The 57,671-nt window shown below is 50.8% G+C and carries 42 protein-coding genes and 1 pseudogene (1 of these 43 cut by a window edge); 28 read left to right on the forward strand and 15 right to left on the reverse strand.

Annotated features, from left to right (window positions below; genetic code table 11):
- Positions 1-504, forward strand: partial view of an IS4 family transposase gene (locus J4772_RS13660; protein ID WP_209071836.1) — the end only. 855 nt of this gene lie to the left of the window's left edge; the window shows 504 of its 1,359 coding nt (coding positions 856-1,359); its start codon lies off the left edge, out of view; it ends in the stop codon at positions 502-504.
- Positions 505-1,002 (forward strand): annotated as a pseudogene (locus J4772_RS13665) (nucleotidyltransferase); the annotation flags it as partial.
- Positions 1,003-1,812: 810 nt separating this feature from the next.
- Here J4772_RS13665 and J4772_RS13670 read toward each other — a convergent pair.
- The 4 genes from J4772_RS13670 to J4772_RS13685 all read right to left on the reverse strand — a co-directional run bounded on the left by J4772_RS13670 (position 1,813) and on the right by J4772_RS13685 (position 4,716).
- Complete coding sequence (locus J4772_RS13670) at positions 1,813-2,544, reverse strand: ABC transporter permease (RefSeq protein WP_209075629.1); 732 nt, start codon at positions 2,542-2,544, stop codon at positions 1,813-1,815.
- Complete coding sequence (locus tag J4772_RS13675; RefSeq protein WP_209075630.1) at positions 2,531-3,049, reverse strand: fluoroquinolone export ABC transporter permease subunit; 519 nt, start codon at positions 3,047-3,049, stop codon at positions 2,531-2,533. Before J4772_RS13675 ends, J4772_RS13670 begins: the two co-directional genes overlap by 14 nt.
- A gap of 194 nt (positions 3,050-3,243) precedes the next feature.
- Positions 3,244-4,098 (reverse strand): ABC transporter ATP-binding protein, encoded by an 855-nt coding sequence (locus J4772_RS13680; RefSeq protein ID WP_209075631.1) that lies wholly within the window; start codon positions 4,096-4,098, stop codon positions 3,244-3,246.
- Between the two features lie 6 nt (positions 4,099-4,104).
- On the reverse strand, positions 4,105-4,716 hold the full coding sequence (locus J4772_RS13685; RefSeq protein ID WP_209075632.1) for a TetR/AcrR family transcriptional regulator: 612 nt from the start codon (positions 4,714-4,716) through the stop codon (positions 4,105-4,107).
- Positions 4,717-5,343: 627 nt separating this feature from the next.
- On the opposite strand from J4772_RS13685, the gene J4772_RS13690 reads away from it, so the two are divergent.
- The 20 genes from J4772_RS13690 (at position 5,344) to J4772_RS13785 (ending at position 33,393) form a co-directional block, all read left to right on the forward strand.
- Entirely contained in the window at positions 5,344-8,217 is a 2,874-nt protein-coding gene (locus tag J4772_RS13690) for a Na+/H+ antiporter subunit A (protein ID WP_209075633.1), read from the forward strand.
- A complete protein-coding gene (locus J4772_RS13695) occupies positions 8,217-8,561 on the forward strand; it encodes a Na(+)/H(+) antiporter subunit C (protein ID WP_209075634.1) in 345 nt (114 codons plus the stop codon). Before J4772_RS13690 ends, J4772_RS13695 begins: the two co-directional genes overlap by 1 nt.
- A complete protein-coding gene (locus tag J4772_RS13700) occupies positions 8,551-10,053 on the forward strand; it encodes a Na+/H+ antiporter subunit D (RefSeq protein ID WP_209075635.1) in 1,503 nt (500 codons plus the stop codon). Before J4772_RS13695 ends, J4772_RS13700 begins: the two co-directional genes overlap by 11 nt.
- 7 nt (positions 10,054-10,060) lie before the next feature.
- On the forward strand, positions 10,061-10,540 hold the full coding sequence (locus J4772_RS13705) for a Na+/H+ antiporter subunit E (protein ID WP_209075636.1): 480 nt from the start codon (positions 10,061-10,063) through the stop codon (positions 10,538-10,540).
- Positions 10,537-10,830 carry a Na(+)/H(+) antiporter subunit F1 gene (locus J4772_RS13710; RefSeq protein WP_209075637.1) on the forward strand — a complete coding sequence of 98 codons (294 nt, stop codon included), beginning with the start codon at positions 10,537-10,539 and terminating at the stop codon, positions 10,828-10,830. The genes J4772_RS13705 and J4772_RS13710 overlap by 4 nt, the downstream gene beginning before the upstream one ends.
- The gene (mnhG, locus tag J4772_RS13715) at positions 10,814-11,197 is read left to right on the forward strand and encodes a monovalent cation/H(+) antiporter subunit G (RefSeq protein ID WP_209077142.1); all 384 of its coding nucleotides are present in this window, start codon (positions 10,814-10,816) and stop codon (positions 11,195-11,197) included. The genes J4772_RS13710 and mnhG overlap by 17 nt, the downstream gene beginning before the upstream one ends.
- 174 nt (positions 11,198-11,371) lie before the next feature.
- Positions 11,372-12,082, forward strand: a complete 711-nt coding sequence (locus tag J4772_RS13720) for a DUF421 domain-containing protein (protein ID WP_209075638.1) — start codon at positions 11,372-11,374, stop codon at positions 12,080-12,082.
- 819 nt (positions 12,083-12,901) lie between these two features.
- Positions 12,902-13,492, forward strand: a complete 591-nt coding sequence (locus J4772_RS13725; RefSeq protein WP_371822858.1) for a DJ-1/PfpI family protein — start codon at positions 12,902-12,904, stop codon at positions 13,490-13,492.
- A 176-nt stretch (positions 13,493-13,668) separates the two neighbouring features.
- Entirely contained in the window at positions 13,669-14,352 is a 684-nt protein-coding gene (locus tag J4772_RS13730; RefSeq protein ID WP_209075640.1) for a GntR family transcriptional regulator, read from the forward strand.
- A 178-nt stretch (positions 14,353-14,530) separates the two neighbouring features.
- The gene (locus J4772_RS13735) at positions 14,531-15,433 is read left to right on the forward strand and encodes an EamA family transporter (protein WP_209075641.1); all 903 of its coding nucleotides are present in this window, start codon (positions 14,531-14,533) and stop codon (positions 15,431-15,433) included.
- A 533-nt stretch (positions 15,434-15,966) separates the two neighbouring features.
- Positions 15,967-16,173, forward strand: coding sequence for a hypothetical protein (locus tag J4772_RS13740; protein WP_209075642.1), 207 nt, complete (start codon positions 15,967-15,969; stop codon positions 16,171-16,173).
- Positions 16,131-16,625 carry a uroporphyrinogen-III synthase gene (locus tag J4772_RS13745; RefSeq protein ID WP_209075643.1) on the forward strand — a complete coding sequence of 165 codons (495 nt, stop codon included), beginning with the start codon at positions 16,131-16,133 and terminating at the stop codon, positions 16,623-16,625. Before J4772_RS13740 ends, J4772_RS13745 begins: the two co-directional genes overlap by 43 nt.
- 434 nt (positions 16,626-17,059) lie before the next feature.
- A complete protein-coding gene (locus J4772_RS13750; RefSeq protein ID WP_209075644.1) occupies positions 17,060-17,971 on the forward strand; it encodes a carbohydrate ABC transporter permease in 912 nt (303 codons plus the stop codon).
- Positions 17,972-17,986: 15 nt separating this feature from the next.
- A complete protein-coding gene (locus J4772_RS13755; RefSeq protein WP_209075645.1) occupies positions 17,987-18,847 on the forward strand; it encodes a carbohydrate ABC transporter permease in 861 nt (286 codons plus the stop codon).
- 97 nt (positions 18,848-18,944) lie between these two features.
- On the forward strand, positions 18,945-20,384 hold the full coding sequence (locus J4772_RS13760; RefSeq protein ID WP_209075646.1) for an ABC transporter substrate-binding protein: 1,440 nt from the start codon (positions 18,945-18,947) through the stop codon (positions 20,382-20,384).
- A 52-nt stretch (positions 20,385-20,436) separates the two neighbouring features.
- A complete protein-coding gene (locus J4772_RS13765; protein WP_209075647.1) occupies positions 20,437-21,633 on the forward strand; it encodes a glycoside hydrolase family 88 protein in 1,197 nt (398 codons plus the stop codon).
- Positions 21,634-21,731: 98 nt separating this feature from the next.
- On the forward strand, positions 21,732-23,549 hold the full coding sequence (locus J4772_RS13770; protein ID WP_209075648.1) for a cache domain-containing sensor histidine kinase: 1,818 nt from the start codon (positions 21,732-21,734) through the stop codon (positions 23,547-23,549).
- A 44-nt stretch (positions 23,550-23,593) separates the two neighbouring features.
- Entirely contained in the window at positions 23,594-25,255 is a 1,662-nt protein-coding gene (locus J4772_RS13775; protein WP_209075649.1) for a response regulator, read from the forward strand.
- Positions 25,256-25,419: 164 nt separating this feature from the next.
- The gene (locus J4772_RS13780) at positions 25,420-31,362 is read left to right on the forward strand and encodes a heparinase II/III family protein (RefSeq protein WP_209075650.1); all 5,943 of its coding nucleotides are present in this window, start codon (positions 25,420-25,422) and stop codon (positions 31,360-31,362) included.
- Positions 31,363-31,512: 150 nt separating this feature from the next.
- Entirely contained in the window at positions 31,513-33,393 is a 1,881-nt protein-coding gene (locus J4772_RS13785; RefSeq protein WP_209075651.1) for a glucosidase family protein, read from the forward strand.
- 151 nt (positions 33,394-33,544) lie between these two features.
- Here the strand turns inward: J4772_RS13785 and J4772_RS13790 are convergent, their stop codons facing one another.
- The 7 genes from J4772_RS13790 to J4772_RS37330 all read right to left on the reverse strand — a co-directional run bounded on the left by J4772_RS13790 (position 33,545) and on the right by J4772_RS37330 (position 37,840).
- A complete protein-coding gene (locus J4772_RS13790) occupies positions 33,545-34,396 on the reverse strand; it encodes a nucleotidyltransferase domain-containing protein (RefSeq protein WP_209075652.1) in 852 nt (283 codons plus the stop codon).
- A gap of 267 nt (positions 34,397-34,663) precedes the next feature.
- Complete coding sequence (locus tag J4772_RS13795; protein ID WP_209075653.1) at positions 34,664-35,152, reverse strand: hypothetical protein; 489 nt, start codon at positions 35,150-35,152, stop codon at positions 34,664-34,666.
- 10 nt (positions 35,153-35,162) lie between these two features.
- Entirely contained in the window at positions 35,163-35,489 is a 327-nt protein-coding gene (locus J4772_RS13800; protein WP_209075654.1) for a hypothetical protein, read from the reverse strand.
- 158 nt (positions 35,490-35,647) lie between these two features.
- Positions 35,648-36,844 carry an IS110 family RNA-guided transposase gene (locus J4772_RS13805; RefSeq protein ID WP_371822899.1) on the reverse strand — a complete coding sequence of 399 codons (1,197 nt, stop codon included), beginning with the start codon at positions 36,842-36,844 and terminating at the stop codon, positions 35,648-35,650.
- 168 nt (positions 36,845-37,012) lie between these two features.
- Entirely contained in the window at positions 37,013-37,336 is a 324-nt protein-coding gene (locus J4772_RS13810) for a hypothetical protein (RefSeq protein ID WP_209075656.1), read from the reverse strand.
- Positions 37,233-37,523 carry a SymE family type I addiction module toxin gene (locus tag J4772_RS13815; RefSeq protein ID WP_209075657.1) on the reverse strand — a complete coding sequence of 97 codons (291 nt, stop codon included), beginning with the start codon at positions 37,521-37,523 and terminating at the stop codon, positions 37,233-37,235. Before J4772_RS13815 ends, J4772_RS13810 begins: the two co-directional genes overlap by 104 nt.
- 191 nt (positions 37,524-37,714) lie before the next feature.
- Positions 37,715-37,840 (reverse strand): hypothetical protein, encoded by a 126-nt coding sequence (locus J4772_RS37330; RefSeq protein ID WP_256442715.1) that lies wholly within the window; start codon positions 37,838-37,840, stop codon positions 37,715-37,717.
- A 1,409-nt stretch (positions 37,841-39,249) separates the two neighbouring features.
- On the opposite strand from J4772_RS37330, the gene J4772_RS37335 reads away from it, so the two are divergent.
- The 6 genes from J4772_RS37335 to J4772_RS13840 all read left to right on the forward strand — a co-directional run bounded on the left by J4772_RS37335 (position 39,250) and on the right by J4772_RS13840 (position 42,297).
- Positions 39,250-39,375 carry a hypothetical protein gene (locus J4772_RS37335; protein WP_256442715.1) on the forward strand — a complete coding sequence of 42 codons (126 nt, stop codon included), beginning with the start codon at positions 39,250-39,252 and terminating at the stop codon, positions 39,373-39,375.
- 190 nt (positions 39,376-39,565) lie between these two features.
- Positions 39,566-39,856, forward strand: a complete 291-nt coding sequence (locus tag J4772_RS13820) for a SymE family type I addiction module toxin (RefSeq protein WP_209075657.1) — start codon at positions 39,566-39,568, stop codon at positions 39,854-39,856.
- Complete coding sequence (locus J4772_RS13825) at positions 39,753-40,076, forward strand: hypothetical protein (protein WP_209075656.1); 324 nt, start codon at positions 39,753-39,755, stop codon at positions 40,074-40,076. The genes J4772_RS13820 and J4772_RS13825 overlap by 104 nt, the downstream gene beginning before the upstream one ends.
- 168 nt (positions 40,077-40,244) lie before the next feature.
- Positions 40,245-41,441 (forward strand): IS110 family RNA-guided transposase, encoded by a 1,197-nt coding sequence (locus J4772_RS13830; RefSeq protein WP_371822899.1) that lies wholly within the window; start codon positions 40,245-40,247, stop codon positions 41,439-41,441.
- 263 nt (positions 41,442-41,704) lie between these two features.
- Positions 41,705-41,932 carry a hypothetical protein gene (locus J4772_RS13835; protein ID WP_209075658.1) on the forward strand — a complete coding sequence of 76 codons (228 nt, stop codon included), beginning with the start codon at positions 41,705-41,707 and terminating at the stop codon, positions 41,930-41,932.
- A gap of 20 nt (positions 41,933-41,952) precedes the next feature.
- Positions 41,953-42,297, forward strand: coding sequence for a hypothetical protein (locus J4772_RS13840; protein ID WP_209075659.1), 345 nt, complete (start codon positions 41,953-41,955; stop codon positions 42,295-42,297).
- A 523-nt stretch (positions 42,298-42,820) separates the two neighbouring features.
- On the opposite strand, the gene J4772_RS37340 is transcribed toward J4772_RS13840, so the two are convergent.
- The 4 genes from J4772_RS37340 to J4772_RS13855 form a co-directional block, all read right to left on the reverse strand.
- Positions 42,821-42,946, reverse strand: a complete 126-nt coding sequence (locus J4772_RS37340) for a hypothetical protein (RefSeq protein ID WP_256442716.1) — start codon at positions 42,944-42,946, stop codon at positions 42,821-42,823.
- A gap of 1,344 nt (positions 42,947-44,290) precedes the next feature.
- Complete coding sequence (locus J4772_RS13845; RefSeq protein ID WP_209075660.1) at positions 44,291-44,518, reverse strand: hypothetical protein; 228 nt, start codon at positions 44,516-44,518, stop codon at positions 44,291-44,293.
- Positions 44,519-44,527: 9 nt separating this feature from the next.
- Positions 44,528-52,813 (reverse strand): S8 family serine peptidase, encoded by an 8,286-nt coding sequence (locus J4772_RS13850; protein WP_209075661.1) that lies wholly within the window; start codon positions 52,811-52,813, stop codon positions 44,528-44,530.
- 58 nt (positions 52,814-52,871) lie between these two features.
- Entirely contained in the window at positions 52,872-56,738 is a 3,867-nt protein-coding gene (locus J4772_RS13855; protein ID WP_209075662.1) for an RCC1 domain-containing protein, read from the reverse strand.
- Between the last annotated feature and the right edge of the window lie 933 nt (positions 56,739-57,671).

Raw genomic sequence — 57,671 nt, forward strand, 5'->3', positions numbered from 1 at the left:
GAGCTGGCTTGCGGTACGCCGGTGCATGTGGTGTTTGTTCGCAACCGCTCGAAGAAAAATGATTGGCTCGCCGTTTTGACGACCGATTTGACGCTCTGTGTAGAGGACGTCATCCGAATTTACGCCATTCGCTGGGACATTGAGGTTTTCTTCAAATGCACCAAGTCGCTGCTTCGTTTGCAAAAGGAGTTTCAAGGCCGCTCTTATGATTTGCTGATCAGCCATACGACAATTGTCTTCTCACGCTACCTTCTACTAGCCTGGCAGCATCGGCAAAGCACTGATGCACGTACGTTCGGCGGTTTGTTTTATGTGCTATGCGACGAAGTCGGCACACTGGATTGGACAGTCGCCTTACAACAATTGCTCGATCTTGTCAGCGAAATCGCCACGAAAGCAGGAAAGAGGCTTTCAGTTTTGATTCAGCGTCAACTTCAGCAATGGATTGCCAGTCTGCCCAGCTACATCAAGGCTTGTTTGCCAATTTCATGCTGCGAAAGTTGAGTAACTAAGATTGATACGATAATTTGTTCGATTGACGATGTATTAAGTAAACCAAATGAGTGGGGTTTTTGGGTTAAGATAATTTGTGTTTGCATATATGGGCATGACGTTGGTGAAAAAGTACCACCGATAATTATTTCTCCAGAGTTCATTTTAGACTTAAATACAGAGACCAAGGAGGAAGTAGATCGTATTCATAGTTTGCTTTCTAATGCGAGTGATAACACAATGAAAACTAGATATATTAAAGGTTACTCTAAGAGATTAATTCGTGCACTATACTCTTTGGTTTTAGAAGATACAGGTGTATGGCAAGATGACATTATTAAGATGAAGAATGCCATATCAAACTATTGTGAAATTGACCCCGCTTTAGTTGATTATCTGTATGCTTGTTACTTGGATAGTCATGTACTTGTTGAAGAGTTTCTGGGAATTGCAGATGAAGTATACAGCTATTTTGAGAACGCCTTAAATGCAATGGCTGCTTCCAGGTGACGCTCCGGGTTACTCTGAGAAGCGAGTGACCACATCCAGCCCCCTAAGCCCGTCGGGACGTCATTGCATTAGGTGTTCGGCAAGCCTCACAACTATAAGCACATTAGGGTAAAGAGAAAATATGTGAATTAAAGGAGTGGTGATTTGGAGATTTTATTAGGAATCTTTTCAATTTTAGTATCGGTTTTCTTATTGGTTTTATTAATTTTCGGTCTTATACAATGCAAGAAAAATCACTTCATTGAAGGATTTTACTTCTTTCTTATTGTCATATTCCTAAAAATATATTATGTTATTGCACCTTTTACAATAAATCGATTCATTGATTCTTACTTTGTAAACCCAACTTTACTACCGCTGAAAATGACAATAGGGGAAATGATTACATTACTGAATTTCATTCCTAGGACTCTGGAAGTTATTGCTTTTTTCTTTCTAGTTGTTGGACTGTATCGAATGTGGAAAACTAAGACTGCCTCATAATCTATCATTGCAACTTTTAAAATTAAAGTTAGCTTTTCATACTGCAAGAAATTTAGAATACCCATCATTTTAGCGGGTATACCTTCATTCCGGCATGATTGATATTCACTTTGACCATGACAGCAGAGATAGAATGAGCGGTTAATACTTGCTTGTTTGAACGCTTTAATTCCTTCCAAATAGCAGTCTTTCGTCGAAATAGGAAATGCTCCAAACTATATACGTCCGATTTTATCGCCCTGTGAAAGAAACGGGCATCTGTTTTTCCTCTGCATTCTCGGCCAAAAGCCGAATAGGGGGCGGATCCCTAAAAAAGGGATCCGCCCCCTATTCGACACGGTTAAGAAAGCGTTTCAACAAGCCGTATAACAACAGTGAATGAACGACGATCCCGGCTCCGAAAACAATCGCTTGCCGTTGCCAGTCGGTTTCCGCCGATACTTGTTCCAGAAACAGCTTGGAAGGCCAATAAGTCGGGAGTAAACCGGCAAACCATTGCCATGGTTCGGCCACAAGATAAGCGCCTGCGGGTCCGAGCAAAGTCAAGGTGATCAACTTGGACAACGCCAGCCCTTCGACCTTGTTGGCTGAGAAGGCAACCAGAAACAAGGCGAATAGGGGAGCTTCCATTACGAACAGGAGGAGGGGAAGCATCCGGTTGCCTGTTAGCTCGGAAATCCCGGAGACGACAACGAACGCCAGGGACATGCCGGCACCGACGAAAACCGGTGCGATTAGACGGTAGGCGAGGTATCCGCTCTTACGAAGTGGAGAAACGGCATAATAATCAACGATGTGTTCGTCCCGTTCATCCAGCATTAGCAAACCTGCCGCGACGCCGATTAGTTGAGGAATCAGAACCAGCATGAACAAAGAAATGAACATCGTATGGTCCGTCAAATCATAGCCGCTTCTGTTCGCCAGCCACTCCGATAACGACGGCAATCCCAGCCTGGTCATCAGGATGAGCAGCAGGGGGCCGATAAGAATCAGCAAGAGCATCGGGTCCCTGGTTAAGCTTCTCATATCGCTATGAAGCAGTGTTCTATATTTGTTCATGACGACGTCCTCCATCTGCATATCGTACCGTCGCGCTTAACAGGCGTATCGCAAGAAATCCGGCCATTACGATCCATACGATCAGAATGGCGATAGCGTATCCCCCTTCTCCATGCGAGAGAGGATGCAGCGAGCCGGACATCAGCAGCAAGGAGCCGTACGTAGGCAATAACCAGTATAACGGCATATCGAATACATTAAGAAAGCCCAGAACGGGAAAGACGAAAACCAACGAGTACGCCTGCGAACGGATCAGGAAGCCGTTAATCGATCGGCTAGGGAGCGATGCGACAATGCCGATCAGAGTAAAAAAACACGAAGTCAGCAAGACCCCGAGACAAAAATAGATCGGAGCTGGCGGCCACCCGCCGACCGGAAGGTGAATTGCGAATGCCGCCGCCAGCGATAGCAAGCCGAGGGAAAGGCACTTGGCCAGTAAATACTCTGCTAGTTTAATAGGTGTTGCAAAAAGACCGCTCCATATGCCCATATCTCGTTCTAACAACACGATGCCTCCTGCGAGCAGCAAGCCCAGGGCGGACGGGTCTGAGAACGTGAGCAGGACCAGGGTTGTGTCAACATAAGAATCCGGTATCATATGCAATAGGCCGACGTAAACCGAGCAGATGAATACATACACGAGATAAAAGCGTTGTTTCCACTGAAACCGTACGTCGAACAAAAACAGTTTCCAGGCCCTCATTGGAGAGCCTTTCCCGTCACCGTCATAAATACATCCTCCAAAGACGCCTCCATCGTATGCATGGTCACGATACGATGCGAGCGAATTAATGTCGAAAATCTATCGTTGTCTCCAATGCCTTCTAGCTGAAAATCCTCGGTCAATCGCTTATTCCCTTGTTCATACTCAACTCTTACCTTTCTTTCTCCGCCAAGAAGCTTCAGATTACGGGGAGTGTCTATCAGCCGAATTTCCCCGTCTACGATGAAGGCAACCCGATCGCACAATTGCTCGGCTGCCTGCATGTTATGCGTTGTGATCAATATAGTTGTACCTTTAGCCTGTCGGGCTTGAATGAGGCGCTTCAGCATGTCGGCGTGAGCCGGATCAAGCCCGGAGGTAGGTTCGTCAAGAAAGAGCAGATCCGGATCGTTTAGAACAGAACGACAGTAGTTCAGCCGCATCTTCATCCCCTTGGAAAATTGTTCGACCTTCTTGTGGGCCGCTTCTTGTAATCCGACCTGCTCGAGCAGCTGCATGGGATCGGCGCACCGGTTTTGATACAGAGAGCCGAAGTGGTTTAAATTCTCCAATGCGGTGAACCGGCTATAGAAATGGGGAAATTCGAATGCAACACCGATTCGTTCATAATAATCGGAGCCGGCTGAGCGGATTTCCTTCTCAAATACACGCACGGAGCCGCCATACTTCCGCAGCTTGCCAATCAGCACATTCTGAGTGGTGCTCTTGCCTGCGCCGGAAGGGCCGAGGAAGCCGAATATTTCCCCTCGACCAATGCGAAAGTCGAGGCCGCGCAGCGCGCGTTGCGGCGAGGCTGGATAAGCGTACGTTAATTCGTTAACCTCGATCATAGGCGGTTACACTCCTTCCTTAGCGGCAAGTCCATCTGCGACAGTAGTAATCAGAGCATCCATCGTCGCTTCGTAGACCGCATCTCCTATGGTTTGCTTGTGAAGCGAGAGCAAAATAATAGAACGCAGCATGCTGACGATGAGCTCCGGGTTCATGTCTGTGCGCAAAATGCCCTCCGCCTGCCATTGTCGGATCAACGGCTCCAGCTTCCGGACATCCGTTGCGTAATTACGTTCTAGTTTATCAGAGGGCAGTTTGCGAACAATGGCTTCAAATTGCTCGGGAAGAAGAACTTCGCGAAGAATCGGATTTTCCGTCATGAGCCGAAACCCCTCCTTAAAAAACAAACGAAAAGCTTCCTTGCTCTTCGAAGTGCTCTCGAGCTGTCGAAGCATGATCTGTTGGATAGCCTGTTCCTCCTCTTCCATCAGATCGAAGAACAGCTCCTCTTTGGAACGGTAAAACAGGTAAAACGTGCCTGCGGCAATTCCTGCAGCCTTCGCCAATTCTCCAACATTCGTTTTTTTGAAGCCGTATCGGGAAAAGAGCGAACGGCCAGCTTCGAGCAACTTTTGCTGAATTAATGATTTTTCGTCCGTATCGAATTTTCGGGGCATAATCCTCACCTCTTTTGTGAATGTATGAATAATATTATATTTCATTCATTGAAATATGCAACAAAAAACCGCCTGACATCTGCGGTTTGCGTTGGGGCTCGGCATCGGAGTCGCACACGCGAGCCTATTTTTTAATGCGAATATACTCTCTAGGCAAAAAGGGTGCAGGGTCCTTAGCTTGGTTCGAGGATTGGGCGGAGTAGCCCGAGGGTAAAGGATCGTGCAGTTCAACTCCGGGATTATCTACAATGAGAGAGTTGAGGCAGTAGGCAGCGAAGAGCAGCGATGCGAAGAGGAGCAGACTGTAAATGATTTGCCGCAAAGGCATAGGAGATTCCTCCGTTTGATTCGTCGGGCGGGACTGCGCCTATTGAGAACGTTCATGGGTTTATAGAAAAAGTGTTCCCTTGCCGGGGAGAACAATATACTCAGACCAGCTCGTTTTCGAAAAAGCTTTACAAATCAATGTGAAAGAAGTATCCTTGTTAAGGAAAACATTGAGAACAAAATAATAATGCTTTAATCGGAGGAGCCTGCCAAAAGCGGGCTCCTTTTGTTTGCGTGCGAGTCTGTTGGTGTAAAAAAGGAAACAATAGTCCATGTATCGGATAGAAGGAGGAAACACGATTGTCATTGCTTCATAGTGCTATACTGATTCCTTTGGCTTGGGCCGTACTCATGCCGTTATTCGGCAGACGACTCGGGAATCTGCATGCAGGTTGGCTCGTCTTGCCGATTCCTATCGTCCTTTTCGTTTATTTCTGTATGCAGCTTCCGCTTGTAAGCTCCCAGTCCGTGATGAAGACCTTAGCTTGGATGCCTTCGATAGGTCTTGATTTTACAGTTTATCTTGACGGACTATCCCTGATTTTTGCCTTGCTTATCAGCGGGATCGGGAGCTTGGTCGTCCTTTATTCCACTTTTTATTTGGATAAAAACAAGGAAGCGATCGTTTCTTTCTATACGTATTTACTTATTTTCATGGGAGCCATGCTCGGCATTGTTCTTTCGGACAACTTGATCGTGTTGTACGGGTTTTGGGAATTGACCAGTATTTCTTCGTTTTTGCTGATCGCATTCTGGCATCAACGGCAAAAATCCCAATACGGCGCGCAGAAATCGATGCTGATTACGGTGTTTGGCGGGTTGGCGATGCTCGCCGGGATTATTCTGCTGTACGTCATGACGGGAACCTTCAGCATAAGGGAGATCATACCTCAGGTCGCACAGCTGGCGGACGATCCGTTAATCGTTCCTACACTCATGCTTATTCTGCTAGGGGCTTTTACCAAATCGGCTCAATTTCCTTTCCACATTTGGCTGCCGGATGCGATGGAGGCGCCGACCCCCGTCAGCGCATATTTGCATTCGGCCACGATGGTGAAGGCCGGGCTATATTTGGTCGCCAGGCTAACGCCCGTATTCGCGGTGCAGGAGCAATGGTTTTGGCTGATATCGGGCGTCGGTCTGATCACGCTAATCTACGGCTCCTTACAGGCAATCAAGCAGAAGGACTTGAAGGCGATGCTCGCCTATTCGACAATCAGTCAGCTAGGACTGATCATGTGCTTGCTCGGATTAGGTTCGGCCGCTGTTTTAAACCCGGATGGGGCGGGAGGAGAAATGTACGCTAAGGCCACGGCTGCCGCTCTGTTCCATCTGCTGAATCATGCGATGTTCAAGGGGGCGCTGTTTATGGTCGTCGGGATCGTAGATCACGAGACGGGAACACGCGATCTGCGCAAGCTTGGCGGTCTGATGGCGCTGATGCCGGTTACATTTACAATCGCCGTTATCGGCGCAGGCTCAATGGCGGGTCTGCCACCTTTTAACGGATTTCTGAGCAAGGAAATGTTTTTTACGGCGGTGCTGCAAATTCGGCAGATGAGCATCGGCGATCTGTCCGCATGGGGAGGGCTTGTGCCTGTTGTGGCGTGGATTGCGAGCGTGTTTACGTTCATCTACAGCATGGTTCTCCTTACTCGCACATTCGGCGGGAAGCTGCAGTCGGATCAACTGGAGGTCCAACCGCACGAGGCTCCTATGGGTCTGCTCTTCTCTCCTGTCGTACTGGCCTCTCTCGTTATCGTAACTGGTCTGTTTCCTAACTTGCTTGGCGCGGCCCTGGTTGAACCGGCAATGGAGGCGATTCATCCGACGCTGCTTGCTGCGGGCGAGAGATTTGACGTCCATCTCCAGTACTGGCACGGCTGGACACCCGAAATATGGATGACGATCGGTGTCGCCGGTGTCGGAACGGGCGGTGTGCTGCTTTATCGCCGACTGAAGCTTCAGAACAGGCCGTGGTCGAACGCGCTGAACGCGAACCTGTTGTACGATGGCGGTCTTCGCCTGCTAGATGGGTTATCCCGCCAAGTAACCGACCGCTATATGACCGGTTCAATTCGACGCTACCTGGTTTATATTTTCGTCTGCTTCATAGGGGCGCTCGGGATTACCCTGTTGTGGACAGGCCAAATCGGATGGTCGGAGATGAAGCTCGCGCCTGTCTCGGCATATGAAACGATTGTCGTCTGCGTAATGGTAGTCGCCGCATTGGCCATTCCCTGGATCAAGAATCGGATTGCCGCCATATTGGTGACCGGAGCAGTCGGGTATATGGTCACGCTGTTGTTTGTCCTGTATCGCGCTCCGGATCTTGCTTTGACGCAGATGATTGTCGAGACGGTGTCGGTTGCATTGTTCCTGCTGTGCTTCTATCATTTGCCCAAGAACGATCTGGCAAGCAGCGCTTCTCGCGGTAAATGGCTTAATCTGACGATTGCAGGAGGAGCAGGTTTTATTGTGACCCTCATCGTCATCGGCGCCAGCGGTCCCCGGAATTTCGAATCGATCTCTAGCTTTTTCGTTCAGGAAAGCTATCGTCTAGGGGGCGGCAAAAATATGGTTAACGTCATCTTGGTCGATTTTCGCGGCTTCGATACGTTGCTGGAAATTACGGTGCTGGGCATTGCCTCGCTAGGTATTTATTCGATGATACGCTTGCGTCTTGCGGAGACGAAGCAGCGGGGGGAAATGCGGGGGAATCGTCTGCCGTTAAACGGGATGGCGAATTACAGAAGCAACGATGTCATCCTGAAAACGATCTCCAAGGTGGTCGTGTTTATTATCGTCGCCTTTTCGCTATATTTGTTTCTAGCCGGACATAACAATCCCGGCGGCGGCTTTATCGGAGCCTTGATGACTTCGGCAGCGCTTGTACTGCTGGCGGTTGCGTTCGGGCTTGAGGTCATCGAGAAGGTGCTGCCGATCAACTTCCGTCTGCTGACGGCGGCAGGCTTGCTGATTGCCGCACTGACGGGAGTGGGCTCCTTCTTGTTCAATGTTCCGTTTCTCAGTCACACGTTCGGTCATTTTGAATTACCTCTGCTCGGGGATACGGAATTGGCTACTGCTGTACTGTTTGATCTGGGCGTGTACTTGGCCGTCGTCGGCGTCACGATGACTATTATACTGACGATCGGGAAGGAGGAGCGTTAATGGAGTTGATTATGGCAATTGCCATCGGCGTATTGTTTGCGGTGGCGGTATATCTCATGCTGTCCAAGACAATATTTCGCATCATTCTTGGCACGATCGTGCTGTCGCACTGCGTTCATTTGTTGTTAATGACAATGGCTCGGTTAAAACAAGGAGCGGCTCCGATTATGGGGGAGGGGAAGAGCGCGTTTACCGACCCCCTTCCTCAGGCGCTGATTTTGACCTCCATCGTCATTAGCTTCGGCGTCACCGCTTTTTTGTTCGTGCTTGCTTACCGCGCTTATCAGACACTCGGTACGGACGATATGGACGAGATGAAGGGGGAGCCGGACGATGAACAATAGCGTAGTGCTTCCGTTGATTATTCCTCTGCTGACAGCCATCTTGCTCGTCTTTCTGCCCCATAGGGTAAGAGCCCAGCGGATGATTGCCCTACTCGGCGTATTGGGCAACCTTGTCGCTGCTCTTGCGCTAATCGGGCAGATTGATCGGAACGGTATTCAGACGCTCCATTTGGGCGGCTGGGCTCCGCCGTACGGCATCGTCTTCGTGGCCGATATGCTGAGCGGCTTGCTTGTTCTAACGACATCCGTCATTAGCCTTTTTTGCTTATGGTTTATGTTCAGGAGCGTCGAAAAGCAGAGAGAAAAGATGTATATATATCCTCTGTTCCAGTTTCTGCTCGTCGGCGTATACGGTTCCTTCTTGACCGGAGACTTGTTTAATTTGTTTGTCTGCTTCGAGGTGATGCTGATCGCTTCCTATGCGATGATGGTATTGGGCGGATCGAAGCGTCAGCTGCGAGAGACGCTCAAATATATGATGGCCAACATTTTGTCTTCGGCGCTGTTCGTCGCGGCGATGGCCTACCTGTACGGTGCTGTTGGCACGCTGAATATGGCTCATCTGTCACAGCGCGTGGCAGAGCTAGGCCAGGGCGGCATGCTGGACGTGATCGCGGTGCTGCTGCTGCTCGTCTTTTCCTTAAAGGCAGGCCTGTTCTTGTTCTTCTGGCTGCCCGGCTCGTACAGCGCTCCGCCCGCAGCCGTTCGCGCTCTGTTCGGCGGCTTGCTGACCAAGGTGGGCCTGTATGCGATGATTCGCGTATTCAGTCTGATCTTTTATCACGATTCGCAGGTCACGCATACCTGGATAGCGGCGATGTCGGCGGCTACTATGATTCTTGGCAGTATCGGGGCATCGGCGTACAGAGATGTGCCGCGCATTATCAATTACAATGTGATTATCGGCGTGGGCTTCGTGGGCTTTGGTCTGTCTCTAGGCGCCGTCCATGCGTGGGACGGAATCATCTTCTATTTGCTGCACGATATGCTGGCCAAAACCTTGCTATTCGTCCTTGCAGGCATGCTCATTGCCGCAGCCGGCACTGAACGTTTGCAGGATATGGGCGGCTTGATCAAGCGATATCCGCTTCTAGGCTGGCTGATTTTCGGCACGATGCTGGCGCTTGTAGGTATCCCGCCGCTCAGCGGTTTTCCAGGGAAGTTGCTGCTTCTGCGCAGCGGGATTGAAGCGGAGTCGTACTGGCTGTTCGGGATTGGGCTAGCCTCCAGTTTTTTTGTCCTCTATTCGCTGCTGCGTATTTTCCGTATGGCCTTCTGGGGAGCGGAAAAGGATACCAAGGTGGACAAGGGTATGGGTGAAGAGGGAAGAGCACAGCGGGCGATTACCGGAATGGCTCCCGCAACCTTGGGGATGTTTGCGCTGCTTATAGCCATGGGGCTGGCCGGGGAACGGGTGTACGGTCTGGTGAGGCAAGCAAGCGAGGTGCTGGGCAATGCCGCACTCTATATCGATGCTGTCATGAAAGGATAGTGGCCAAATGGCTTTTCAACTTCTGCTTAATATGTTGTTGTCCATTACCTGGATGTTTTTGAACAACGATTGGACGGCTGCGGGCTTTATTATCGGCTTTGCCTTGGGACTGTTGATTTTGATCGCTTTCCGTCGTTTCTTTCATCAACCGCTGTATGTCAAAAAATTGTGGGCAATCGTGAAGCTTCTATTGATCTTTACGAAGGAACTGTTCGTTTCCAGCTTCGCTGTCGCAAAGCACGTCGTATCTCCCAAGCTCAACATGCGTCCGGGCATCTTCACCTTTCGAACGGTCCTTCAATCCGACTGGGAGGTTACAATTCTTGCCTGTCTGATCTGCCTGACCCCCGGGACGTTGACGCTGGAGATTTCGCGAGACAGCCGAACACTGTTTATCCATGCGATGGACATAGAGGATGCGGATGAACTTGCAGAGCAGATCAAGCTTTCCTTCGAGCGTGCGATACTGGAGGTGAGGCATGCATGATCGTTTATTTGCTGCAGCTTAGTCTGGTTCTTCTTGCTATAGGAATGGCAGCCTGCCTGTATCGTTTGCTGAAAGGTCCATCGCCGGCCGACCGGATTGCTGCGCTGGACACGATCGGAATCCATATGCTGGCGATGGTGGCGGTATTCAGCTTGCTTCAGCGGACGCAGGTATATCTGGATTTAATTCTGGTGATCGGTATTTTGACCTTTATCGGAACGGCCGCCTTTGCGCGATATATCGAAAGGGGAGTGGTGATGGAACGTGGAGACGCTGACAACGATCTTTGAATACGCCGTTGTGCTGGCCGTTCTTTTTGGCGTCGTCTTTTGCCTGCTTGGCGCATTGGGGCTCGTACGGATGCCCGACGTATATTTACGATCCCATGCCGCCACCAAGAGCGCTACGCTTGGCGTGCTTTGTGTGCTTACGGGAGCGTTTCTGTATTTTGCGCTTTTCGAGGGCCACATCAGCGCGAAGCTGCTGCTAGGTATCCTATTCGTGTTTTTGACTTCCCCGGTTGCGGGGCATTTGAATGGCCGCGCAGCATACCGCAGCGGTGTCAAGCTGTGGAGAAGAAGCGTGAGGGACGATTGGGGGAAAGCACTCCTGCAGAAGGAGAAAGGCGTTTCTTCTCAAGAGAATGGTCGGCAGTAAGGCGGAGATTTACGAAATTGGGGACAACAGGACAGCCATAGGCCGCTAGGCTGTCCCCGAACATTTTTTAGCCGGTTCCAAAACACTTATGCATAAATTCGACTGGTATATCATTAAAGTATGGTGGGAAACCTATATACTGACAATGCAGTTTTGAAACTTGGAGGTTTTTGCATGAAGGACCATCTCATTATTTTGATTAGAAGTTTTTCAGCATTCATAATCTTAATGGTAATTGCGAGAGCGCTAGGAAAGCAAACCCTCTCTAACATGAACTTTCATGATTTCGTAACAGCAGTCATATTGGGAGCTATAGCAGCCAACTTTGCATTTAATGAAAAAATAGAAGTTGCCCACATATTAATAGCCCTGTCTGTCTTTACAATTACTTCATATATTTTATCCAAGCTTTTTTTGAAATTCAGAAAATTTAAGATGTGGACAGAAGGAACACCTACCGTTCTCATAGAAGGAGGGTTAATTCTGGAAGACAATTTGAAGAAAAATAATATGACGATGGATTCTTTGAACGAACAGCTTCGCCAGAAAGAGATTTTTAATATAGAAGATGTGGAGTACGCTCTCCTTGAGGTTAACGGTAAACTATCTGTTCAAAAGAAAAAGGAACTGCAAGCCGTGACATTAAAGGATCTACAATTAAGTGTAGGTAATGCCACACAGTTCCCTATTGAGCTTGTAATCGACGGGCGGCTTTTGAATGAAACTTTAAAATCCAACCGTATCCCCGAATCATGGCTGCTTTCCCAACTGAAGGCACGAGGCAAAAAGTTAGAGGACGTATTCTACGCCGTTAAAGGCAGTAATGGCCATCTTTATGTGGATGATTATAAGGATAATATTCAGCATCCAATTGATGTGGAATAGCAGACTTTTGGTAAACAGCTACCTAAGATTCAACGTAATCAGATAATTATATTTTGCAGCGTGCTTAAGCTCATCCAAAATGATACCTACCATATACTGTATCTTTATAGATGCCAGCACGCAATCCAAACCAGATGTTACGGTATCGCTCCACTGCACCCAACTCCCCCATCAAAGCACGTTGTAGACCTTCTGTATAGGATTGCACTCGCTCATATTGCTCGCTGCTTATGCCATAAATTTCCTTTCCCGTTAAAGCCCGATACATCTCTCTAAACATTTTGTTGTGACCGCGCTCATCGTTTGCGGAAATCCTGTATTCCAGATAGGTACAAAATCGACCCGCATATAGTATGAATTTCCCCAGCAAGAAGGTACTTGATACAAGTTTGTCTCCTCCTAACTAGAAAGTATATGAGCGTCTGCCTATATCGGTTCCGAATATTAGGGTAAAAATGACGTTCCACTCTCCCTGGTGAATAACCGTTTGGTCCGGGTGACACGTTCTGGATCAGCTTTGAGCAACAAAAACGCAAAGCTCGAAATGATCCAAGGCTTAGCGTATATTTTCGTTAAGAGGTTGGTGGAGCCTCTATTTCTTATTCGCAAGACGAATCTTAGGGATGTATATGGCGGACAAGAAAACGATAGCCTGCAGGAACCTTCAGCCTTTCTTGGGCCTTGTACTTTCGGCTCTCGTTCTGCACGAATCCGTTGGTTGGCTTATCTTTGTTGTGAACATTGGAGTCATACTGTGCGTAGCAATCGCACATCGATTCGCATCAAAATAGTCTAATTCAATAGATGGAAGTGGAACGAGTGAAGAAGTTAGGTTTTAGACTTGGAGTTTATGTGTTTAAGGATGCGGAAATCATCGATTATGCCGCTCCTTACAGCGTGTTTTCCGTTGCCCGCCAGCTTGAACCAGCCCTTGATGCGTTTCTCGTAGCGGAGTCGATGCGGCCCGTACAGACACAGGCCGGCTTTACAGTTCTGCCCAACTACAGTTTCCAGGATGAGCCAGACATGGACGCTTTTCTGATCCCTGGCGGATTTGGTACACGTCAGGAACTAAACAATGGACGGCTTCATCGTTACATTCGCTCATTGCCGGAGACGTGCTTGCTCACAAGCGTCTGCACCGGCTCGTGCATTTACGGGATGATGGGACTGCTCGATGGGATTACCGCGACCAACCGGAAAGAGCCAGATCCTCTTGAAGCATCCGGGGCGGGCAAGGTGCCGATTGATCGTCTTACGGAAATTGCACCTGCGTGCCGTATTAGTTTGGCTCGTGTCGTGGATAGTGGAAGAATTATCACTGCTGGCGGTATTTCGTCCGGGATGGAAATGGGATTCCACCTTCTGCGACGCGCGGGCTATGACGAGGCGTTTATTGCCGATGATTGAGTATTCTATGAAAATCTAATTGATCTCACCTTCAGCCCCTTTTTGTGATATATCAGTAGGATATAAAATGTAACAAAATTATCTTATATTTTTATAAAATAATAAAAAACTCTTGTTAATTTGATATATAATAATATATGTGATATATCACATACCTGAAGGGGGAGTGGTGAGCAATGGGTTCTGAAAGGGAAACAGCGTCGCTGTCTGCAAAGGAACTTGTATTTCGTACTCTGAGGCAAAGAATCGTTGAAGGTATTTATTCTCCGGGAGAAAAAATATTGGACAAACAAATTGCAAGTGAGTTGGATGTGAGTCGGACACCAGTCAGAGAAGCTATTCAAGTGCTAGTAGCGCAACGGTTTTTGGATTCTTTTCCTCGGGTAGGTACGGTTGTCTCTACAATAAAAAAGGAAGATGTTTTTATGCTGTACCGTCCGTTAGCGGCTATTCAAGCGTTGGCGGTAGAGGTGGCAATTGAGAAGATCACCGCAGAACAGATAGCTGCGTTGTCTTTGCTGAACCGCGAGTTTCATGATGCTGTATCTCAACATAATACGCAGGCTGCAATGGAAGCTGATAAGGAGTTCCATGATGTCATTGTGACGATTGCTGACAATCCTTATATTACGGATGCGTCTGTGAACTTACAAATGCATGTCCAGAGATTAGAATACATTTTTTTCAAGCATGTGCCTATTTTTACGGAATCATTGTTGGAGCATGATCTAATCATCAATTCATTTCATCTTAGAAATCCTGTAATCGGGCGCGAAGCGATGAGCCGAAATTGGCATCGGCCGATGAATATACTATACCAATTGTTGCTGGAGCAAGAAAAAGATCATTTGCAGATATAAAGGGGGATATTTGGATGGAAACGTTTGTTTGGATAGGTAGTGTCATAATCATCATCATTATAACCTGGTTGTCTATATGGGTTATCAACAAAGGGTACTCCAGAAGATGGGAGGACGACAAGAAGTAGTCTAAAGGGCGCGAATGGGTAAGCCATGGGCTGGTGTGGAGGGATAAGAAGTGTGGTTTGTTTTTTCAGTATGTGCTGCTCTGTGCTTTGGCCTAAGAGGAATCCTGTATCAGTGGACTTCGCAACGACCGGTGGATCAAAATATCCTTCTATTTGGAATTTATGTGTCAGGGGCTCTTATTCCAATAGGGATTAATCTATATTTCAATCAGCCTTGGAGTTTCGAAGTTTGGCCGGGCGTTTTGATGGGGCTATTTTCCTTTATTGCAAACGCCGCTATGTTTAAAGGATATGCGGTAGGCAAGGCTTCAATTATTGCGGTTCTTACGGGATTTCCACCTTTAGTAGTTGCCCTGTCAGCCTATATTTTATGGGGGGAATCGCTCGATAACCTACAGATGGGCGGTTTCATCATATTAATTTTCTCGCTACTCGTCATTCGTTACGACAGAGAATTTAAAGTGGGCAAGCTGCAAGGGCTGAAATGGGGTTTGCTCACGATGTTCTTTTTTGGACTAACGGATGTGTCATCCAAACAGGCAACGCTGTTAGAAGCCGCAACCTTGCCTGTATTAACGATGATGTATGGTACAGGCGCTGTAGGCTTCGCAGGTCTTTATTTATGGAACAATTGGAAATCAAGTCGTAACAACATTGAAGACGAGAAGTTACGAATTGCAACGTACGGTCGCGCCACATCCGGATTGTGGGCAAAAAAGCACACTTTAATATGGGGCTTGTTTATCGGGATTTCCAATGTTGCCGGGATGATCTTTCTTATGTCAGCCTTCCGCTTGGGGACGACGGGCCTTGTTTCAGCTATCAGTTCGATGAACATCGTCATTGTGCTCCTCTATGCGCGCTTTTATTTGAAGGAAACGCTTGGTTTTAGAGTGGGGAGTGGTTTAACGCTTGCCTTGGTTGGTGTTCTGATCCTGAGGCTTGCCACATAATTGATGTTACTTGATGAGCCGTTGTTGTTTAGCGTCACAGTGTACTTTAAGAATGTGCAGTTTTATTTGGGTTGTATTCGAGATCTGTTTAGGGATTAACAGTGGATGTTGCTCTATAAACGATAGTTGCGAGGATATAACTCCCATGTGCGCTGCAGATGATATCCGGGAGGACATTACTAAAACAATGCAAAAGGGAGACTAATCCTCGGTTCTCATCAATTGCCGGAGCTGACGCCTTGATTCGAACAGTTATTTGAGGAACTGGGGTTGTTCCATGAGGATATCACCTTGTTCAAACGATTGTGCGTGACCGTATAACGCCATTATCGCTTTCATCGGATACACACTGGGTGAGTATTACATTTCTCTTGGTGGCAGCGCTCTGGGAACGGATTTGAACGAGAAGTTACGGGATACTGTGCCTTTCGAGTGTTTGCTTCAAGCAGTATGTCCGGTACTGGAGTCTTTCATCCAGAATCGGAAACGTAGTGAAGATTTCGGAAAGTATTGGCAGCGAGCGGGTGAACACGGTGGCTAATGATTTGGCAGGAAAACGGATAGCCGTTACCGGTTCCCGTAAAATTCGGGAACTTAGCGAAATTATTGAACGGTATGGCGGTGAGGCGCTCTTTCGCCCGCAACAAGAGCTACTAGTACTGCAGGAGCAGGAAGTGGAACAGGACTTGGAGCTTTATTGGAACAAGCAGAAAGAATTGGAGTTCGGGAGCGGCTGCTAGAACTCTTGAGAGATTCCAAAATTGGTGCCAGAGGATACAAAACCTCTGCTTTGCTGAAACAGAATGACATTCAGCCACTCGCTATGGATGAAGATGGCACGACTATAGGCTTAATTGAGGCACTGTGGAGGTATCCTTTTGCTGGTCAAGGCGTGGTAATTCAACTTCACGGAAAGCCTATGCCTGAACTTGTTTCTTTTTTTGAAAGACGGGGTGCGATCGTTCGAACTATACTGCCTTATCAGCAAGTGGCTCCTGAACCGGAGATGTCGCTCCGGCTTTGTCAGGAAATATTGGGAGAAGATTTGGATGCGGTTTGTTTTACAACCGCTGTTCAGGTACGTTACTTTTTCCAATATGTCAAAAATCATGGATATTATCTGGATATCAATAAGAAATTCCGCAATCGGGTACTTGCGGTGGCGGTGCCAAGAGCCTGCTCCTGTTGTTGAAGTAACGAGCAGGATAGTCCCAACTTGTGGTAATTGAGCGGTAATCATGCATAGGATGCTCGGAGGAACATCTAAATGTTTGAAATTAAACATGATATTTTTTAAGATGATACTCAAATATTGCGACACCGATCATACACAAAAACGGGCCGTACAGGGGCTTCCCCATGTACGGCCCGTTCTCGTTGTCGGCGATTTCTACCTTCTTCGGCGGAAGGTGGATCTTTCAAGTGTACCGTATACTCGGCACTCGGCGACCCGGTCTTGTGTTTCATGACGGTATCGCTTCTCAGATGCTGCGCTCACGTTCGGAATTTACGACACCAAATTCGAATGCAGCCGCATTTCTCTTCGGAAGCGTTTCCATTACGATTAGAGATGTCGACGGACAACTAGAGCTTGCTGTGCGGCAAGAGAAGGAGGAGATACAGCCAATGAGAAAAACGATGACGTTCCGCCGGGCGAGAACGAGGGAGCTAGTGTCCATCTACGCGATGGTCGGAGTGCCCTACTTGTTGTTCGCGACATTCGTGCTATTCCCGCTATTGTGGATTTTGCGCTATTCGTTCTACGATTACGACGGCGTCCGGGCAACGTTCGTCGGCCTAGAGAACTTCCGCGTGCTGATCGCCGACAAGGTGTGGTGGAAATCCGTCGTCAATACGCTGATTCTCACGTTCGGGTCGCTGGCGATCGGCATGCCTCTGTCGCTGCTGTTCGCAGTCATTCTGAACGGGAAGTTAAAGGGCAGAGTGGCGTTCCGCGCGATTCTGTACTTCCCGGTATTGATTAGTCTCGCGGTTGTCGGCATCATCTTCCGCATCATGCTGGCGCCGGATAACGGGATTATCAACGAGTTGCTTATCGCCGCGGGTCTGATAGACAAGCCGATCTACGTGCTCGCGACGGCTGGAGCTGCGTTGCTTACGCTCATTCTCGTCGAGGTGTGGCACGGCATGGGTTACAACATGACACTCATGCTCGCAGGACTGCAGCGGATCCCGGCCGAGCTATATGAAGCGGCTATCATTGACGGCGCGAACGAGCGGCAGAAGATGTTCTATGTCACAATCCCTCAGCTCGGGCCGATGCTGCAGATCATCATCATGTTACATGTACTAAACGGGTTGAAAATATTCGACCTGGTCAACGTATTGACGCGCGGTCAGCCGTTTCATGGTTCGGAGACGATAGTTACTTACATTTTCAACTACTTTTTCGAAATGGAAGGGTATCGCGCGCAGCAGGGCTACGCCGCTTCAGCTAGTGTTGTCGCGTTCCTGATTATCAGCATCGTGGCGCTAACCTATTTCAAGCTCAGCCGCCGGCTGTCCAACAACGAGTGAGGTGAATCCGCTATAATGACAGCCAATCCGAAGCTATACCGTGTCGCCGTTCGCGCGCTACTGTATATGATCGTCGCAGCCGCCTCGGTTATCGCATTGTTCCCGATCGCATACGTGTTCATGGCGTCGTTCAAGACAACCCAGGAGCTGCTTGCCGGCGGGACCAGGCTGCTGCCCCGCGATTTTACATTCGAAAATTATGTCAATGCATGGCAGGCGGCGAACTTCTCCCGCTATACACTCAATAGCTTGCTGTACGCCGGGATTGTAACCATGCTTACCGTACTATTCGCGACCATGATGGGCTACGTGTTCCAGCGCAAGTCGTTTCCTGGTAAACGCTTTATGCTGGGCAGCTTCTACTTCTCGATGTTCGTCGCCGGTGCAGTCACCATCTACCCCGTGTTCATTATCGTCGTACAGGCCGGATTGCACCGTTCTCTGCTCGGGCTCATCCTGGCGACGCTTGGCGGCAGTTCGATTTTGACGACATTCCTGGTCATAGGGTATCTGAAGGGCATTCCCAAGGAGCTCGACGAGTCGGCGATCATCGACGGATGCGGCACGTTCGGCGTATATGCCAAGGTCATCTTTCCCATCATCACGCCAGTCGTCGGCGTCGTGACTCTGGTTACGTTCCAGAGCACCTGGAACAGCTACATGCTGCCGCTGGCACTGACTCTCACCGTGCCGGACAACCGGCCGCTGTCGGTTGGCGTCACCTCTCTCGCTTACGTCTCCGGACCCCAGGGCGGAACGCAATGGGATCTGCTGATTGCCGGTACGTGCATGTCGATTATCCCGATCGCCATCGTCTACTTGTGGGCGAACCGATTCTTTATCGGCGGCATTACAGCCGGGGCGCTCAAGGGCTGATGATTTATCTGATGCGCGATATGTCTGCCCTTCGGTATGTGTACGTACCGTGGAGCTGCATATATAATGAAATTAACCAAGGAGGAACTCAACAGGCATGAGAAAGACACGCAAAAAAGGATGGTCATCGCTCGCGGCAGTCATGCTGACGCTAACGCTCGTGTTGGCGGCATGCTCGGGGGGCAACAACAGCAACAACGGAACGACGAGTCCGTCGGTCAGTCCGACTTCGTCCGGCAACGAGGAACTGAATCAATCGCCGCCAAAGAGCGCGGGACCGAAGACAAAGATTAAATTCTGGGCCCATCAGAACAATCTGAAGGACAAGATGACCGAACTCATCGCCGCTTATAACGCTTCCAATACGGACGGCATCGAAATCGAGCTGAATGTCGTGGCAGATAAATACAACGACGTGCTCAGTCTCGCCTTCACGAGCGGCGAAGGACCGGACATCTTCACGATTGCCGGACCTTCTGGTACGCGCAAGTGGGCGGACAACAAATGGGCCGAGCCGCTAAACGCTTATATTACGGATGAATTTAAGGCGCAATTGCGGGATGGCGTATGGGTAGGCAACAACAACGTTATCGGCGGCCAAATCTACACTCTGCCGGATGTGGCGACGACGATTCGTCTGTTGTACAACAAAGACTTGTTCAAGCAAGCGGGACTCGATCCAGAGAAGCCGCCGACGACTTTCGCCGAACTGGAAGATTATGCGAAGAAGATTAAGGAAGCGACAGGGGCGGCCGGCTACGGCCTGCCAATGGCCGACGGCTACAACATCGATATCTCGCTGCTTAACAGTATGGGCTATAACGCGATCGGCTCGGCGCGCGGGTTCGATCATAAGCAAGGCAAGTTCGATTTCACGGGATTCGCTCCGTTGCTCCAGCTGTTCACCGATATGCACAAGAACGGCAGCATGCTTGAAGGCGCGCTCCTCGTCAACGGCGATCAAGGCCGGGCGAAATTCGCCGAGGGGGCAATCGGCATGATTGGCGGCGCTTCATGGGATCCAGGAATTTATGCTTCGATGGATCTGAAGTTCGAAGTCGGCGTGGCCGATTTCCCGACGATCGACGGTACGGCCAAGGGCAAGCCCAATCTGTCCATCGGCTCCGGCTACATGATGTCGGCTGTCGCGAAGGACAAGGAAAAGGCATGGAAGGCGCTGGAATTCATCTACTCCCCGGAGTTTATGGGCGAGATCGTCAAGGTAGCGGGCGGATTGTCACTCGTGAAGGAAGTGGCCGACAATCCTGCTTACAAAGCCGACATCCCGATGCTCGAAGCATTTCAACCGACGCCGAGCGACGCTGTCTGGCCGCCGTTCCCTCCAGGCTTGAAACTGCAGGGCGATCCGGTGCAAAATGTGTTCATTCAAGTCATCAACGGACAACTGTCCGTCGACGACGCGATCGCGGACTTGAACAAGCGATACAATGAAGCATTTGAGCTCAGCATCTCCCAAGGCGCTTTCAAGCGGGAAGAATTTATGATGCCCGGCCTGGATCCGCTTGCATTGAAATAACGCGTTGCTCACGACGAAGGTCCGCTGGCCGTTACGGTCGGCGGGCTTCGCCGTGCGAACAAGAACAGACGGTGGAACCGTCGGAAAGGATCGATTTATGGGCGAGACGGAAATCGCGTGGCGAAAGGAATTGGAGGCAATCGTACACCGAATCGATCGGCTTATGCCGATCTATGGGACGGAGTTTCCCCATCTGGCGTGGAACGGGCGCTATTCGGAGCAATTGACCGTGGAAGGCAGCTGGACCGGTTCGTTCTGGACCGGCATGGTGTATCTCGCTGCACGGATAACTGGCGAGCGAAAATATATCGATTATTTGCTTGACTACTTGCCCGTGTACGACAAGCGGCTGAACGAAGGATGGCTCGATCACGATACCGGTTTTTTATTCCAATTATACGCGGTTCCGCTGTATAGGTCGACCGGAGACAAGCGTGCACGGGACCAGGTCGTGCGGGCGGCCGACGAGCTGCTGAAGCGGTTTAACCCACGCGGCGGCTTCATTCGCGCTTGGGGGAGACTGGACGACCCGGAACGGGCCGGGAAAATGATTATCGATTGCCTGCTCAATTTGCCGCTTCTTCACTCGGCAACGGCGCTGACCCTCAATCCGGCATACGCTGCGGCGGCCGAACGGCATGTCCGCAACGCGGCCAGGTATCAGATTCGTGCTGACGGCTCGACGCATCATACATTCGATTTTGAACCAGACAAAGGCGAACCGATCGGAGGCTTCAACGAAGGCGGATATGACGACGAATCGTGCTGGTCTCGTGGACAAGCGTGGGGCATCTACGGCTTCGTGTTGGCCTATGCGCAGACGGGCGACCGCTTGTACATGGAAGCGGCTCGGCGGCTCGCCGACTACTGGCTGGATGAGCTGCCGGAAGACGGCATCCCATCTTGGGATTTCCGGCTTCCGACCGGGTCTGCGTCACTCCGGGATTCGTCGGCGGCGGCGATCGCGGCGTGTGGAATGTTCGAGCTGCACGCGGCTTTGCGGGAATCGGGAAATGGGGGAGATCGCTACCGCGCTTGCGCGATACGGATGCTGGAGGCGCTGCGACTCGGCTATTCCACGGCACGCGGCGACGAATCGGAGGCAATGCTGAACGGCGTTTTCGGCCGGGTCAGCGGCGTCGAATACGAGCTTAACGCGATCTGGGGCGACTACTTCTACATGGAAGCTTTGCTGCTGGCTTGCGGGGAGCGGCCGAACATGTGGACGTCGACGAACGGCGGGTTCTGACGCTTATCCTGCAACCGGTATTGTCGACGAATTTGCGATTGCCATAGGACAACGATGAGCCTACAATGAGAGCCATCAAGAAGATGCCGAGGTGAAAGATGCCGCTATTTATCCGGTTGCTGCTATCGTTCCTGATTGCGATTCTCATCCCATCGCTGTTCATCGGACTGTTCTCGTATTGGAGAGTAAGCGCCGCCATCGAGTCGGAGGTCAGCAGCTCGGTCAATACAACGATACGTCAGGTGAACTTGAACCTTCAGACGCACATCCGCCAGGTGGTCGAACTGTCGACGGCCGTATACATTCATCCGACCGTGCAGCGACTGATGGGTCGCCAATCGCCGATCGACGGGACGGAGCTTCCGGAAGAAGTCCGGAATCTGCAATCGCTACTGTCGAGCGTGACCAACTATCAGAAGCTGTATAAGGTACGTCTATACTATCGATTCGATGAGCTCGTCCCCCCTGGCTTCGAGATCCCCGAGCTGCGGCCGATCGGCGCACTGGAGGCGCTACCGGACTTTGCCGCCGCCGCGGCCGCCCGCAATGGGATGAACTGGTCTGCCGGACAGGCTATTCCTTCCGGAGCCGCTCACGAGCTGACGCTATTCCGAGTACTGAAGGGGATGTCGGATGAACGCGAGCTCGGCGCGATCGCGGTCAGCATGCCGGAGCGCAACATATGGGACATTCTAAAGGACGTGAAGATCGGCAGAACAGGATTCCTGTTCATCGCCGACAGTACGGGCCATGTCGTCTCCCATCACAACCCTTCGCTGATCGGGAGCGATTTGTCCGGGAAGCCTTACTTCAAACGCGTCTTGGAGAGTGCCCAGGGGAACTTTCGCATCTCGATCGACGGAAGTCCGTATCTGTTCGTCCACCAGACGATAGAGGGAACGGACTGGAAGCTCATTGGCTTCGTGCACACAAAAGAACTGACGAGCCGGATCGAAAGCATCCGTGTCGCCGCGATTACCGCAGCGCTGGTCGGATTCGGGCTCGCGATCGCCTATTCGGCTTACACCTCCGGGTGGTTCGCGAAGCGCATCGGCAACTTGATCAAGGCGATGCGCCGGATCGAGGGCGGCGATCTTGGCACACAATTAAGGCTCGATGAACGCCGGAAGGATGAGATCTCCCAGCTATACGTGCATTTCAACCGCATGTCGGCCGAGCTGAAGGAATACGTCGAGACGATCGGCCGGACGAACGCCCGGATGCGATCGGCAGAGCTGAAGGCACTACAGCATCAGATTAATCCACATTTTCTATACAACACGCTCGACGCGATTAATTGGATGGCGGCTACACGCTACAAGGCGACGGATATTAGCGCCATGGTGACGGCGCTGGCCCGGCTGTTTAGACTAAGTCTGAACAAGGACAACGAGTTGACGACGATCGGTCACGAGATCGAGCACGTCCGATGCTATGTTGCCATTCAGAAGATTCGGTTCGACAACGATTTCGACCTAGAAATCGATATCGATCCCGGCTTGGAGTCGGAAACGATATTGAAGCTGATCTTGCAGCCTTTGGTCGAGAATGCCATTCTTCACGGCTTCAAGGATTTGTCGGTTCCGGGCAAAATCGTCGTTTGCGCGCGGCGGAAAGGTCACGCAATCGAATTGGCCGTCATGGACAACGGCAGAGGCTGTGACGCGGCGTTCTTGAACGGGATGCTGGCGACCGATGCGGCCTCTCCGACGGAAGACGAAACGGAGGAGAAGAGCCCGGCATTACGGATCATGGGCTCGGGAAGCGGCTATGGCCTGCGCAATGTGAATGAGCGGATCCGACTGTATTACGGGGAGTCGTACGGCATACGCTTCGAATCCGCCGGACAGACCGTCGGCGGAACGACCGTGCGCGTCACACTGGCTACCCTTACCCCCGGTCAGACGGCGGTGTAACGGAGTGCTGACACTCAGAGATCCAGATGTCAGGAGAGATCATAATGATCAAGCTGTTGATCGCGGACGACGAGAAAATGATTCGCGAAGGTATCCGGCGTATCGTCGATTGGCGGGAATATGGCGTCGAAGTCGTCGGGGTGGCCGTCGATGGCGATCACGCGTGGCAGGCGTTCGTAGAGCACGGTCCTGACATCGTCATCACCGACATCCGCATGCCGGGAAGAAACGGGCTAGAGCTGACTCGCAACATCAGAGAATCGGGCGACGAAGCGAAAATCGTTATCCTCAGCGGCTATGAAGATTTCGGCTTTGCGCAGGAAGCGCTTCGGCTAGGCGCCGCCGATTATCTGCTCAAGCCGGTCATGCCGGACAGTCTAGTGGCGCTGGTGCTCGAGCTTTGCGAGGCGATTCGCAGGGAGCGCGAGGATCGGGAACAGGCGAAGAGGCAGCGGGATCAGTTCGAGGCGAGTCTGCCCTTGCTCCGGGAGCGGTTCTTACAGGAGCTGTCTCTCGGACGATGGTCCGACGGCCGCGCGCTGGCGGAACGGATCGAATTGCTGCGGCTGGGACTTCGACCTGACGGCCGTTACTGGACGGCTGCGGTCGAGCCGGATCGCCTGGAACCGGCTTCGGAGGACGATGTCGATGCCATCGAGCCTCTGCTGCGGCTGCAGGCGGTGGAGACGCTGGCAGCATCGGTCGGCGAGCGGGGTGCGGCCTTCGCTTACGGGGCAGGCACAATCGGCTTGATCGCTTCCATCGCCGAAGGAGAAGAGAACGGGGAGCCCGAGCAGGAAGCCATGATCCGATTGTGCAAGGAACTGCAAGCGACGATGGAGCGTCAGCTCGGGTTCGGCTCCACGATCGGGATTGGGACGGCCGTCGACGGGTTGCGCGGCGTCGGCGGGTCGTTGCGCGCCGCGATCGAAGCGTTGCGGTACAAGGCGATACTCGGCGCAGGACAAGTGATGGCATACAGTGAAATCGCGTTGGAGGGTGCGGGATCGAATGCGGATTCGGCCGACTCGATCGAGGTCTGGTTGCCCGGCAACGACGCCGAAGAAGCCGAGCGCGAGCTCGTATTCGCCGTGAAGTCCGCAGATGATGCCGGACTGGACGAGCGTCTCGACCGGCTGCTGGCCATTGCGGCCAATCGCAAGGACACCTCCTATGCGCTTGCCGTCTCCATGCGACTGCTCGGCGTAATGGCGCCGGAACTGGCGGCGTTGCCTTACTCGTCGCCAGTCGTTTTCGGCGCGGATTACGAGCTCTGGATCAAGCTGAGGCACTGTTCCTCGCTGCCGGAGCTGAAGCGGGAATTGAAGGGGATACTGCTGGAGCAGATCGCGTTGGTCCGCCAATGCCGCGATCGGTCAGAGCCTCGGCCCCAACAATGGTTCGAGACGACCGTCGAATACTTGCGCGAGCATTACAATGAACCGCTTAGTCTCCGCAAGCTGTCCGAGCTCGTGTACTTGTCGCCGAACTATATTTGCAGTCTGTTCAAGGAACATACCGGCCGCAACATCAGCGACTACTTGACGCAGCTGCGTATCGAGAAGGCCAAGGAGCTGCTGGGCGAACAAGGCATCAAGGTATACGAGGTGGCACACCGCGTGGGATACGCGGACAGCCGGTACTTCAACAAGCTGTTCAAGAAGCATACGGGCATGAACCTGTCCGACTACCGCAACGCGCGCTGACTCTGTCGGCGCGCGTTCGCATTCCGGTCAAAATCCGAATGCCGTCCTACCAAATGAGAATCGGACCTCATTTACGAAATCGCCGCCATTCTTTAAGATGGGAACTGGATGGAGGTGATTAAACATTGTAAGCGCTATCAATACTTGAAGGGATGTGACAAGACATGTTTCGTAAACTATGCAAGTTCGTCATCAAGTCGGTTGCAGGTATGGCCATTCTGGTATCGGTTGCGCTCGGTCCTGCCGGGACGGCGCAGGCAGTCGACGCAACCGGACATCTGACCGATGCCGAGCTGTTCGGTGAATGGGATGGGGCAATGTCCGTATGGACAACTGAAGGTAAGCTGAACTACGCATACAGTCCGAATCTGGCGCCGGTCGAATCTGCAGTGAAGCTGGGCGACTACGCTCTGGCTAAGGAACGTTTGCTGGACTATTACCGAAACCGCGAAGGGTTCTCGGCATTCCCGCTCCTTGCCGACGGCACTTATCACGCCGATCTGATCTCGGACAACATCATCTGGCGGTCGGGGGGGAACGTGACGCCCGAAGCCGAATTCACAGTCGGTGAAACGACAGGCGCTTATGAGGTCGACGTGACGAACGCGGTTCGCGCCACGCTTGGATCGGGACAGAAGGACATCGGTTACTTGCTGATGGGCCGCCACAAGAGAGATTCGGCGCTGGCGGAGTTCCATAGTAAGGAAGGCCTGCACGCGCCCGTACTGGAGATCGAGACTGGCGGGGGTCCGACGGTCGTTGTCCCTGCCTACCAGGATACTTATATCCGCGCCGGTTCCTCATACGAAGGGCAAGCGTACGGTTCCGCTCCGACGCTATACGTACAGGACAGCGGCATCGCCGCAGGAGCGCCGATCGACGACGCCTCGCGCCGCGCCTACCTGTCGTTCCGTTTGCCGGACACGTTGAGCGGGCCGATCGTATCCGCCGCCCTGCGTCTGTATGGACAGGCTTCCCCGGGTTCGGGCGGCATGGACATCCTGCTCTTGCGCAATACGTTCGGTTATGCCGAGTCTACGCTCACATGGAGCAATGCAAGCTCGGAAATTTTCTCTTATGAAGGTTTGCCGGGAGGGCCGGACTGGGTCAATCCGCGGGGCGCTTATAACGAGTACTTGTGGATCATTTCCCGATTCCCGTTCTTCGGCGCGATTGTAGGTGCATACGCCGCAACCGGGGACGAGAAGTACGCGGAGCATACGGTCCGGCTGCTGTCCGATTTCATCGCCCAGCCGAACGCTTATCTGGCGCCGACTACGGGGCAACATCGACGCAGCATCGACGTCTCTTTCCGACCGTATGTCGTGCCCCGGATTCTGGAGCATCTGTATCCCTCCGAAGCGCTTACGCCGGAGGCGATGACCGAGCTGCTTAAGAACATGTGGCAATCCCTCCACTGGCTGAATTTCGATCCGCTGGCCCAAGGCGGCTTCAACTGGTCTCTGATCGAGGCAAAAGGAGTATACGCCGGGGCGCTGTATTTTCCCGAGTTTACGGAATCGTCTGTCTGGATCGACACGCAGAAGAGACGGATCGACCGGCAGATGGCTGCGCTGCTGCATCTGGACGGCGGATATTCGGAAGCCTCCTACAATTATTCACTCGTCGCGATGCAGGTGTTCTGGGACTTCAAACGGCTCGGCGACCTGTACGGGGACGAGATGACGGAGTCTTTCGCCACCAATACGCTGAAGCTGGCTCGCTTTATGATGGATTTCACTTTACCGAACGGCTATAGCCCGGTATATGGAGACGGAGCGTATGCCCGCTCGCTCGATACGTTCCGCCAGATCGCGGAGGCATTCGGCGACGAGGAGCTGTTGTACTTCTCCACGCTTGGCGCCGCAGGAAGCGAGCCCGGGCATACGAGCAGCCACTATCCGGATACGAAGCAGGTAACGATGCGGACAGGCTGGGAGGAAGACGACCGCTACCTGTTGTTCACAAACAGCGCGGGACCGCACGGCCATATGGACCAGAACGCCGTCATCGCTTACGCGTATGGCCAAGTGCTGCTCACGGACACCGGAGTGAACGATTACCTGTTCTCGAATCCGGTGTCGCGCTGGCAATTCGACTCTGCAGAATCGCATAATACGATCTCTATCGGCGATCGGCTCCAGGCGAAGCACCACAATACGGCTTCGGTCAACGAGGATACGATCGACCGGTTCGTCTCCAACGCCGAATTCGACTTCAGTGAAGGGACGTCGTACTCGACACCCGGGTTCGAGCATACGCGGTCGGTGTTGTTCGTCAAGCCGAACTACTGGATCGTATCAGACCGAGTCTCAAGCCTGCTCGCGCCGGGCACGCACGTCTACGAGCAAAACTGGCATACGCTGCCTGGCGCCAATCCGACGATGGACCCCGTCACAAAGACGGTCAACACGAACTTTGCCGGCGGCACGAATATCCGGATCGTTCCTTCGAATCCGGCAGAGTTGAGCGGGGCGGAGCTGAAGGACGGCTGGTACGGCGCGACATCGGCTCCGAATACAAAGTTTGCGAAATACTCGCGGACATCGGCGAGCCCCGTGACGTTCGATACGGTGCTGTATCCAACGGCGCCCGGCGTGACGCGCGACGTGGAAGCGACGGCGCTGGCCGTGTCGCCCGCCGATCCGCTCGCGACCGCGATGGATATCGAACTGGGCGACGGAGGACGCACCGCATCCTATTATATTTCGCGGGACCGGACGCCCGACCGGACGAGGGCGTTCGGCAATTATTCCTTCGACGGAAAGCTTGTCTATGTGGAGCGGGATGCGTCGGATGCGATCGCCGCCGTGTCGTTGGTTGCAGGCAAGACATTGCTCGAAGATGGGGAGCCGATCGTGCGATCGAACGAGCCTGTTGAGAGTATAGCGGCAAGGTGGGAAGACGGCACACTGCATCTGTCGGGCGAACGGCTGACGCCGTCCGACGATCCGGAAGCGGCCATAGCCATCCGTGCGCTGGGAGCGTCGAGCGTGACGCTGAACGGCGTACCGATTCCGTTCGCATCGGCGGACGGCTACGTGTACGCGGTTCGGTCGGCCTCCTTCGACTATGAGCTGGGGAGAGACTTCAGCGGCCATTCGGGAGCGGGCGGCTGGCAATACACGTCCGCAACTTCGACGCCCCAGCCGCTGCAATGGCTGCCGGCAGGCCAGGGCGGATATAATTTTGGCACGGACGAATTCGATACGCTGCAGATGAAGGGGCATTGGCACCATATTTTGCACCAAGACCGGTCTTACTGGACCGTGACCGAGGTTCCCGGCAAGCTGCGCATCAAGGCGCAGAATGGCGATTTGTGGGGGGAGAGCAACAATCAGAAGAACTTGATTCTGCAGACGCCGTTCTTCCCCGACTACCTGGTCGAGACCAAGGTCGCCTTTGAGGCGACGCACAATCATCAGGCGGCAGGGCTACTCGTCTATTTGAATGACGATTACTATCTCAAGTTCGACCGCGCGTACAATTCTGCGCTCGGCGGTCCGGTCATCCGACTCGTCAAGGAATTCCAGACGACGCCCGATAGGATCTACCGAAGTACCGATGCGTACGTCGCCGACCCGCACGTCGGCTCCGAGATCTATCTGCGCCTGACGAAGCGAGGGCTGACGATGAAGGCGGAATATAGCGGAGACGGTACGGAATGGACGGCTCTCGGCTATGAGTTTCCGATTCCATCCGACGTCATGAAGATCGGCCTGCATGCGATGAACACGAACTCGACAACCGTGCGCAACGCCGACTTCGACTACTTCCGGGTAACGCAGCTGCTGCCCGAGCGCTGGGTGCAGTCCGGCAATGCGGCCTCGTCTCCGATCGTGACGGCCCGCTACATGATTCCCGGCTCCGTCGTCGACGCAGTACAGCGTTGGATGGCGCCGGCCGACGGCTACGTCCATTTGGCGGCGACAGTCGCCAGCCAGAACGCGTACACGAGCGGAGACGGCATGCAGGCGCGTGTACTTCGCAACGGCGAGAACGTATGGCCGGCAAGCGGTTGGCAGACGATCGGGCGTACGGACACGACCGGATACGCCATATCCGAGATTGTGCCGGTGGCGAAGGGGGATGTGCTCTCCTTTGTGACAAATCGGGTGGCCAATGCGCAGTACGATGTGGCGAAGTGGAACGTTCGGCTGTCGATGTTCCCTCATGCGACCGCGATGCTGGGCGATTTCACGGGCGGAGACACCGAGGGCTGGACGCCTCTCAACGCCTCCCGTTGGCTGGCGGACGCGCAGGAGGGCGTGTACACAATCGACTCGACGGGGTATGCGCCGCAGGCTAACGGACGGCCGGGCGAATATGCGCTGCTGGAAAGCGAATCAGCGGACAGTTTCCGTCTGTCGCTCAAGCTTCGGCTGGACGACGACACGGAGACGAATCCGCAAGCCAATGCCGTCGTACTGTTCAACTACCGGGACGAAGGCAACTATTACTTCCTGCAGCTGTCCGACGACGGTTTGAATATGCTGCTATACAAGGTGACCGGCGGCGCGGCCCGCGTCATCGCCAGCTCGAATGCAACCGATCGGCTCTCGGACAACGGCTGGCATACCGTCGCGATCGACCGCGACGCCGTCAGCGGCACGATTGTCGCGACGCTCGACGGAGCGGTTCTTGTCCGGGCAACCGATAAGGCTCATAAGGGCGGACGGATCGGGATCGGCTCGATGGACAGCGGAGCTTCGTTCGACGACGTCGGATTCGTTAACGTCCCACTCTTGCCGCGGGAAAGTGCGACGCCGGTGACAGTGGCGGTCACTTCGCCCGCCGCGCCGGGGGCCGCCGGGTGGTTCACGGAGCCGGTAACGGTATCACTCGAGGCTGCGGACACGGGCGGCGGCAACGGCGTACTTTACACCGAGTACAGGATCGGCAACGGCGACTGGTCGCTCTATGAACAGCCATTCGTTCTAATGGAAGGCGATCACCAGGTCGTCTACCGCAGCCTGGACGCGGCCGGCAATTTTGAGCCGGAGCGCACGCTGACGGCAAGTGTCGACCTCACTCCGCCGAAGATCGTCATTCAAGGCGAGTCGTCCTATTTGATCGATCAACACGTCAAGATCGGCTGTATAGCGGAGGACGCGCTGTCGGGCATCGCGGATTCGCCGTGCGACGAACCGCTCGTCGATGCACCGGCATACAGACTCGACTCCGGGCTGCATGAAGCGAGGGTGTCGGCCGCTGACCGCGCGGGCCATACGGCGGACGCGGCTGCGACCTACGCGGTTTCATTCGACTTCGACAGTCTGTCATCGTTGACCGGTACGTTCACCGCCGAGTCGAGCGCCCCCGGCGCGGAAGCGCTGAAACAGTCTCTGCAAGCGAAGCTGGCCGATGCGAAGGAAGCCGCCGAAGATCAGGACGGCCATTCGGCCCGTGCTGGGTTGCAGGCGTATGCCGCGGAGGCTGCGGGCGCGTCTGGCGGCATCCTGTCTGCAGAGCAAGCGGACGCGCTCGTCCGCTGGGCGCAGACGCTGGCCGCAGCGACGCCGCTGGCGGCAGGCGCGCCAGGCAAACCGTCGCTGTCGGACACGAGCGGCCACGCTACGGGATTACAAGACGGCAACTACACAGTCGGCTTGAACATGTGGTGGGGCAATAACGGTACTAGCTACAAGCTGTACGAGAACGGCACACTGATCGCAAGTTCGACGCTCACGGACGGATCTCCGAACGCGCAAGTCGCGTTGACGGCCATCCATGATCGTCCGAACGGCACTTACGTCTATACTTGCGAGCTGACGAACGGTTACGGCACGACGCTGTGTGATCCGCATTCGGTCGTCGTGACCGACGCCGATCCGGGCATACCCGTGCTCTCCCATGACAATTGGGACGAGGACGGAAGTTTCAGGGTGAAGATGAATATGTGGTGGGGAACGAATGCGACGTCCTACCAGCTCTACGAGAACGGCGTGCTTATCGATGAGCAGACGTTGAGCGCAAATACGCCGCAGGCGCAGTCCGCGTTCACGGAGTTGACTGAACGACTGGCGGGCATATACGTATACCGGGCCAAGCTCCGCAATGCGCAAGGAACGAAGGAGAGCGCCGAAATGTCGGTAATCGTCAATTAAACGGGAAAGAAGCCGGAACGAGCGTCAATACGTTCCGGCTTCCCATTCTGAAGTATAAGACCATTCAGTTGCCATACGCGTCTAATAGTCAAGAATTTATTGAAAAAGCAGATTCCCTGGGCAATTCCGTTAGGAATAAAGGAGATGGACATGACATTGGAAAAAGGTATCTTGAAGCGGATTCGCGCAATAAGCGAGAAGATGAAGGAAGGATCGTGGAAGCTTGGGGCTCACGAGGAAGGACCAATCGAATTAGAGCTGAAGGTGGGCCCATCTTTTGTGCTGGACCGGAGTAACCAATGGTACATCCTGCCCATGGATAACGAAAACAAAGCCATTGCGGGCACGGGTTACGCATGGGTGCTGCCGGCTGATCCGGACTCCCCCGACCATTCCTGGCTGATTAAGGCAGATGGGGAGATCCAATTGACTCACGACCAAGAGTCGATCATCGTCCGGGTAAACGCTGAAACGTGCAAACTGCTTGCTTACGAAAGCCGTCCTCAAGCCGATAGCTTTGGCAAAAGGTTTCAGTTAGAGTTCGAACATGGCGAGAAGTTGGCGCATAGCCTTGCTTCTCTCTACTGGGGGACCATGCTGCCATCGGTTATTGAACGCACACGCGCTTTGAACTATCCGATAACGGAAGGTTATGTTCTTAGCACACTGCACTCGACGTACAGCGGGACTTATCCCGATGTGGATCATGAATTTCAGATCAAAGGGCGTATGAGCTGGGGCAATGAGCTGGATTACGACGTCGTCCGCCGGATGATTGAACTGCAAATCAAGCTGATGAAAGAAGATCCCGAAGGACTATGGCGCGATCCATGCGCGATCCAGCCAAACGGGGACAGGGAATATCACGTTCGCCGCAGCAGTCTCGACGGCTCGACCAATGCGATTATGTTCCTGATTACGGGTAATGTAGAAGTATTGGAATCGGCTTGGCTCTATGCCGCGGCTACGAAAGATATGGATTGGCTGCGCCTCCACATCGAGGCGCTGGAAGGTGCCGCTTCCTGCATCGAAGATCAGATGGACCGGTACGGCAGGCTTTGGTCGGATGTTTATTACGAAGACCAGGTTATCAAGGATGGCCGTGAGACATTTGCAACGGCACTAGCCGCACATTCCTTTAACCTGCTGGCCGAGCTGGAGCATCGATTGAGACGAGATGAGATGGAAACACACTATAAGAAAGTTGCCGCTATTCTTGGAAGCAGTCTGGCAAAACCTCTGCCGATGGGCTACTGGGACGAGGCGAATCAGCGTTTCGTAGATTGGGTGGACCGGAGTGGCGTGGCGCATGATCATATTCATTTGCTTGCTAATACCCTGCCGGTTCTGTTCGGATACACTTCGAAGGAACAAGAAGAGAACGTTACCGCGCTTGTAGATGAGCATATGGATCAATTCCAGCGCTTCCCTACTTTTCTAGCGGCTCATATCGACCATTATACGGATGCTGAGATCGGTGACGGCGGACCATACGATTTATGCGCGGCGGGTCGTTATTGGTGCTGGGATGCAGCGTACTGGACATGGAAGAAAAACGGCAAAGTGTTGCTGGGGCAGCTGATGCGCGTGGCAGAGCAGGCGGCAAAAGAAGGCTACGTCATGGGCGAGCGTTATGACATGAATTATGTTTATTATATCGATGATAAAGATTGGCATGGCGCAGCGCATTATTATGAATATCCGTGCGTGTATTCATGGGTTCTGATCCATGAGTATCTGGGCATTCGCCAGACGTTCGAGGCAGACCTGCAAATCTCTCCTCGATTAGTGAATACCGGCAAAGTTCTCCTTGAGCAGAATGAATTCCAGCTGAGCTACGAATACGAAGAGAATGCCTTCAAGGCCGTAATTGGATTTAGTGACATATGTATAAAATACGGGTTTTGTGAAATAGTACCCCTTAAAAAAGTCAAAACCAACACTTTATTGCATACCGCGTCGCACCTTTGCGTTATCGAGTTCAATTTCAGACGCGTAGCTTCAGCCTCTGGCGTTGCCACTACTTTGTAGCCAGCATCATTACTGCGCTGTTGGAAACAACAGTGCAAAAAGAGACGCCCGGAGGGCGGCGGGTGGGCCGCTCTCCGGGCGTGTTCGCAGTGCTGCGCTTCTGTTTTTGTGGCAGGCTGTAGCGCGGCTATGGAGCGGCTTCACAGTTAGTTTACCGGGTCGGATTATACCCGCCTTTTCTCGGCAACAATTCCTCAAAGTCACAAGAGGCTATCGCACTACAGCCTTCTTGCCACAAACGTTCCAATAGCATCCCTACTTCAGAAATATAAGCGTCCTTGTTGCCGTCGATACTAGGTTCAATTTCAATATAATACTTTGAAAATAGGAATCCATCGAGCTTATCTATTTTTTTTACCGAGTCGTATTCATCATTTTCTGCTATCCCGATATCACATTGCTCTGTTTGAATACTCCATCGCTCAATGGTTCCGTGAAGTGTTTCTGCAGCAAGAGTAACAAGGGTTTCTTTTGTCATTTCAGCGTCAGCGAAAACCTTACAAAATAGATCCATGCTGTCGTCTAGCATTCCCTCACCTCGCCTTGACAATGGAATCGAAGGGCCGTTATTAAAGCTTCCACCTGCTTTTATAATGGAAATATCCACCTTCATTCCAAGCTCTTTTTCTAACTGAATTCGTAGACTACTTAAACCTGCTTGAATCTTTCCTGTGTCAATCGCATGTAACATCGTTCTTTCTTTAGAAGAGCCTGGGTTGGGGGTTTTAAAGCGTTGGGTAATTAACGTATTGAACTCTTCAGGTGAAACCCGGACCGCAATATCAATATCAGAGTCTACCCTAGCCGTTCCCCCAGCCCTACTACCTTGAACATAAATGTCATCACTTATAGAACCGACTCTTTGTCTTATCAGGGTCGATGCGTTGCCAAACTGCTCGGATGTTAGTCCCTGCGGAACCATCATTTTAGTCCAAGTGATTTGTTCACACTTGACCTGGAAATTGTTGCGGGCGGTAGGCGCCCCTTTGACCCAAAAGAGCAAGTGATTAGGGTTCGCTGTCAGGCAGGGCTCACCCGGAGACAGAAAACAAAGCGGCTTTCACGTTGATAAACTCGTTCTGCTGGGCGCTTGCTAGTCTTTCCAATCGCTTGAGACGGGCTGTGAGCGGGAGCGCCGCCTTTCATTAAGGGGCGGTATCCCATTTTAATGCTGTCAACGGCGGGCTGAAAGGCTACAAGCAGCTTCGGCAGTTGGCTTTATGGGCATACACGGTTTGTTTACCACTGAAGATTCAAGGCCTTAATAAGTTTATATTTCTACAAGCAAGACCCCTTCGAGAAAGGAATCTAAGCTTTCGATGTTTAACCAAGGAGGTTCTGTTTCTCTGATGGCGTGAAATCTCAATACGGCATCCTCCCCGTCAAACGTTAGAATCAAAAGAAGTTTCTTGGTTTTGTGAAATTCTTTATACAAGCCTGCCTCCCACAACCTCATGATTTTCAGGGCAATCCTCAATACCTCATTTGGATGATCCTCGGTGACTTCAATGAGATCATTTAAATGAACGTGATTGTGGTTAGCTTCAAAACCTGTCCTATCCGGAATGAATGTCGTTGGCTTGAAGCTTGCGGGTAAAGAGTCAGTCTCATCGTTTTCTAAAAGTACACACTCATTCCATTCAATAAATTGCGGAAATATGACGTACTCATAACCTGGTAGTTCAATAGAGTATGTTTCTCCTTGAAGTAAGCGATCTAATTCCGCAAGATATTCTTGCATCTTCTTATTGATTATCAATATTCACACCTCACCTAGGAACATATGCGCCTTCGCCCAAGTACTGAGTAAGCCCTACATTCAGTTTTTTCACAAATGTTGAATCATTGAGCATATCATTAACTTTTTTTGGAGCGAGAGCTCCATTTGAATCAACGAAGGCCCCTTTTTCAGGATCAAATAAATATTTATTATTGTTGGCGTCCTGATAGTGTATTTGTCCTGGACGTTGTCCTGGATTTGGATTTTCGACATCGATTCTCGCCTTACTACCTTGTTCCTTCCAAACAGTTTTGCTGGTGACTTGTGTCCCTTTCGCCCCGAACATTTCACCTTCGCCAAATAACTGTAGGTTCATCTTTAGCGAGCCAGAATTCCCCGCACTCTCTGCTTAAAGCCTTTCAAAAACAAGCTGTCCCGACCTCGTTTCAGAAGCTTTTTGAAAAACGAGGGGGTCGAATTTCGTTTTTCCATTTTTTTGAGCGGCTGATACCAGTTTATCATAGCAGCATCCGCTCAGTCTTCGTGCTTCTCGTAGGGAACATAGGCCGTCTTGTTCTTCATCATGCCGTAGATCACGTTCACCGCCCGCCGCATCACGCACACCAACGCTTGCGGCTTCGTCTTGCCTTCTTGCACTTTGCGGTCGAAGTAGTCGCGGAACACCGGATGACGCGCCTTGCCGCCTTTGGATATGACGACGAGTTGCACGGCTAGGAAGTAGAAGATGCCGTGAAGCTCGCGATTGCCCTGCCTGCTCCGCTGTTCTTTGCCCTTGCCTGCCGTGCTGAACCAGACCGGAGCAACGCCGGAGAACCGCGCCAGCTTGTCGGCTTTCGGGAAGCGGTTAATGTCCCCGATTTCCGAAGTGAGCCGAGCGGCGGTAATCAGGTTAATGCCGGGCATCGTCTCCAATTGGTAGCCGGTAAGCGGCAGCAACTTACGCAGTTCGTCGTCTACAGCGTCCCGTTGTTCGCCGGTATGGCGCAGTTCCTTGACGATGTTGGACGTAATGAAATCGCGCTCCGTCTGGAAGTCGCGGCTTAGGTGTCCGTCCTGTTTCACCAATTCAAGTATCTGCTCCGCTTTGCGAGTCGAACAGGCGTTGCGGCTTGCTTCCCGCAGCTTCGCAGCCAGCGATTCCGCCGTTTCCGCCCACAGCTTGCTAGGCGAAGGGTAGCTCTCCCAGAAGGTGAGTGCTGCCTTGCCGTCAAGCTCGCTGAAAAATTTGCGGTAGCTCGAATAGCTGCTCGTCAGTTGGGCGTGCAGTTGGTTTTGCAGGATGGAATACCGTTTGGACAGCGAGTCCCGGCGTTTGACGAACTGCCGGATCGTCCAGAAGATGTCCGGCTGGTCAGCGTCCGGTAGCTTGTCCAGCATATCGCGCAAGATACGGGCGATGCAGTAAGCGTCATAGTCGTCGTTCTTATGCACCGTCGGGGCGCTTAACCGAACGGCATGGGTGTACGCCGGGTTCACGGTCTTGACGGTATACTTGTGTCCAACCAAAAGCTTGCCGCACATCGCTTTCACTTTGAGAACGAACGAATCGAAGGCGTTTGGGCGGTTTTCGAACGTGATATGACCCAAGTCGTTCATCCAACAGTCGATAACGACGGCGGTATGTGTCTCTTTGTGCATGTCGATGCCGACATACGCCGTATTGCGTTTGTCGTAAATAGTTCCACGCTCCTTTGTATGCGTCCTCCCCAGACCTGCCGGCAATCTCAGCTTATGAACGTTAGCCTCGCGGCTCGCAAGAGTGCGACAACCTATCCAGACTTGGGGCGACCGTCTGCAAGGGCAAAAGCCCTCACGTATCCCGCCTGCCGCGCAGGAAAGATACGTCAATGCTTTTGCGGCAGGGGTGAGCCGGAAGGCTCACCCTTGCTTCATCTTCCATACGCGCGTCCATCCCCGGGGAACAAGCGTCTCGTCCGTGAACGCCTTGGCGTTGTAGCGCGAACGCACCTGACGGCTGCGAATGCTCTCGATGACGACCTTGCCCGGACGAACGATAATCTTCTTAATCCAGCCGCCGGTAAGGCGCTTCTCCCATACTTCCGTCGCGCAGTTGGCGAAGTACAGCCGCAGTGCCGCTTCAATAACGGCGTTCGCGCCGTCCAGTTCGTCCTGCTCTGCCTTCTCCTTCGCCAGCGCGAGTAAGTCCCGGTCGATGTTCGTCGTATACTTGACCCTTGCCATGTGAATCGTCTCCTTCCAGCAGTCGAATCGTCAGTTCGCCGGGCTTCTCGACAATCTCCACCCGGCTTCCGGCGGCGAAGCCCAGCGCCTCCAACCACTTGCCCTGCACCCGAATGAACGGCGCTTCGACATCCTGATACTGCGCGTTCCGGTATAGGAACGCCCGCGATACGGTTAATTGGCGCATACAATCTTCTCCCCTCGAATGAGGGAACGGCAGGGAGCGCAGGATGAAGCCTACACACCCGGCATGGTATAATAAGGCCAAGTTGCGGTGGCAGCCGAATGGCTGCGCGTGTAGGTAGCCCAATTACCTGCATGAGCCGGCAAGTGGTGGAACACTTGCCGGTCACGGCAACTCCTTGCGTATTCCCCGTATTAGAACAGCAGGCGGTACAATGCGGCGATGCCGTGCCAAGCGGTGCCGACTATGACGACCGCCGCCAAGATGCTGCCGACCGCGCGGCCTATGCCGCTCTCCTCCAACACACGCACCCAGTACATCCGCATTCCTCCTCTGCTCTCATGTCACGGCCTAAACACCGCCTTGATTCGGATTTGTCAACGATTGATTTCCGGTTTGGGATTGCCGCCTCTTCGAATACTGGCTTTAGGATCAGCACTCATCGTTCAAGACGCCCCAACGGTCAATAGTTTTGGGACAAGCCCGGTTCCCTCGCTCTTCGTGCCTTTCGCTTGGAGACTGGATACGTCTCATGCCGGATGGCTTCTGTTCTTCGATGCTTCTTCATCCTCCGGTTAACGGCTTGCCCGCCTTTCGATTCTCTTTCCTTTCTGACACTTGTGTAGCAAAGCGGCCTGTTTCCGAATCTCCCCTTCCTCGTCTGCAAAGGAGGTTGAACGAACTGGAATATCGCCTCCCCAAAGAAACCGTCGGCTTGTTTACCTCTGCCATCCACCATACGATCAAAGTCCCGTCAAAACCTCTTCACTTATTCCGCTTCCTTGCAACCGCATCCATGCAGAATAAGTGAAGACGCCAACCTCTCACTCTCCTAAACACCGCCTAAACAAGCCGACCTCCGGTTTCTTCGAACCCGATATTCCAGCATTCGTTCAGCCGCAATTGGCAGATTCTTGGGGAGATCCATTACAGACCGCTTCACCATACAAGTCCGTCAGGAAGTTAGAAAATCGAAAGAAGGGCAAGCGGTGTTACCCGCAAAAGAAGAAGCAAGAAGAACAAGCCATCCGGCATGAAAGTATCCTCCTTCGGCAAGAGAAAGGCGCGAAGCGATTAGGGGAACCGGGGTTGTCCCAACCATTGGCCGCTTTGGGGCGGCGTTGGACGATGGCGTTGATCCTAAAGCCCGTGCCGTTAATGGATGTTCAGCTTTCAATGCCGATTTACCAAACCTATGTCGCCAGGAACGCCAATCGGTGTTGAACGAAAACAGGACGAATCCTTCTCCCGAACAGAACGAACAGGACTTATTGCCGCTATCTCCCCCTTCTCCCGATCACGCTGCCGTAGCAGCGAACAGGAAATTTGAGATAGCGAAAATAAGTCCTGACTTCCGTTCATAGGTTATTCGTCTTGTTGTCGTTCAAGAGGCATGAAGAAGCCGAATCCTTTCCCGATTAGAACGTACAGGGCTTATTGCCCGTTATCCTCCCTTCTTCCGATCACGCTGCCCACAGGCAGCGACAGGGAAATCAGGATAGCGGAGAATAAGCCCTGATCTTCGTTCACAGGCTCTTCGGTTCTTCTTCATGCCCACCGATTGGCGTGACTTTCGGCGACTACTTCCGGTAAATCCAATTGAAAGTTATGCATACATGACCGGCACGATCCGCTTCGAAGCAGCAATCCCGAACCGGAAATCAATCGTTGACAAATCCGAATCAAGGCGGTACAAACGGCCGGACATGAGAGCAGAGGAGGAATGCGGATGTACTGGGTGCGTGTGTTGGAGGAGAGCGGCATAGGCCGCGCGGTCGGCAGCATCTTGGCGGCGGTCGTCATAGTCGGCACCGCTTGGCACGGCATCGCCGCATTGTACCGCCTGCTGTTCTAATACGGGGAATAGCAAGGAGTTGCCGTGACCGGCAAGTGTTCCACCACTTGCCGGCTCATGCAGGTAATTGGGCTACCTACACGCGCAGCCATTCGGCTGCCACCGCAACTTGGCCTTATTATACCATGCCGGGTGTGTAGGCTTCATCCTGCGCTCCCTGCCGTTCCCTCATTCGAGGGGAGAAGATTGTATGCGCCAATTAACCGTATCGCGGGCGTTCCTATACCGGAACGCGCAGTATCAGGATGTCGAAGCGCCGTTCATTCGGGTGCAGGGCAAGTGGTTGGAGGCGCTGGGCTTCGCCGCCGGAAGCCGGGTGGAGATTGTCGAGAAGCCCGGCGAACTGACGATTCGACTGCTGGAAGGAGACGATTCACATGGCAAGGGTCAAGTATACGACGAACATCGACCGGGACTTACTCGCGCTGGCGAAGGAGAAGGCAGAGCAGGACGAACTGGACGGCGCGAACGCCGTTATTGAAGCGGCACTGCGGCTGTACTTCGCCAACTGCGCGACGGAAGTATGGGAGAAGCGCCTTACCGGCGGCTGGATTAAGAAGATTATCGTTCGTCCGGGCAAGGTCGTCATCGAGAGCATTCGCAGCCGTCAGGTGCGTTCGCGCTACAACGCCAAGGCGTTCACGGACGAGACGCTTGTTCCCCGGGGATGGACGCGCGTATGGAAGATGAAGCAAGGGTGAGCCTTCCGGCTCACCCCTGCCGCAAAAGCATTGACGTATCTTTCCTGCGCGGCAGGCGGGATACGTGAGGGCTTTTGCCCTTGCAGACGGTCGCCCCAAGTCTGGATAGGTTGTCGCACTCTTGCGAGCCGCGAGGCTAACGTTCATAAGCTGAGATTGCCGGCAGGTCTGGGGAGGACGCATACAAAGGAGCGTGGAACTATTTACGACAAACGCAATACGGCGTATGTCGGCATCGACATGCACAAAGAGACACATACCGCCGTCGTTATCGACTGTTGGATGAACGACTTGGGTCATATCACGTTCGAAAACCGCCCAAACGCCTTCGATTCGTTCGTTCTCAAAGTGAAAGCGATGTGCGGCAAGCTTTTGGTTGGACACAAGTATACCGTCAAGACCGTGAACCCGGCGTACACCCATGCCGTTCGGTTAAGCGCCCCGACGGTGCATAAGAACGACGACTATGACGCTTACTGCATCGCCCGTATCTTGCGCGATATGCTGGACAAGCTACCGGACGCTGACCAGCCGGACATCTTCTGGACGATCCGGCAGTTCGTCAAACGCCGGGACTCGCTGTCCAAACGGTATTCCATCCTGCAAAACCAACTGCACGCCCAACTGACGAGCAGCTATTCGAGCTACCGCAAATTTTTCAGCGAGCTTGACGGCAAGGCAGCACTCACCTTCTGGGAGAGCTACCCTTCGCCTAGCAAGCTGTGGGCGGAAACGGCGGAATCGCTGGCTGCGAAGCTGCGGGAAGCAAGCCGCAACGCCTGTTCGACTCGCAAAGCGGAGCAGATACTTGAATTGGTGAAACAGGACGGACACCTAAGCCGCGACTTCCAGACGGAGCGCGATTTCATTACGTCCAACATCGTCAAGGAACTGCGCCATACCGGCGAACAACGGGACGCTGTAGACGACGAACTGCGTAAGTTGCTGCCGCTTACCGGCTACCAATTGGAGACGATGCCCGGCATTAACCTGATTACCGCCGCTCGGCTCACTTCGGAAATCGGGGACATTAACCGCTTCCCGAAAGCCGACAAGCTGGCGCGGTTCTCCGGCGTTGCTCCGGTCTGGTTCAGCACGGCAGGCAAGGGCAAAGAACAGCGGAGCAGGCAGGGCAATCGCGAGCTTCACGGCATCTTCTACTTCCTAGCCGTGCAACTCGTCGTCATATCCAAAGGCGGCAAGGCGCGTCATCCGGTGTTCCGCGACTACTTCGACCGCAAAGTGCAAGAAGGCAAGACGAAGCCGCAAGCGTTGGTGTGCGTGATGCGGCGGGCGGTGAACGTGATCTACGGCATGATGAAGAACAAGACGGCCTATGTTCCCTACGAGAAGCACGAAGACTGAGCGGATGCTGCTATGATAAACTGGTATCAGCCGCTCAAAAAAATGGAAAAACGAAATTCGACCCCCTCGTTTTTCAAAAAGCTTCTGAAACGAGGTCGGGACAGCTTGTTTTTGAAAGGCTTTAAGCAGAGAGTGCAGGTAATGTTAGGACGTTTACTTCAACCGACAAATATGTAGCTGAAACTGCTAATGCAATTGAAGCAAGATATCCTGGTAAAGTCGTTGATGTAAATAAGAAAGTGTATAGAGCAGATGGAACACCATTGACAGATTATGATATTGAACTTGATAACGCGATAATTCAAGTTAAACAAGGTGGCGGAAAAGGTGCGACGCGACAAGCAATAAATACCGCCTCAAGTACGAATAAAGAAGTTATTGTTTATTTACCCGATCAGCGTTCGAATTCCGCTGTTGTAAAAGGGCTTCAAAAAGAAGGATTCCAAGTGTTTACAAGTGAAGCGGACTTAATTAATCATGTTGGTAGATAATACAGAAGGGAGAATGTTACGTGCAATGGATAATTCTAATTGGCAGTGAATGCTTTAATCTTAATCAAATTCGTAATCTACAACATTATGGTCAGAATAAATCCACTAGTCTTACTGAGAATAGAATTGTTGTAGATTACGGTCACGATCATGTTTTTTATGAAAATGCGGAAGATATCATGAATGATTATGAGGAAGATGATATAAAACGAATTCCTTTTCCAAACCCTCAATTTATAATGATGACGTATACGAATGAAAAATTGATGAAACAAATATTGTCTCAAGAAAATTTCCCGCGTGGCATCTATATAGATGATGATAGTGGAAATATAATGCCAATAGAAGATTTTATTGTGTCTTAATTATTATTTCGACTTGACCTTGATTGGCTTTGTGCCTTTCAAGGTTCTTTTTTGGCGGGGCTACCCAGTGCCGAATGAACCCATCATTCAACAAATAACACATCTAGCCCGTGTAAGACCTCTATAAAGATTTCTCTATTTCGGTTGTATGCGGCTGCATAGTCGAACAAAGGGCTTACTGGTAGACTTTTTTGCAGAAGCGGTTACAGCCCTCTAGCCTATGTGATTAGCAACATAGCAGGTCTAGCTTGTCGCTGACGGTGAAGCCGCCCAACAGGCCGCTCACAGCCTGCTACAAGCGGCCAGAGCCAGCACATCGAGTACGCCCGGAAGACGGCCGATCTGCCGCCTTCCGGGCGTGTTCCCTGCACTGTTATTTCCAACAGCGCTGGCCAAGCCCCCGACTGCCGCCCGCAACAACCCGCTAGCCAACGCATAGCCGCTAGCGTCACCGCCAGCCGCTCCACGGCTTCGCCTTTCCTTCCTAGGGATTGAGCCACTCCCCCGCCTCTTGGCTTTAGGATCAACCCTTCATCGTCCAAAATTCCCCAAATGCCAACGGTTCCTTTGCAAACCCGATTCCCCCGCCCTTCGTGCCTTCCGCTTTGAGATAGGATACGATCATGCCCCGATGGCTCTTGTTCTTCATGCTTCTTCATCTTCTGGTTAAACGGCTTGCCCGCCTTTCGACTCCTTCCCTTCCTGATTCTTGTCGTTCAAGCGCCCTTGCCTATGACCCCCCTCCTCTACAAATCAGTTGAACGAACTGGAATATCCATCTGAAAAAGAAACCGCCGGCTTGTTTACCTCCGCCATCCACCGCAAAATCAAAATCCCGCCAACCCTCTTCACTTATTCGGCTCCCAAAGCATCCGCATCCATGCGAATAAGTGAAGACGCCGCCCGCGCTATATCCTAGACGCCGCCTAAACAAGCTGCCTTCCGGTTTCTGCAATACAGATATTCCAATCTTCGTTCAACTCCGATTTGCAGCCATCCGGGAAATAGAAAAATCGCTTTGAAGGACAAGATTATCAGGAAGTTACTGAATCGAAAGGAGGGCAAGCGGTTTAACCGCTCAAAAGAAGAAGCAAGAAGAACAAGCCATTCCGGGCATGAAGTATCCCGATTCGAAAAGAGGAAGGCACGCCTGTTGGGGGAGAGGGTTTGTAAAAACCATTGGCACTTTTGGGGGGGTGTCGGATGATGGTGTTGATCCTAAAGCCCGTGCCGCAATGGATGTTCAGCTTTCAATGACGGTTTACCATAACCATGTCGCCAGGAACGCCAATCGGTGTTGAACGAAAACAGGACGAATCCTTCTCCCGAACAGAACGAAAAGGACTTATTGCCGCTATCTTTCCTTGTCCCGATCACGCTGCCGAAGCAGCGCACAGGAAAATTCGAGATAGCGAAAATAAGTCCTGACTTCCGTTCATAGGTTATTCGTCCTGTTGCCGTTCAAGGGGCATGAAGAAGCCGAATCTTCCCAATCAAAACGCACAGGCTTATTGCCCGCTATCCTTCTCATTCCCGAATATGCTGGCCGAAGGCAGCAACAGGCAAGTTAGGATAGCGGAAAATAAGTCCTGACTTTCGTTCACAGGTTATTCGGTTGTTCTTCATGTCCACCGATTGGCGTGACTGTCGGCGACCGCTTCCGGTAAACCAAATTGAAAGTTCTGCATCCATGCCCCGGCACGTTCTCTTCTTCAGCAGCACAATCCCCAAGAAGGAAAGGAGAGGCCGGGGAGCGGAGGGCGGTGACGCTAGCGGCTATGCGTTGGCTAGCGGTAAATTGTTGCGGGCGGCAGCCGGGGGCTTGGCCTGCAAGACATTGAAGCAGCAGAGCGGTTCGCCGTCAGGCAGGCTCACTGAACGCGCCTGCTGGCCTTTCCAGCCTCTGGCGGCAGGGTGTGAACGGGAAGCGCGGCCTATTGGTCGGCTTCCCGTCTCGACGTTGTCAGCGATGGGCTAGGAGACGCTTTATTGCTTAGAAATACTCTTTTATATCATCCCATAGCTCTAAAAGAGATTTTCCATTAATTCGACCATTCTCAAACAAATCTCCGGCTGTTCTAAACTCCTGGGAGTGACTGTCTCTTACTCTTGTTAGATAATATCCATTCTCGTTATGGCTTATCCAGTACTCTTCAGTTTCAACATAGAAATTGTATTCCATTCCACAGCTTACTAGTTGCATCAACTCACTATAATCCATGTGCCCCTCCTATCGTGACTTCAGTGAACCATCAGGATTGTATTCAAACGTATGCTCATGTGGGGCTTCTGGATGCTGCTTTGGATTCCCATGATTCGTCATATCTACATCTCTTGTTGCTTTTCCATCTGGCCCGAAGTACCGACGTGTCTTAATCTGACCGTTAGCATCAACGATGTCTACGCTTGAATTAGGCTCCCCTTTTAATCCAGGATTTTTGGTTGTAGTCGTATGCGTAGTAGAAGGCGTAATATCAATTTCGTTGCCTAAGTTTGTTTTTGCAGTTTGTCTCCCTGCATTCCCCGCACTCTTAGTAGTAGATCTAGTTGTAATTTCCACCGGCGCTGAAACTCGACTGCCAGCAGTTACTTTTCCTAAAGCTCCAAGAGCAACTATTTCTGTAAGATTCGGTCCATATATTTGGTTGTAAACAGCGTTAGCCTGTGCAAGAGACATCCCTTGTTGAGCGGCCTTATGACTCAATTCAAATACTGCTGTAGCATTTGTTGGTAATTCTAATTCCTTTCTTTCCTTTGTTGAGATGGAATTGTCAATGAGCGCAACTGCTGTAAGTACTGCTTGGGCCTTTGTTAAGCCTGAATTCTCCGGTTTTAGATAATCTGGTATGGCTTTATCCGCAGACACGCTCACAATTCGATCCGTATCTTTATTAAATACTACGGTTGTATCTCGAACAGTTGTGGTCTGAATAACCCGTGGAATATAATCAACTGGCTTACTGCTTGTACTTAAAGTTTGTGTTACGGTGACTGTCTTTGTAATGTTTGTCGAAACTGCTACCTGATTTCCAAGCACAGCAGAATCTACTTTAGCCTTAATAGTTTGCGTTTGTGAAGCTGTCGGAATTACTTTAGATGTCTGAGATCCGGTCATTTTCTGATCGAATAGCTTATTATCAATTACAAAATGGCCATCTTTTATTGATACTCCTTTTGTATTCGCATTAAAACTCACAGTATATCCTGGAGCTAATGTTACGCTTGCTGTCTTAGTTTTTGAGTCATATTTAATACTACCTCCTGATGCACCCGCCAACTGTCTAAGTTTAACTTCAGCATACCCCGTCGGGTCCCAATACATGATCGGTTCATTGTGCACATACGTATACAAATTAAGCGATAACGGATCATTCGCTTGTCCCCGGTACGTATCTTCCGTTAAGAAACGTGCAAGCTTCGGATCATAGTAACGGGCATTAAGATAATAAAACTTGCTTTCCTCATCATACTGGTATCCCGCATAACGGATTGGATTGTTTACGGTCCCCGTCTTGTTCTTGAGGTTGCCAAACGCATCGTATTCATAGGTCGACGCAACCATACCGGAAGACGAAATGAGCGCCGTTACATCCGAATGACCGTTATACAAATAAAAGTAGGTTTCCAATTCCATCGTGCGTGAGACTAGATTAAGTCCATAAAGATTGCGCGCAGTCTGTTTGCCTTTACCATCGGTCTCCATGACGACTTTGTCGTACTCGTACAGGTAGGCTGTCGATACGCCATCTACAGTTTTCTTCACGCGCAAGCCGTCTCCGTTGTATTGATAAGAGGCGCCGCTGTTGCCAGTTGACATTTTAACCAACTGGTTAAAGCCATTGTACTCGTAACGCGCGACACCTTCAAGCACGTCGGCAATTCGCGGATTTGGATTAGGTTGCCCGTAAATAAATAACCCGAATGTTGGTGAAGGCGGATTTTCAGGGTCAATTTTTTTTCGGATTTCCGTAGACTTGTTGATCATATTCCCGTTGTTGTCATATGCATAGTTGACCTGCTGCGTTTCCCCGCTCAACTTCACTTCTACCGTACCCATCAACCGATTCTGATCGTTATAGTTGTAGGAAATGATCGTATCCACAGTATCTTGCGTTGTCTTCTCGCTAAGACGGTTCCCTGACGGGTCGAACGCATATTCTGTCTTTTTCCCGTTTGGTTCAGTTACGATTTGCAAACGATTTAACGCGTCGTAGCTGAATGAGGTTACTCCTTTGACAACGCCATTCACCGTCTCCGACTTCGTTTTTTGGTTGTTGGCCAGGTCGTAAGTATAGGTGTACGTATCCAGCTTTGTCGTACCATGATAGTTTTCCAAGGTTTGCAGCAGATTGTTTGGATAATACGTATACACTTCCTTAGCGCCGTTCGCATAGGTGACCTGTTGCTGGCTGCCATCTGCATAATAGGAGTATGATGCCTGAAGCGTATTGCCGTCTTTCAATTCGTATAGACGATTCGTTTTATCGTATAACTTGGTTGTAATGTTCCCTTTCGGATCGGTTGTCACTTCAGAGACATACCCTGTTTGAAGATCCGCCGTTTGATCGAGTAAAACGGTACTTGTCCCCATGCCGGGAACGGACTTCGTAATGACCCGGTTCAGTTCGTCATACGTACGACTTGTCGTCCCCGTCCCATCCCGCATGCTGAGCTGGTTGCCATTATTATCGTACGTATAGGAGATCTGATTATCCTTAGCCGCAAGACCCGAACCTGTGACGGTTTGGGAAACCAGGCGATTGTGAACATCGTACAGGTAGGTCGTCGTATTTCCATTCCGATCCAGTTTGATTTTCATCTGGCCGCTGCCGTTATACGAATAGCTTTCGACTTTGGCAAGGTCGTATTGGTAGCTTCCGGCTTTGCCTGTTCTTCCGCCATGATCGATCCGTTTCGTTTGTTTGTTCGCGATGTTGTATTCGTAACTTGTGACCTTTCCACGGCCGTCCTTCTGGGTCAGCATGTTTCCATTCCCGTCGTAGGTGTAGGACGTCGTTTCGCCGAGCGCATTCACGACTGAAGCCAATTGGCCAAGATCATCATACGTATAACGCGTCGTATTGCCTAGTCCATCCGTTTGGCTCTCTTTCAGCCCCACATTGTTATAGGACTGCGAAGTGGTATGGTTGTCGGCATCCGTGACGGAAAGCTGTCGATTGTTGCGGTCGAACGTATACTTCGTCAGGCGGTTCAGCGCGTCAAACGTCGCAATTTGAGCGTCATTTGCGTTGTATACCAGCTTCTGTACCATAACATTCGCCGAATCGGTCTTGGCGACCAATCGATTGCGCTCATCGTATGTATACGTCTGCCGATTACCTAACCAGTTCTGTTCCCATAGTTTGTTGCCGTTCTTGTCATAGCCATATGAAATCATTTGCTGCGTTGTAGCACCTGCAACATCGGTAACCGAAACCTTCGTGCTCGACAGCCTGTTGAGGGTATCGTAACTTTTTTCGGTCACTTTTCCGTTGCCGTCTATCATAAAACGAGCATTGCCATTTTTGTCGTAACGGACAGACGTGGTTATCGCTTGGGAACCGTCTTTCAGTTGCTTCGTTTTGCTTATTTCTTTCCCTTGCGGGTCATATGCAGTTAACGTAACGGCTCCTTCGGAATCTTCGCTTCTCGCCTTTCGACCCATGACGTCATATTGATTCATCGTCGAATAAGCTGCGATGGTATCGTCGCCCGGCTCATTGGTGGTACGGGTCTGACCGAATGCATTGTACGTTATTGTTGTGATATTTCCGTTTCCATCCGTTTCGCTGACGACTCTACCGGCTCGGTCATAGACGCTCGACTTCATTACTTTCTCTGCCGCGTTCAGGGAAGCGCGGACAGTTTGCGCGATGACTCGACCTGTATCGTCATATCGAGATCCTTTAACGACCCCGTTCGCATCAATTACGCCAATCTGTCTCCCCGCACCGTCATACAGATTTTTTAATGTCCACTTCAAACCACGTTCTGCACTGACGGCATCTTTAACTGAAACCGGCAGATTAGCGGCATTGTATGTCGTTTCCGTCCCATATCCGCTTTGGATGCGGGCCTGAACGGTTTTCCCCGTGCCTGATAAATAGCCTTCTCCGTCCAACTCCTTCACGACATTGCCATTCTCATCATAAAGATATGCTCTTGTCACGAGCTCGGTTGGCGTATCCATCCATGCATATGTGACTGGGGCGACTTTTTTTTCCTTGAACAACTCTTTTATCAGCAGCACGCGCCCCATTTTATCGTACATATATTCCGTACGACTGTCGCTGACTACATAATTCCCTGGAGATACTTGCATGGTTCTTCGTCCAACACGATCGTAGCCGTATGCCGTCGTCCCGGCAAGCGCATCCGTTTGTTTAGTTAAACGGCCTTGTTCATCATAGACAAAGGTGGTTACATTGCCGTTAGCATCCGTACTCGTTAGTGGTTTACCCGCCCAATCGTAAGTATTGGATGACATGATTTCCGTTGGCAATCCGTTCTCATCAAGTCCTTCTGTTGTCGTCTGAAGAAGGTTTCCAACAAGATCGTATTTCAAATTCGTGGTTACGCCATCGGGTGTAGTCCGCGAAAGTAGATTGTCTTCGGAATCAAATGTAAAGGTAGTTAGCAGGATCGTATCGCTATCGTCATTAAAATCATTTCCAACGAGATCCCCGGTACGAACATGTTTCTTGCTCTCAATCGGGTCAACGCGATGGTCATACTTGTATTCCGTAATGATTGATTCATCTACGGAAGCATAAACGTCCTCTCGTGTCAGACGCCCCTCTTCATCATACTGGAACAGACGCTTTCCGCCCGCGCTATTCGTACTCTCCGCGACGAGTCCGTCCGACGTATAGCTTGTTTTACTCCACATCACTCGATCGCCACTGAGCATGCCGTAGAGCGGAACAAGGTCCTTGCCCGTTTGCTCCATCACATTGCGGTCGGCCCGATCATATGTCGTACTCTTGTACATGTATTTGCCACTTTCAAACGGCAACCAACTTTCCGTTAGCCGATTCAGCCCATCATAACGAAAGTAAGTGCTATTTCCTCGAGCATCTTTTGTCGATTTTACCGTGCCGTTTGCGTAATGCTCAGTGGAAACTTCTGTGCCGTCCGGACGCAATTCGCTTTTTTCTCGGCCTAAATTGTCATAAGTAACTGTCGTTACAGCCGTTTCGGTATCGCTAATGTAAGTGATTTGAACCTTCTGTGTAAATCCGCCAGTTAATACTTTGTACGACGTCGAATCGAGCGTGATCGGAACGGCACTCACATCGGCCTTAAACTGCGTTCGCTTCAGCCGCTGCATCACGTCGTACTGATACAGATAGACAGCTCCATTGGGCTTCGTTTCACTGATCAAATTGCCATATACGTCATAGCTGTATTGCGTAACATAGCCCAGGGCATCCGTCTTGGTCTTCATGAGGCCGTTCGATTCATAAACAAATCGGTTTCCTACATTGTTATTCTTATACACATAGGATGGAGTAGAATCGTTAGTCGCATCTTCCTCATGCTTATATAGATTGGGTAAAACGGACTGAATGACACGCCCTAACGTATCATATTCCGTAAATTTCGTTTCCCCGCCGTCATCCACGGTCTTGACTAATCGTCCTAATTTGTCATATGTGTAGTTCGTTTGATAACCCAATGGCGATACGACGGCCATCAGCCAGCCAATACCGTTATATTCATAAGAAGTCTTATCGCCCGCCGCATCCGTCACCGTTTTTTTGTTGCTATCTACGTCATAAGTATAGGTGGTTCTTCCGCCTTCCGGATCCGTTTCCGCATGTAAAAGTCCTTTTGCCTTGTAGCCCAGTTGCTCTGCTTCCGTATCCGAATAATACTCGTAAGATGTTACAGCGAATGCATCCGCATTTGCGCCTTCGCTATAGACATCGGTGCCATTAAGCGGTTGGACTTTTTTCAGCAATCGGATTTTATTGGAATCGTAGATGTATTCGATTCTCTTGCCGAGCTCGTCTTGCTCCATAATCAAATTATTTTTGCTGTCATAAAGATACGTCTTAAACGTATTGTCTGGATTGATTTGTTTCGTAATGTTTCCGTTTCCGTCTCTTTCGTACTGCGTTTTATTCCCGTTGCGATCCGTTACGTTTTTTTCTTCGCCAAATTTGTTGTATCCGTTCGCATCCAGATAATAGTCCGCTTTCGATATTCGGCCTTCGGGGTCTTGCGAAGAAATGACATAGCCTGCTGTGTCATACCCCTTAATAGTCGAAAGCCCTACTAGATCTTTGATCGTCGTTATGCGATTGGCGTTATCGTAGGCGTACAACATGACGTTACCAAATGCGTTGGTTGTTTGCGTAACTTTATGCTGGTCCGCACCTGCCGCATGATTATAGGTAATGCTCTCAAGCAGGTTATTAGTCCCATTGAGAACACCTGTCATATAATTGGAAATATCATAGTTGTAGTTCGCGATTACTAATCCGGATGGATCCGTGACCTTTTTCAATCGATTTTGGGCATCGTAATCGTATTTAACTACGCGACCGATCGGGTCCGTAACCGTATTGAGAAAACCGTTCGTATTGTAACCAACATTAAAGACACGGCCGACGGTATCAGTTATTTTTGTTACCTTTCCGTTGGCATCGGTTGAAATGTTGACTCTGTTGCCATTACGATCCTGCATCCAATTCAAATAACCTGCCGCATTAAAACCGTACATATATTGGTCTTTCGTTGTGAGCGTGTGCGTATTGTCCGCGAGCTTCACGAGGACACTGTGAGAATCATTGGGGGTGTACGTACCGTCCGCGTTTTTCACGAATACTTGCGCTCCGCCGTTCGGTAGCTTGACGACTTTAAGCCCTGTCGGATTCGTCGTGTCGTCTTTAACGCTTCCTTCGAACCCGAACGTCCAACCTCGCCCCATCGAGCTAGAAGGGCGATCGTCTTTGGAATTATAAGACCGGCTAATATTGACCATAAATCCTGGCGCTTCGACGCTAAGATCCGTGACGGATTTTCCGTAATTCCCTGTCGCGGCGTTAACCCCTTCTTCGCCATAATGAATCTGCTCTAATAGCGTAGGAGACACTTCTGCGGCTAACGTGACCACCATGCCGCCATTACCGGCAGTTTGCTCGTTATTTTCGTTCGACGGCTGCGGCTGGCTTGTAGGCTCCGTCACCTCACCGGTTAAAGCATTCGACGCGCTTACCCATCCTTTTGTTACGACTTTACCGCTTAAGTTCGGTGCTGTGGTTGTCGTACTTTTAATTCGTCCCGCGATCTGTTCACTCGTCAAATCCGGATACTCGCTTTTGACAAGTGCCGCAATTCCGGAAACGAACGGGGCGGCCATGCTTGTCCCGCTTTGATTGCCATAAGCTTCCCCTGGTAACGTGCTCAAGATCCCCATACCCGGCGCCGCGACATCGACTGTTGAACCGTATCCGGCAAATGGGGCTAACTTTCCCTGATTGTCAATTGCCGTTACGGACAGTAGATTCGGCAATCGGAAAGATGCCGGGTAGATCGGATTTTCGTCTACGCTCATACCATGGTTGCCGGCGGCTGCGACGACAAGCATTTCGCTTTGTGCTAGTGCCTCTTTAAGCGCAGGATTATAGTCGGGACCGCCAAAGCTAGCGTTCAGAATGTTCACGCCCATGCTTTTCGCATATTCAATCGCTTCAATCGCATCCGATGTATAACCCGAACCGTTTTTCATGAATTTAAGCGGAAGCAGGCTCACTCCCGGCGCTACACCTCGAATACCGCTAGTATTGGCTTGTGCTGCAATAATTCCGGCAACGTGTGTGCCATGCTTGTCATCGGAGGCACTATCGTATACTGAGGCATCCCCGCTTGCAAAATCATAACCATGAACGTCGTCGACGTAACCGTTTCCGTCATCATCGATGCCGTTCCCCGGAACTTCTGCGGTATTGGTGTACAGGCTGGCAGCTAAATCCGGATGGTTAATATCGATCCCCGTATCGAGTATACCGACAAGGACGGATCGTTCTCCCAGCGTTTGATCCCAAACGGGAGCGATGTTGATGTCAATTCCGGCAACCCCTTTCTGGTAACCAATACTTTGACCCTCGTTTCGCAATCCCCACTGCTCATTGAATAGAGCGTCTTGAGGAATTGCGCTGGCATGAAGTAAATAGTTAGGCTGGGCATATTCTACGTTGGGATCTTTCTTTAGCTCGGCTATCGTCCTATCGAGACTGTCTCCCTCGGCAATTTGTAGTACTTCAAGACGATTATTATTGGACTTATGCTTCGATTCCAGTTTTCCTAACCTCAGCTTCGTCTTGATTCCCGTATGAACAGCCTGGCTTTTAGCGCCGTTTTTGTATTTGACAATCAATTCAGTTTTGTGCCTTGGCGCTTCCTTTACGTCCTGGTACTGTGCTGCGAACACGCTATATTCAAATAAGAAGGTAGTCGAGATGAAGAAAAACACAATGACTTTCGCTATGAATCGAATGGTTGTGCCCATGGAATCCTCCAATGATTAATAAGATAAATGCAGTTTATTTATCCAGAAAAACATCAAATCAAGGCTGAACAGCGGCCTCTTCCGGTATTTCAATGACACTGTAAGTGATGGAGGAGCCTCCCGATACTTTGGCACGCATTTGCAGGCTATTAATGACGCCTGTCCATGATTCATCTGGCGAGATGGCTTTATCAGAAACATAAATAATTTCACCGGGTCGAAACGATGTAACGATAACATCCGTATTTCCAATCCGCCCCGTGGTCAGCTCCCTTGTTCCCGTCAACGTAGAGAGATCCACAATCTCGATGGCGTTAGGATCGTAGGTTACCTTTAACGTATACCGACTAAAGTCCATGATATCTTTGCCGACCATGCCCATATCTACTGTAACCGATTTGGTTAAGCGTGCAACCAGTGTGTTGTTAATAATCATGCCGCTCCAAGCCCCTACGCCGCTAACATTTGTGGTTCGTATCCGATATTTATGCTCGGTTCCTTGCGCCACGCGACGATGCTTATACATGGTTTTCTTTCCGTTATCGAACACTTGACCATCTACTTCTACTTCGTATTTCGTAGCGGATGGTTCAGCCGTCCAGGATAACGTCACGATGTTGGCTGTGGAAGTAACGGCAATGGAGTTTGGAATGCCTGGTCGATCAGGTAATGTACGCAGCACAACGAACTCGCTCCAATCCCCTTCCATCGCGTCGGTACGTGCCCGAATCCGATACTGATGTTGAGAGAACGGATCTAATAAGGTGTCTACATACGTAGTCTCCGTAAAATTGTCGACAACAACTACGCCGTCAAGTTCCACGTCGTAGCCAAGTGCCCCAGCAACCTCGCTCCAATGCAGATAGACTTGGTTCTTGGATGCCGTCGCTGTGACGTTCAGTGGAACCGCCGGCTTCTCGGGTAAGGTGGACAGCACAATCGGCTCGGTCCAGGCACTATTTCCAGAAGTTCCTATCGCCCGAATTCGGAACGTATGTGTTGTCTCAGGTGTATGGATACTCTTGGCATATACAGACGAAGTTACGCTAATGTGCCCATCGGTTTCGACTTCATAAAAAATCGCATCTTTAACAGGGCCCCAACCCAAGGATATAGAAGTATCCGATAGTTGCTCGGTCAACACACTAGGTGTCGCAAGTACATAAGTCTCGATGTTGATAGGAGAACTCCACGAGCCCGCACCTAACTCGTTCACGGCACGTATCCGATATTGATGAGCGGATCCTGGGGCAAGCCCTGTAAAACCCGCCGTTGTTAACTCGCTTAAGCTCACGACAGCACCATCCGCTTCGACCTCATAGGATAGCGCATCCAGAACGGGCTCCCAACTTAAATGTACGGATCTGTCTGCAACAACCGGTATATTAGCAACAGGAGTCGACGGTAGCTCGCTCGTTGTACTAATAATTTGGGTGATGCTCCATGGACTAGTTCCACCTGTATTTAGCGCGCGAACGCGATAGGTATGTCGACTGGCGATAGGCAAATTTGTTTGTCTGAACGTCGCCTGCTTTCCCGTCGCAAAGACTTGTCCATCCCATTCGACTTCATAGCTTAATGCTCCGGGCACAGCTTCCCACGTTAAGTTCACCGTTTTAGCTGTTGCTGCAAGCACAATATTCGTCGGGTAGAGCGGTGCCAGCATGAGTGTGCGTTGAACGATGGGAGCGCTCCATGCGCCCGGCGCACCGTCTTTGACTGCTCGAATGCGATATTGATGTAACGTATTCGGTAAAAGCGACAGATGTTTGTAGTTAAGCGTTCTACCGACGTTGATCGGAGTTTCCCCGTTGTCTATCTCAATTTCATAAGCAGTAGCCTCGGATACGGGTGACCAAGTTATAGTAATATACTCGTTTCCCGGTTGAGATTTTATGTTCTTTGGAACTGCAGGTGGAGTTACCGTTGTACCTAAGAGAGCAGTAGATGACCATGCGGTTGCGACGCCTTCTTGATTTATCGCACGAACTTTGAAGTATTGCGATCTATTCGTTTTTATCTTGGATAAAGAGAACTTTTTATTAGGGAGCGTTAAGTTGACTGGCTGGTTGACCAACTTCCCTTCTGCGTTAAGATATTGATTTCCAGAAGTAATTTGATATTGAGTTATAGCCGGATTATTGTCGTTTACTACCAGAATAGGCGCTTGACCGCTAATCTGCAGTACATTGAGTGTTGGAGCAACTGCAAGTGTGTAGGCTTCTTGGAAAATCGGCTGATTATTTCCAGAATTATTTTTAATGTGAAATTTAACAAAATATTTTGTGTTTGGAGTAAGACCGGAAAAGCTTTGATTTATTAATGAATATTGATTAAAAGGTGTAGAAACAAATGAACTAGAACTGGTGTAACCTAGTGAAAGACTATATGTTTTGTAATCAAACGGATAAAGAGATGTAGGGTCTATATCTTCAGCCCGAACCTCTATACTGCTTGTTGTACTATTAACGGTGAGGGTTGTTAACATAGATTTTTCTCCCGCTTTAAAGGTCATTGATTTCTCTAAGTTTTGAGAATGATTATTCACGACCACCCGATATGTGTGTTGAACCTCGTATAACGTCGATTTTGCAATCGGATGAAAATCAACCATTACCGTACCGTTAGACAAATAAGCTGTTCTCTGTTCCCTTGGTTCTGATTCATCATCGATGTAATAACGAATGGATAAACTGCTGCCGACTGCTCCTTTTATGAATACGCTTGGATAGATAGCGTCCAGCGCTTTCCCCCCAAAAAGTTCAAGCGTAGGAGCAACTCGAATCATTTTGTCGCCTAATCCCAATTGACCGAATTGATTGTCTCCCCATACCTTCAAAGTTCCGTCATCCAACAATGCAACCACATGAGAAAGCCCAACACCGAGTTGTTTTACTCCACGGAATTGCTGATAGGCCGGAGCTAGCCGTTCTGTTCTATCCCCAAGTCCTAATTGACCAAAATTATTTCCTCCCCAGGTAAACATATCGCCGTAATTTGAAATAGCCACCGAATGATTAATTCCGGCACCTATATACTTAATGGAATACAATCCCGGAACGGTTGTCGGGGTTGTACGGTTTAATTTATCACCCAACCCTAATTGTCCGCTTTCGTTATGTCCCCATGTTTTAAGCGTTCCATCTGTTAATAAAGCTAGTGTGTGATTTCCCGCTGCAGCAAGCTGTTTAACTCCAGTAAGCCCCTGTACAACGGACGGTTTCGAGCCGCCAAACAATCCCCATACCTTCACAGTGCCATCTTCCATTAATGCGAGCGAATGGCTATCTCCTGCAGCAATCTCTTTAACTCCTTGAAGTTCCAGTATACCCGTAGGGACTAACCGCTCTGTTGTATCCCCTAGTCCCAATTGACCTTTATCGTTTTTACCCCAAGTCACAACCGTTCCGTTTTCCAGCAATGCAAGTGTATGACCATTTCCTGTCGATAGTTGTTTTACACCGTTGAGCCCAAGCATATTTGTTGGACTTGTTCGAATTGTACGATCCCCTAGGCCTAGCTGTCCGTAATCATTATTTCCCCATGATTTTACCGTTCCATCTTTCATCAGAGCTAAAGTGTGACTGTAACCTGAAGCAAGTTGTTTAATCCCTGTCAGCCCGGACAAATGAGTTGGACTTAATCGCTCGGTTCTATCACCCAGCCCTAACTCGCCAAAGGCGTTGCTTCCCCATACCATGATTTGATTCCCCAATATAAGGAATGTCGAATTATAACCTGCTACGATAGATTCAGTTTGAATAGACAGTTCAAGTGTTAAATCGTTGGCAGTTGACTGAGCAAAGACTTCAGTTGGAATCGTAGAAACATTATTTGCTTTGACAGACATAATAGGAAAAGGACTTAAATACACCCCCACTAGACTGAAGCATAATGCCAATAAACCCGACATTTTCTTAATCATTAAATTAACTCCTTAATTATGTTATTTTGTGAAATATACAGATTATATCTGGGACCTCTTAACAATCACTTAACATTTGACTCAATGGAGTCATCCGAAGGCTCCTCAAGAATACGACGTTAGTAATACAGTCATACCATTCCACAATTTGTAGAGTATCGGGAATCGGTAAAAATTGTTTTACGCGAGTTGGCCGAAGAAAGAATAGTCATTATGAACGACGCAATCGATATTCTGCGGGAGTAAGGTGCCACAGTCATCGATGCTGTTGAACTTTATTTGTAATAACATCCGTGGAACAACGACGTAATCTCCTACGAATATTTAAGAAAGGTCTTAATCGCTATTTATAGCAGCTTCATGCAGATGTCCCCGTGCATTCTCTCCATGAACTGATTGCTTATTATCAGAAGCATGCTACGTCCGTGTTGATGTGTGGACAAGACAATCTACTCGCTTGGAACAAAATACGCTGAACGAAATCTATAGCTTGAAAGGGGGAAATTCCCGGGATAGACTGCTCACAAAAGTGAACGATTCGATCGGCTAGGGGAATGCAGTTTGCCGGTAGTTGTTGGAAGCCTTTGGGCGGCGCATCAGGAGGGGGGACTGGGGTGCTAGGCATCACCAGCTACGCGCAATATCGACAATAATTGGTAACTACCCTAGCATTTCTTTCGCATCTGGTGGCGGTGTGACGAATGTTCGCTACAAACAATGTAAGTTCTTGTCTTTCGCTTTGGATAAGAACTTAAATTGCCAAAACAAAAAAAGCCGCGATACTAGCGGCTTTTAATCGATGTATGTTCTTGTTCTCTGGCATCGGAGCGGAATGTTTTACTCTCTCTCGCTACTATTGCCCCTGAGCTACTATTACGAACTGCCTCATCCAATAGCGTAGGGTATCTCGCGATTAGTTGTTACTGGCCTAAC

Source organism: Cohnella sp. LGH (assembly GCF_017671885.1).
GTDB classification, from domain to species: domain Bacteria; phylum Bacillota; class Bacilli; order Paenibacillales; family Paenibacillaceae; genus Cohnella; species Cohnella phaseoli.

What these genes read in the sequence shown, in the direction of transcription:
- J4772_RS13670 (WP_209075629.1), bottom strand. Translation starts at nt 2,544, where the DNA reads ATGAACAAATATAGAACACTGCTTCATAGCGATATGAGAAGCTTAACC.
- J4772_RS13680 (WP_209075631.1), bottom strand. Translation starts at nt 4,098, where the DNA reads ATGATCGAGGTTAACGAATTAACGTACGCTTATCCAGCCTCGCCGCAA.
- J4772_RS13685 (WP_209075632.1), bottom strand. Translation starts at nt 4,716, where the DNA reads ATGCCCCGAAAATTCGATACGGACGAAAAATCATTAATTCAGCAAAAG.
- J4772_RS13695 (WP_209075634.1), top strand. Translation starts at nt 8,217, where the DNA reads ATGGAGTTGATTATGGCAATTGCCATCGGCGTATTGTTTGCGGTGGCG.
- J4772_RS13700 (WP_209075635.1), top strand. Translation starts at nt 8,551, where the DNA reads ATGAACAATAGCGTAGTGCTTCCGTTGATTATTCCTCTGCTGACAGCC.
- J4772_RS13705 (WP_209075636.1), top strand. Translation starts at nt 10,061, where the DNA reads ATGGCTTTTCAACTTCTGCTTAATATGTTGTTGTCCATTACCTGGATG.
- J4772_RS13710 (WP_209075637.1), top strand. Translation starts at nt 10,537, where the DNA reads ATGATCGTTTATTTGCTGCAGCTTAGTCTGGTTCTTCTTGCTATAGGA.
- J4772_RS13720 (WP_209075638.1), top strand. Translation starts at nt 11,372, where the DNA reads ATGAAGGACCATCTCATTATTTTGATTAGAAGTTTTTCAGCATTCATA.
- J4772_RS13730 (WP_209075640.1), top strand. Translation starts at nt 13,669, where the DNA reads ATGGGTTCTGAAAGGGAAACAGCGTCGCTGTCTGCAAAGGAACTTGTA.
- J4772_RS13750 (WP_209075644.1), top strand. Translation starts at nt 17,060, where the DNA reads ATGAGAAAAACGATGACGTTCCGCCGGGCGAGAACGAGGGAGCTAGTG.
- J4772_RS13755 (WP_209075645.1), top strand. Translation starts at nt 17,987, where the DNA reads ATGACAGCCAATCCGAAGCTATACCGTGTCGCCGTTCGCGCGCTACTG.
- J4772_RS13760 (WP_209075646.1), top strand. Translation starts at nt 18,945, where the DNA reads ATGAGAAAGACACGCAAAAAAGGATGGTCATCGCTCGCGGCAGTCATG.
- J4772_RS13770 (WP_209075648.1), top strand. Translation starts at nt 21,732, where the DNA reads ATGCCGCTATTTATCCGGTTGCTGCTATCGTTCCTGATTGCGATTCTC.
- J4772_RS13775 (WP_209075649.1), top strand. Translation starts at nt 23,594, where the DNA reads ATGATCAAGCTGTTGATCGCGGACGACGAGAAAATGATTCGCGAAGGT.
- J4772_RS13780 (WP_209075650.1), top strand. Translation starts at nt 25,420, where the DNA reads ATGTTTCGTAAACTATGCAAGTTCGTCATCAAGTCGGTTGCAGGTATG.
- J4772_RS13785 (WP_209075651.1), top strand. Translation starts at nt 31,513, where the DNA reads ATGACATTGGAAAAAGGTATCTTGAAGCGGATTCGCGCAATAAGCGAG.
- J4772_RS13800 (WP_209075654.1), bottom strand. Translation starts at nt 35,489, where the DNA reads ATGAACCTACAGTTATTTGGCGAAGGTGAAATGTTCGGGGCGAAAGGG.
- J4772_RS13810 (WP_209075656.1), bottom strand. Translation starts at nt 37,336, where the DNA reads ATGGCAAGGGTCAAGTATACGACGAACATCGACCGGGACTTACTCGCG.
- J4772_RS13815 (WP_209075657.1), bottom strand. Translation starts at nt 37,523, where the DNA reads ATGCGCCAATTAACCGTATCGCGGGCGTTCCTATACCGGAACGCGCAG.
- J4772_RS37330 (WP_256442715.1), bottom strand. Translation starts at nt 37,840, where the DNA reads ATGTACTGGGTGCGTGTGTTGGAGGAGAGCGGCATAGGCCGCGCGGTC.
- J4772_RS37335 (WP_256442715.1), top strand. Translation starts at nt 39,250, where the DNA reads ATGTACTGGGTGCGTGTGTTGGAGGAGAGCGGCATAGGCCGCGCGGTC.
- J4772_RS13820 (WP_209075657.1), top strand. Translation starts at nt 39,566, where the DNA reads ATGCGCCAATTAACCGTATCGCGGGCGTTCCTATACCGGAACGCGCAG.
- J4772_RS13825 (WP_209075656.1), top strand. Translation starts at nt 39,753, where the DNA reads ATGGCAAGGGTCAAGTATACGACGAACATCGACCGGGACTTACTCGCG.
- J4772_RS37340 (WP_256442716.1), bottom strand. Translation starts at nt 42,946, where the DNA reads ATGAAGAACAAGAGCCATCGGGGCATGATCGTATCCTATCTCAAAGCG.
- J4772_RS13845 (WP_209075660.1), bottom strand. Translation starts at nt 44,518, where the DNA reads ATGGATTATAGTGAGTTGATGCAACTAGTAAGCTGTGGAATGGAATAC.
- J4772_RS13850 (WP_209075661.1), bottom strand. Translation starts at nt 52,813, where the DNA reads ATGGGCACAACCATTCGATTCATAGCGAAAGTCATTGTGTTTTTCTTC.
- J4772_RS13855 (WP_209075662.1), bottom strand. Translation starts at nt 56,738, where the DNA reads ATGATTAAGAAAATGTCGGGTTTATTGGCATTATGCTTCAGTCTAGTG.